Below are 57671 nucleotides of genomic sequence, written 5' to 3'. Positions count from 1 at the left end.
GGAAGATCGTCAGCAAGGTCTTCTACCTGCATCCGGAGGAATGAGTTACACTCATTCAATAATCCGAATACAGCTGCCGGGACAAAAATATGAAACGATGCCCTGAATGTAGACGGGATTATTACGACGATACGCTGCTGTATTGTCTCGATGATGGAAATGCTCTGCTCGAAGGCCCGGCGAGCGGCAGGTCAGAACCGCCTGCGTCAGCGGGCGGGCAGTTCGATGAGCCTCGGACCGCGATACTCCATTCGACGGCCGCCCCAAACGAGGCCGCGACACGAGCGCAGATACATACGACCGAGCAAACGGCAGTTTTGCCGTCGGGTATTACCGAGCTTCCGAAAACAAAAGGTCTTGATAAAAGGCTATTACTTGCGCCCCTCGCGCTTGCGGTAATTGTCGCAGGTGCCTTTTTTGGCTATCGATATTTGTCGTCTGAAACTACCCAGATCGATTCGATCGCCGTATTGCCATTTCAGAACGTAGGCAGCGATCCCAACTTCGAATATCTCTCGGACGGCATCGCGGAGTCGCTGATAAACAGCCTTACACAGATCCAGCAGTTGAAAGTGATCGCAAGGAACACTGCCTTTCGTTACAAGGGCAAGGATGTAGATGCGGAGCAGGTCGGCCGCGACCTCAGCGTACGGGCGGTTTTGACGGGCAGAGTGCGGCAGGTCGGCGACCGGCTTAATATACAGGTCGATCTCGTCGACGCCGTCACGGGCGCTCAGCTCTGGGGCGAGGAATACGACCGCCCGGCCGCGGATGCCCTTTCAATAAAGCAGGCGATAGCACGCGAGATCACGGACAAACTGCGGCTGCGACTTTCCGGGGAACAGCAGCAGCAAATAAACGCACGCGAAACAACAAACTCTCAAGCGTATCAGTTCTATCTGAGAGGTCGTTTCTACTGGAACCTAAGAAGTACAGAAGGCATCAAGAGAGCGATCGCTGAATTTCAGCAGGCCGTCGATCGCGATCCGAATTACGCACTTGGTTACGTCGGATTGGCTGACAGTTACCTGCTGCTTGAGGAGTACGCCGGAACGCCTATTAGCGAGACCTTGCCAAAGGCGAAGGCGGCTGTGGACAGGGCGTTACAGATCGATGACTCGCTGGCAGAAGCTCATACAAGCCTGGCCTCTATACTTCAGAAGGAGTGGCGATGGGCGGAATCGGAGCAAGAATTCAGGAAGGCCATCGCGCTCAATCCGAATTACCCGACAACGCATCACTGGTTTAGCATTTATTTTCGGATAAAACGGCAATTTGACGACTCGCTGAGACATATCAAACGGGCGCAGGAACTTGATCCTCTCTCGCCCGTCATCAGTTCGAATGTCGCCCAGATCTATTTTATAAAGGGTGACGTTGATACTGCCATTGGGGAGTGGGAAAAGATCATCGAACTTAACCCTAATTATACGGGGGCGTACTCAAACCTGGGAATAGCTCGCGTCATACAAGGGCGTCATGAAGAAGGGATCGCTTTGATCGAGAAGGCGGCCACGTTGTCGGATAGAGCGAGCGTCGTTCTGGGCGATCTGGGTTACTCCTACGCCGTTGCCGGACGACGCTCTGAAGCTTTTCAAATATTAAAGGAACTGGAAGATAGATACACCAGGCGCGAGGCGCTCGGACAGTACCTGGCCAGAGTATACATGGGTCTTGGCGACCATGATAAGGTCTTCGAGTGGCTGGAGAAGGACTTCGGGCAGCGTAGCGGTTTGCTGCTGATCATTACATCATTGTTGCAATTCGATAACCTGCGCTCAGACCCGCGATACAAGGATTTGCTGAAACGGATGAATCTGCCGGAATAGAACATTATGAAACGATGCCCTGAATGCAGGCGAGATTATTACGACGACACGCTGCTGTATTGTCTCGACGACGGCAATGCGCTGCTCGAAGGGCCGGCGTCGATGGATGAACCGGCAACCGCGATCTTGTCAGAACCACCTACGGCAGCGGGTGGTTTAACGCAGCCTACCGACGAGACCGACGTGAAGACGGCTGTTCTTCAACCACCCACTACCGTAGGTGGTTCTGACTCGGTGCGACGGAGTGCGAAGCCGCTGATTGCTGCGGTTATCGCCGTTGCCCTATTTGTCGGTGGGTTCTTTGGCTATAAGTATCTAATGCCGGCCAGCCAGATCGAATCGATCGCCGTGATGCCGTTTGTCAACGAAAGCGGCAATGCTGACGTCGAATATCTCTCCGATGGAATGACCGAGACCTTGATCGGAAGTTTGTCCAAACTGCCAAATTTGAACGTCAAGCCAAGCTCATCCGTCTTTCGTTATAAAGGAACGAAAACGGACGCGAAAACTATTGAGCAGGAATTGAATGTGCACGCGGTATTGAATGGCCGGATCGTTCAACGCGGGGAGGAATTGACGCTGAGTCTGGAACTCGTCGATGTTCGCAAAGACGCGGTGCTGTGGAGCGAACGGTATGTACGAAAACAGTCGGATCTCGTTTCACTTCAGAGCGAGATCGCCAAAGATGTTTCAAGCCGTCTAAAAACAAGGCTAACGGGTGCCGAAGAAGAGAAAATTGCGAAAAGCTACACCGCCAATGCTGAGGCTTACAGGGATTATCTTCAGGGACGGTATTACTGGAACAAAAGGGATGGGGTGAACCTCCGAAAAGCCATCGAGCAGTTCGAAGCAGCCATTGCCAAAGACCCGAAATATGCGCTCGCTTACGTCGGTCTCGCCGATTCGTATGCAGTATTCCAATGGTGGGATGACGACTTTCCGGTTGATTCATTGTCGAAAGCCAGGCAATTCGCAAAACGAGCAATTGAGATCGATGATTCGCTTGGGGAAGCTCACGCATCGCTCGCATATGTAAATTTGTACTCGTGGAATTGGGCTGAATCCGAAAAGGAATTCCTGCGGGCTATCGAATTGAGCCCGGACTATGCGAATGCGCACAGATGGTACCACGAATACCTGATAACGCAGGGAAGAGTCGATGACGCAACGAGGGCGCTAAAGAAATCGTACGAGCTTGAGCCGTTGTCAGTGATCGTCAATTACAACCTTGCGAATCATTACTGTCAGGACAAACTTGATCCTCAGTCTGCGACCGAGTTTGCCAAAAGAGTTGTAGATCTAGATCCCAAATTCCCCGGGGGACCTCAATTGATGGCGTGTGTGTATCTGGGACAAGGACGCAGTGCCGATGCCTTGGCTGAAGCGAAAAAGGCGGTTGAATTAACGAATGGAAAGATCCGTAGAATTGTTTCTAAACTTGGAGCTGTCTATGCAGAGACCGGGCAGACGGCGAATGCAATGGCGATAATCAAAGAACTGGAAGACGCCTATGCAAAACAGAAAACAGTTGGTGTCCAGATCGCCGAAGTATATGCGGCACTGGGTAATAAAGACAAGGCTTTTGAATGGATAGAAAAAGATGTAGAAAGCCGCGGCTTTGAATTGGTGTTGTCGATCAGGCGGGACGCGCAGTTTGGTTCACTCAAGAGCGACAAGCGTTACGCGGCAATACTGAAGCGAATGGGACTGCCGGAATAGAGAGTTATGAAACGATGCCCTGAATGTAGGCGAGATTATTACGACGACACTCTGCTGTATTGCCTCGATGACGGCAATGCGCTGCTCGAGGGCCCGGCGAGGTCAGAACCGGGAGCGATAGCGACTGGGTTCCCCGGCGACGAACCGCAAACCGCTATCTTGCACTCGACTGCCGCTCCCGGCGAAGCTCCGACTCGTGCCCAGATACATACGACCGAACAGACGGCGGTATTGCCGGCAGGCACAGGCGATGTTGCCGCGAAGCCTCGCGGATTTGACAAGCGGTTGATCGCGGCACCATTGTTGGCGATACTGATCGCAGTTGGCGGTTATTTCGGTTATCGATATCTGGGGCCATTTGGTTCGACACAGATCAATTCCATCGCTGTGATGCCGTTTGTCAATGAGAGCGGGAATGCGGACGTCGAGTATTTGTCGGATGGAATGACAGAAACGCTCATCAAGAGTCTGTCGCAGTTGTCTAATTTGTCGGTCAAGTCGAGGAGCACGGTTTTTTATTACAAGGGTAAGGAAACTTCGCCGAAGAAGATCGGTGAGGAACTCGGTGTTCAGGCGGTTTTGTTGGGAAGGGTTGGCGGGCGTGGTGACGATCTGAAGCTGAGTCTCGAACTCGTCGACACGAGGACACAGGACGTGATCTGGACGGAGCAATACGACCGCAAGCAATCCGACCTCGTTTCGCTTCAAAGCGAGATAGCGAAAGATGTTTCTACAAAACTCAAATCAAAACTGTCGGGTGCGGACGAAGCGAAAGTGGCCAGGAGTTCGACGACAGATCCCGAAGCGTACCAGGCATATCTGAAAGGACGTTATCATTGGAACCGGCGAACCGCTGAAGATCTCAGAAAGGCGATTGAACAGTTCAAGATCGCGACCGACCGCGACCCTAATTATGCGCTTGCATACGCCGGTCTTGCCGATTCCTATTTTGTCTTGAATTCCTATACCGGCACTCCGACAAGCGAGACATTGCCGCAATCGAAAGCATTTGCCGAGCGTGCGATAGCGATCGACGATCATTTGGCCGAAGCACATGCATCGCTGGGGGGCGTCAATAACCAGTCGTGGCGATGGACGGAGGCCGAACGGGAATATAAGCGGGCGATCGAACTCGATCCGCATTACGCCACAGCGTACCTATGGTACGGTCGCCTTCTCAACCATCTTGGCAGGTTTGACGAAGCCGAATTGATGATCAAGCGTGCACATGAACTTGATCCTTTGTCGAGCGTTATCAGTTTGAATCTGTCGTCCATGTATCAGGTACGAAATGATCACAACGCGAGCGTTGAAAACTCTCTCAAGCTGATCGCTCTCGATCCTTACTTTTCAGGCGGGTATCAGGTTTTGGGACTATCGTATCTAAAACAAGGGCGGGACGTCGACGCCATTGCAAACATCGAAAAAGCCGTGGAAATGAGTAACAGGGCCGGTATCAACCTCGCGGAACTTGGTTATAGCTATGGCGTCTTGGGAAAGCGCTCGGAAGCCGTCGCTATTGCCAATGAGTTGAAGGACAAATATGCGAGAAAGGAAGCAACCGGAAAACACGTCGCTGCTGTATATGCAGGGCTGGGCGACAAAGACAATGCTTTCGAATGGCTGGAGAAGGACTTTCAAGCACGCGGCTCTTTAGCATCCATCAGATGGGAAATTCCATTTGAATCTCTCCGCGACGACCCGCGATTCAAGGATCTGCTGAAGCGGATGAATCTGACGGAATAATAGCTTATGAAACGATGCCCTGAATGTAGGCGAGATTATTACGACGACACTCTGCTGTATTGCCTCGATGACGGCAATGCGCTGCTCGAGGGCCCGGCGAGGTCAGAACCGGGAGCGATAGCGACTGGGTTCCCCGGCGACGAACCGCAAACCGCTATCTTGCACTCGACTGCCGCTCCCGGCGAAGCTCCGACTCGTGCGCATATCCATACTACCGAGCAGACAGCCGTTCTAAGCACAGGAGCGGAGGCAGAGCCTCGGGAATCTCTGGGTGGGCCTTCGGAACAGCGGAACCTCTCGGCAAATAGGGCGGCAAAGCCGCTTTTGGCTGTGCTTGCTGTCATCGTTGTCGCCGGGATCGGTTTCGCGATCTACAAATTTGCGTTCAAAAAGGAAACGGCGGCGCTGTCATTCGAGTCGATGAAGATCACAAAGCTCACCGATACCGGCAAGGCGGGGGATGCAGCGATATCCCCCGACGGCAAGTATGTCGTGCATGTGAAGGAAGATGCCGGCCAGGAGAGCCTGTGGGTAAGGCATATAGGCACGGGGAGTAACGTGCAAATCATTCCCCCCGCGGAGGTGGAATACGGACGAATGACATTCTCGCCTGACGGCGGCTACATCTATTTCCCTAGGCAAGACGTTGGTGAGGAGAACCGCACGCTCTATCGAGTTCCCGTTCTGGGCGGCGAACCAAAAAAACTAAATTCCAATGTCAGCAGCGCAGTCACATTCTCACCTGACGGCAAACGGATCGCCTTCGTTCGCAATCAGCCGGGCGAGAGCACAATGTTCATTGCGAATGCCGATGGTACCGGAGATCAGCCGTTGGCGACGCTTAAGCGGCCAGAGTCGTTCAAGACCAGCGGCCCCGGGTGGTCGCCGGATGGAAAGGTGATAGCTAGTTCCGCCGTTGCCGTCGACGGCGCCGACCGTTACCAGAGAATACTTGAAATACGGGTCGAAGACGGATCGATAAAGCCGATCGGGTCTTCGAGATGGGCCGACTGCGGACAGGTCGCTTGGCTTGCGGACGGCAGCGGTGTGATCGCAAATAATTTCGAGATGGGCTCTAATATGGCCCAGGTATACCAGATCTCATATCCTTCCGGCAAAGTCCGTAAGATCACCAACGACCTGCTTTCTTATCACGGTATCAGTATGACGGCTGATTCCGGCTCGATCGTGGTAGTTCAGGAAGACCGTGTTTTCAACATCTGGTCGGCACCGGATGGCGACGCGGGCCGCGCCAAGCAGCTGACGCTCGGCTCCGCAAAATATGAGGGCCGGACAGGCCTAGATTGGACGCCCGACGGCAAGATCGTTTACACGACAACCAGCGGCCTCACTCCACATATCTGGATAATGAACGAAGAAGGCGGCAATCCCCGGCAGTTGACCCAGGGCTACGGATTGTTTCCTTCTGTCTCGCCTGATGGGCGGTACATCGTGTACGGATCACGTTCGAGATCCCAAACTTTTGAGATCTGGCGGATCGATATCGACGGCGCCAACCCAAAACAGTTGACTGATAGAGGATTCTTTCCCGACGTATCACCTGATGGGCTCTGGGTTATCTATAACGTGATAGATGAGCCCGGGGAGCGCCGACTCTGGAAAGTGTCGATCGATGGCGGTGCCCCTGTGCGGCTCACTGATCACTTGTTCAGCCAGGGTGTGGTCGCGCCCGACGGCAAGTCGATCGCCGGGATATACCGTGAGCGGGCGGACTCGGAATTTCGAATAGGCATAATTCCTTTTGAAGGCGGTCCGCCGACAAAGCTGCTCGACCTCCCCCCGGGCTTCAAGACTGTCGAGACGCCCGCAGGCGATCCTCAGCAACTTCATTGGCTGTCCGATGGCCGGTCGCTCGCGTACATCGTCACCCGCGACGGCGTCTCGAATATCTGGAGTATGCCGATCGACGGTGGAGCACCAAAACAATTGACCAATTTCACGACCGATCAGATCGCGTGGTTCGACCTCTCCCGCGACGGCAAGCCAACCCTCTTCTCCCGCGGATCCACGACCAAAGACGTCGTCCTGATCAGCGGGTTAAGAAAATAAACGAGGCAGCAGAATAGGATCTTATGAAACAATGCCCGCAATGCAGACGACAGTATGACAACACGATGATGTTCTGTCTTGATGACGGAACGGAGTTGCTCTACGGCCCGGCGAGGTCAGAACCGGGAGCGGTAGCGACTGGGTTCCCGACCGATGAACCGCAAACCGCGATCTTGCACTCAACCGCCGCTCCCGGCGAAGCTCCGACTCGTGCTCAGATTCACACCACCGAACAGACAGCCGTCTTTCCGCGTGGAGCGGAGGTGGAGCCTCGGGAGTCTATGGGCGACCTTTCGGAGAAGCAGAGCTTCTCCGCAAATAGGGCGGCGAAGCCGCTGGCGGCTTTAGTTGTTGCTGTTCTGGTGTTAGTAGGTGGGTTCTTTGGTTATCGATATTTCGGCATTGGCGGATCGGCGGCCATCAATTCCATTGCCGTGATGCCGTTTGAGAATCGGAATTCCGATGCCGACACGGATTATTTGTCTGACGGTTTGGCGGAATCGGTTATCTTTCGGCTGACGCAGATCCCTGATTTGCGGGTTTCGCCGACGAGTTCGGTGATGCGTTACAAGGGGAAGGAGACCGATGTTGCCAAGATCGCCGCCGAACTTGGCGTGGATGCGGTGATGACCGGACGCCTTACCAAGCGGGGCGACAATCTGAACATCACGGTCGAGCTCGTGGATGCCCGCACCAACAAGTCGCTGTGGGGCGAGCAGTATGAACGGAAACTCTCGGAATTATTGACCACCCAACGCGAGATCGTCACCGAGATCGTGGGCAAACTGCAACTGAAACTATCTGGTGAAAGCGAGCAGAAACTGGCGAAGAATTACACCGACAACAACGAAGCCTATCAGCTTTATCTGCAAGGTCGTTTTCATTGGAACAAGCTGCAAATACCTGAATTTGAAAAGGCGATCGTGTTTTTCAAACAAGCCATCGAAAAAGACCCGAACTATGCCCTTGCTTACAGCGGATTAGCCGATACCTATCATTTGTTTCCATTCTTTGGCGATTTTAGACCGAAAGAATATCGTCCCCAAGCCAAGCAAGCGGCACTCAAGGCTCTTGAACTTGACCCGAACCTGGCGGAAGCCCACACATCACTGGCAAAAGTCATTTATGAATATGAATACGATTTTGCAGGAGCGGAAAGATCATTCAAACGGGCGATCGAACTCGATCCGAACTGGGCGACGGCTCATCAATGGTATGCCGAGCTATTGTCCGCCAGTAATAGGAATGACGAAGCCCTCAGAGAGATAACGAAAGCCGTGGAACTCGACCCGTTTTCGAATCCTATCAATGTATGGATGGTGATTGTTCTGGCACGTGCCGAACGCTTTGACGAGGCACTTTTACACAACAAAAAGTTTAATGAGCTAGTTCCCAATGAAGCACGCTTTCATCGTTTTGCGGGTCGTCTTTATGCCGCTCAAGGCAAATATGACCCGGCTGTCGAAGAATTCTTACTTGCTGCGAAAGCGAATAAAGATTTCAAACCTGAAAATATTGCGAAATTGAAAGAAGCCTACGAAAAAGGCGGATGGGATGGATTCCAGCGGATGAGTCAGGAAATACGCCTCGAAGAGCTGAATGCCAAACAGGCAAAAGACCCCAATGGATATGTTAAAGCGATGGATTATGCCATCGCATACGCTTGGGGCAAAGACAAAGATAAGACTATCGAATATCTGAACAAAGCATATGACGAGCGTGACAAGTTGACCGACCTCAAGGTCGATAAAACTTTGGACTTCGTGCGAGACGACCCGCGATTTAAGGAATTGGTCAAACGAGTCGGGATCCCGGAATAGTCTGAGGCATTGCCACGACAGAATTGAAAGCGGATCTGCTACGGCCGGCATGGAATTAAGGAGACTAAAAGATAGTGAATGAAAAGGTTGCTTTGATCACAGGAGCGAGTAGCGGTATCGGTAGGGCGACGGCCCTTGCGTTTGCTGTAAAGGGGGCGAGCGTTGTCCTTGCTGCGAGACGGCAAGAGGAACTTGATTCGCTTGTGGGCGAGATCGAAGCCGCTGGCGGGAAAGCGACCGCTATTCAGACGGACGTGTCGAATGCGCAGGACGCCGAGCAGATGGTGGCTCACGCTATCGCGACGTTTGGGCGGCTCGACTACGCTGTAAATAACGCCGGCATCGAAGGACAGATCGCGAACATTGTCGATCTCGAGGAGGACGACTGGGACAAGGTTCTCGACATTAACCTTAAGGGGAATTACCTTTGCCTGCGATACGAGGCTCGGGCCATGCTCGATGGCGGACACGGCGGAGCGATCGTCAATGTCGGATCTGTGAACTCCTTTCTCGGTTTTGGCGGAGGAGCTGCGTATGTCGCGTCAAAGCACGGACAGGTCGGCTTGACGACAAGCGCGTCAGCCGAGCTTACGCCTCACGGCATCAGGGTCAACATCGTCTGCCCCGGCTTTGTCGATACGCCGATGCATCATCGTATCCGCGGCATCATCGGTGACGAGATCTTCGACAATGCGATGGTGCCGCAGGTTCACGTCCGACGCGTCGGCAAACCGGAAGAGATCGCGGCCGCGATCTTGTTCCTATGTTCAGACGAAGCAAGTTACATTACCGGCACCACACTCACACCTGACGGCGGGTTTACGATGACGGTCTGATGAAGCGGGTTGGCGAACCTGATAGAAACGAGACGATAAAAGGCCGATAACTGAAGCGGCGTGCCCTTAGGATTGCCTGACGTGAAATTTAGGACATTTCGGCTAGAATATTAGGCGATATGTCCGAATACATCAGAACAACACGCCGCTGCGCGTTTGCGGAATTTACGGGAGATGCCGCTGCCGCGATCAGGAAATACGCTGAAAAACACGGCCTTGACGATGTCGAAGCCGCGGCCGAACACTGTTTCGAGACCGTTTCGACCAAGGAAAAGAAAGGCTTTTTTCGCTCGAGCACTGAAACGGTTATCACGTCCATCGCCGTAACGCCGCATCACCTTGTTTGGGCGGCGGCGAGAAACGACGAAGCTCCGGCGGTGCTGGCGGCGAGGCTGCGAGATATTCACGTGCAGGATCACGAGACGTCCGAAATGTACGAGCTCGTTGCCGATACGGGCGTGAATATCTCAGGGCCGCTCGGCGATGCAATTAGGCCGTCGGCAGCGTTCATCGGCCTCGGGACTGAACCCGCAGCGGCAGAATTTCGCGAAATACTGCATTCCCGCACATCGCTTTCCTAAACCAAAGTATTAAGATTTAACCTCCGCGTAACATTTCGTTAATATCCAATTAAGTGCTGCGACATACTCTTTAGCCAACGAGGGCTAAGGTTTCAGTAATAGTTAAGAACATATGCAGCAGACCATTCTGATCGTTGAGGACGATGCGGACATCGCCGAAAGTTTGCATTACAACCTCAGACGCGAGGGCTTTCGGCCTGTGATCGCCGAATCGGGCGAAAAAGGCCTGCGTCTCGCCCTGGATGAAAAGCAGCCGCCGGCTCTCGTTTTGCTCGACCTGATGCTGCCGGGAATGACCGGGATGGAGCTATGCCGCCGCCTGCGTCGCGAGACGCAGACCGAAAAGACCCCGATCATCATGATCACGGCGAAAGCGGCAGAGGGCGACAAGATACTCGGGCTGGAATCGGGAGCCGACGATTACGTTGTAAAGCCCTTCTCGATCAAAGAGGTGATCGCACGCGTGCGTGCCGTCCTGCGGCGGTCGGAAAGCGAAACTTCACCGACCTACGACGACGGCATGATGCATATCGATTTCGCCGACATGCGGGTCATGTGCACGGGCGAAAGCGTGAAGCTGACGCGCAAGGAATTCGCTCTGCTCGAGCATCTGATCCAAAATTCGGGCCGCGTCGCATCGCGTCAGCAGCTGCTGGACAACGTCTGGGGCTACAGCTATTTCGGCGACACACGAACGCTAGACGTCCACATTCGCCGTTTGCGGCAAAAGCTGGGCGATTGCGGCAACTGTATCGAAACGGTCGTCGGTGTCGGCTACAGATTTATCGGTACGAAATGAACGAACTGATCTCAACATCATTCCCACCGCGTACCGCCACGCAGGCGGACACGCCGATCATCTTGCAGCGGCTGCTCGACGCCGCCCGCGAATGCGTGCTGGTGGTTGACCGCAACATGCGCATCTCACACTGCAACATTCCCGCGGCCGTCACGTTCGCACGTGCCGGCTTGGAACTGGAAAACCGCCGCCTGAGCGAGGTGATACGCGACCTCGACCTGCACGAGGCTTTTCGAAAGGCGATAACGACGCAGGTTTCGAGCGATGTTCGTCTTGAGCTTGCGGCGATGGAAAAACGGAATTTCGACATACACGTCGCTCCGATCGACATCAACGGCCAGGCATGCGCGATAGGTTTTTTCTACGAAACAACGCAGATCGACCGTCTGGAAAACATTAGGCAGGAATTCCTCTCGAACATCTCGCACGAACTTCGCACGCCGCTCACCTCGATACTCGCATTTGTCGAAACGCTGGAGAACGGCGGCATCGAAGACCGTGAGAACTGCACACGCTTCCTTAGCGTCATCCGCCGCAATGCCGAGCGTATGCGTAGCCTGATATCGGACATTTCGGAGCTGTCGATGATCGAATCGGGCAATGTGACGATGGACATTCGCGAGGTGAAGTTGGCGATCGAGGCTCAGGATGTGATGAATTCGCTTGCCAACAGGGCTGCGGAAAGAAAGGTCGAGATGAAGAACGAAGTTTCATCGGACGTGTCGGTTTTTGCGGATCCGATCAGGCTCGAGCAGATGCTCGTAAACCTGATCGACAACGCCATCAAATTCAACCGCGAAGGCGGCACCGTTACCCTATCGCACCGCATCGAGAACGGCCGCGACATTATTTCTGTCACCGACACCGGCGAAGGCGTGTTGCCCGAACACGCACAGCGTATCTTCGAGCGATTCTACCGCGCTGACCGTGCGCGTACGAGCGATGTCGGCGGCACAGGCCTTGGCCTTTCGATCGTAAAGCACCTGGCGAGGCTGCACGGCGGCGAAGTGACGCTCGCCTCAAAACTTGGCCACGGTTCGACGTTCTCGATCGAACTCCCGGCTTAGAGCATTTGTAACGCAGTGGCCGCTAAGACCGCATCGCAAATCACCTCCTCGTCTCCTCGTCTTCTTTTTTTCTTCCCCAATTGAAACTAATTGCGCTATACTTATTCTATTCCTACAGATCAGCTCGTTGAGATCTTGGTTTGAATTCGGCGCCGCCCTCAATGGGTTGGCAGCTTCCACGTCGGCGCCATATGGGCGGATGAAAAGGCGATGCAGCTAACCATCGGACAAAAGGTCGCATACCCGAATCAAGGCGTTTGCCTTGTCGAACGGAAAGAACTCCGCGAGGTCGGCGGCTGCGAATGCAGTGTTTTTACACTGCGTGTCCTAAAGGATGATTCGCTGATCTTCATTCCTGCCGAAAACGTGAACAGCGTCGGCCTGCGTCCGCTGATAAACCGCTCGCAATGTAAACGCCTGATGGGCGCTCTCGCTGACAGCATCGAACCGGCCAGCCGCGATTGGAAGGTACGCATCCGCGAATTCACCGGGAAACTGCAATCCGGCGATATTTTCGCGGCTGCGGACGTATTCAAAAAGCTCGCATTGCTGAGCCGTGAAAAATCGTTATCGTTCCGCGAGCAGAGTATGCTTGAAAGGGCAAAGGTCCTGGTCGTGACCGAGATAGCGAATATCAATGCCAAAAAGCCCGACGCTGTCGAAACCGAGGTCGTCGGCCTTGTTGACCGTGCCTGCAGCAGGTCGATCTCGAACGGCTCCCGGCATATCGCCGCAGGCAATCACTGATCCTTCCTTTCGTAATTTGCCGTAACTACCGTCTTGATATTTCCGCGCACATTGTAGTCGCCGATGACCTCGGCACGCACGGGATCGCACGCCGCGACGAAATCCTCAAGTATCAGATTTACGACGTGTTCGTGAAAGATCTTCACATCACGGAATGAGTTGATGTAGAGTTTCAGGCTCTTTAGTTCCACGCAGAGCTTGTCCGGCACATATCTGATGCGGATGGTGCCGAAATCGGGGAAATCAGAGAACGGGCAGATCGCCGTAAATTCCGGCATCTCAAAATCGATCAATATTTCGCGGCCGGGATATTCGTATTCGAACGTATCGAGCGGGAAAAGGTCCATTTCCTCCCGCGGTGTCGAACGAATATCGAGGCCCTGCTTATTCGAGGCTGTTGGAGCGTGCTCTTCGTGCATAGAAATTCTTGCGTGATGCGTAGTCGCATGCGGCGGCGACGTTGCTGATGCCTTGGTCGTGCAGACGCGAAACAAGGTCGATAAAAATGTGTGCCGTCGCGTAAGCGTCGGCCGCAGCCCTGTGATGATCGACCAGATCGAGGCAGTAATATTCGGCGACGGTTTTCAGCTTATGATTGGGAATGTCCGTGATCAGACGCCGCGAGAGCTGCACCGTGCAAAGCGACGGATTCCGTAGGCGATGCCCTGCGAAAACGCGGCCGATCTCGTAATTGAGGAACCGCATATCAAAACCGGAATTGTGTGCGACCAGCACGGCGTCGCCGATGAACAGAAGAAAATCGTCAACGACCTCTGCGAAAAGCGGGGCGTCGCGGACCATATCATCGCTGATGCGTGTCAGCCGCGTGATGAACTCAGGAATGTGCATTTCCGGATTCACCAGCGTGTGAAATTTGTCGATGACCTCGCCGCCCTGCACTTTATAAGCTCCGATCTCCGTGATGCGCGACGGCGGAGTTTTCGAGCCGGTCGTTTCCAGGTCGAAAACCACGAATTCCGTTTCGGCGAGTTCGCGTTCCTCGCTGCCGTCCGAGATCAGCTCGACGTATTCGCCGTTCAATTGCAATCGCGGATCGGCTGATATGAGTTCCTCGGCGAGCGAGATCGCAAGCTGCGGGTCAGGCCGCCGTATCTTCATCACGAAATCGACCACGCTGACCGCCGACGCACGCCCGCCGAACGAGCGCAGCAGCGTTACGGTTTCGCTGATTAGCAATGATTCTGAAATTAGGTTAGGATACGGTGGCACGTGAGAAAGTGTAGCAAAGTTCGCCCCGAAATTTAATTTACGAGGCGGCGCGGAAAGCAAAATGGACGAATTGATATTGCGGCATTTTATGGAAAAAGGGGCGTTGCTCGACGGGCATTTTGTTTTGTCGAGCGGGCTCCACAGCCCGAAATATCTGCAGTGCGCACTGGCACTGCAGGAACCCGAGGACGCGGCACATTTCGGCCGCGAGATAGCGAAACATTTTGACGCAAGCGATATCGACACGGTCGCCTCACCGGCGATCGGCGGGTTGGTGATAGGTTTTGCGACGGCGTTAGCGCTTGGAAAACGCTTTATCTGGACAGAACGCCAGAACGGCGAGATGACGCTGCGCCGCGGGTTTACGCTGGCTGAAGGCGAGCGCGTCTTGGTCGTCGAGGACGTTATCACGACGGGCGGCTCGACCCGCGAGTGCATCGCAGCTCTTGAAGCCGCAGGCGGACAAGCTGTCGCAGCGGCCGCGATAATAGACCGCTCGAACGGAACCGCGGACGTCGGCGTGCCTTTCGTTTCACTGGTCAGCCTGAAAGTTCCGGGCTATGACGCCGACGAATGCCCGATGTGCGCCGCCGGGATCGAGGCAACAAAGCCCGGCAGCCGCACCGCCGCAAAATGACCCGCCGCATTTGCTTTCTCTCGATGGACGACCTCGCGGGCTACGTCTCGGACGACGACCTCGCCGTGCCGCATCTAGCTGAACTCAGCATACGGACCGACATTCTTTCGTGGCGGCAAACGGCAGTGGCGTGGAGAGCATTTGACGCCGTCATCATCCGCACGCCGTGGGATTATCAAAAATATCCGCAGGAATTTCTCGCCGCACTCGAAGACATCGAAAGCCAAACCACGCTGCACAATTCGCTCAAGATCGTCCGCTGGAATCTGGACAAAACATATCTTCGCGACCTCTCGGATAAAGGTGTTCGTATCGTACCGACGCTGTGGCATCAAAGTTACGATTTCGCGTCCTTCGCACACTGGCTCGATGAGCTTGCAACGGACGAGGTGATCATAAAGCCGACCATAAGTGCAACTGCGGCATATACTTACAGGTTGCGTGAGTTTGATGCATCGCTTGCTTCCATATTTGGGGAACGCGAATTTCTCGTTCAGCCTTTTGTTTCGTCAATACTCGACGAGGGCGAATATTCGCTCTTTTATTTCAACGGTGAATACAGCCACGCGATCGTCAAACGGCCGAAGCCCGCCGATTTTCGAGTGCAGGAAGAACACGGCGGCATCATCACCGAGATCGACGCCGACGACACGATGCGTGCGGCCGCAGCTAACGTGCTGGAACATATCGACGAAGATCTGCTTTACGCTCGTGTCGATCTCGTGCTCGACGCTGAGGGCCAATTCGCATTGATGGAGCTCGAACTGATCGAACCGTCGCTCTATCTGCGAATGAACGCCGAAGCACCGGCACGTTTCGCCGCGGCTATTGCGGCACGTTGAGCTTGCCCGCGAAACACGCGAAACATACGAAAGACGATGTTCGGCCTTTCGCGTTTTTGGCGCATTTCGCAGGATCCCTTCTATCTTCACCAAGAATGCGCGTGAATTGGCGCAACCGCCTCTAGGCGTGCAAAAATGGTACGTTCATGCCGCCCGCTGATGCAGGCGGTTCTGACGGACCCAAGTGAATTTTAGACTGCTCTTACAATACGACGGCACGGATTTTCACGGCTGGCAGGTGCAGGAGAACGACCGCACGATACAGGGTGAGCTGGAGCGTGTGATCGGGATGCTGGCCGGCGGCGAGGTTTCCGTGACAGGCTCGGGACGCACGGATGCCGGTGTTCATGCCGAGGGCCAGGTCGCTAACGTGCATCTGCCGGACGGGAAATTCACGCCCGAAAAACTGCGTGCCGCGATCAACGGTAATCTGTGGCGTGACATACGCGTGATGAAATGCGAGGCTGCGGCGGACGATTTTCACGCTCGGTTTTCGGCGAAAGGAAAGACGTACCTCTACCGCGTGGTCAATGCACCGGTGATGTCGCCTTTTTGGCGACGATACGCAGCACACGAGCCAAAGCCGCTCGACGTCGCACGAATGACGGACGCAGCACGGCTTTTTCTGGGCGAACATGACTGGACGGCCTTCTCATCGGCGCGTTCAGACGCCGATACGCGTGTCCGAACTATAACGGAGTTCACCGTACATTCGCGTTGGGACGACCGTGCTCAGGCGACTATCATCGAATTTCGCATCTCGGCGACCGGCTTTTTGCGTTATATGGTGCGGTCGATAATGGGCACGCTGCTCGGCGTCGGGCGAGGCGAAACCGATGGTGATACAATTCAGAAGGCGATAATTACAGGAGACAGAAGCTTGGCCGGGAAAACTGCTCCCGCACAGGGGCTAACGCTGCTGCGGGTGGAATATTGAGGTTTACCGGATGCTGATATATCACATCGTTCTGCCGGACGTTTGGGAAAACCTGAACGCAGAGATATACAAGGCGGCAAGCCTCGAAACCGAGGGTTTCATCCACTGCAGCTTTCGCGAGCAGTTGGACGGAGTGATAGAACGGTATTACAGTAATGCGGAGAGCCTGGTCATTCTGGAGCTCGACAGCGACAGGCTGATGTCGCGCGTCGTCAACGAGCCTTCGACCGGTAACGAGATATATCCGCATATTTACGGGCCGATAAACGTGGACGCCGTCGTTTCGCAAGAGATCCGAGAGCGATGAGAGAGAATTTTGCGGGCGTTATAGAACCGAATTCTGCCGAGGCTGAAATGCTTGCGCAGTTGGATGAAACGCGCCTGCCGCGGCACATCGCCGTCATAATGGACGGTAACGGCCGCTGGGCGAAAATGCGCGGCCGGCCGCGTATCTTCGGCCATCGCGAGGGTGCCGAATCGGTCCGCTCGATACTCGACACTTGCGCTCGGCTCCGCATCGAGGCAGTTACGCTATACGCGTTCTCGACCGAGAACTGGAAACGGCCGAAAGCCGAGGTTTCGGGGCTGATGTCGATGCTGAAACACTACATCCGCAGCGAAATGAAGGAAGTGAACGACAACAACATCCGCTTTCAGGCCATCGGCGACATCCACGGCCTCGCCCCCGACGTGCAGAAAGAGATCGCGTGGGCGACGGATAAGACGTGTGAGAATACGGGCACCGTTCTGAGCGTGGCGCTGAACTACGGCGGCCGTGCCGAGATCGTGCGTGCGGCACGTCTTGCCTTTGCCGATATCGAACGCCGCAACGACGTCATCGATCATCTGACCGAAGAGGACATCGAACGAAATCTCTACACGCATTCGCTGCCGGATGTCGATCTGCTGATACGCACGAGCGGCGAAATGCGTATCTCCAATTTTCTGCTCTGGCAGATCGCCTACGCCGAGATAGTCGTCACGCCGACGCTGTTTCCCGATTTCCGAAGGCCGCAGATGTTTGAGGCACTGCTGGAATATCAAAAACGCGACCGCCGCTACGGCGGCCTGAAGGCAGACGCTAAGGGAGAGCCATAGGGGGAACCACTTGCGTGAGCAAGTGGCCGAAAGCAATGGGAGAACCACTTGCGTGAGCAAGTGGCCGAAAGCAATGGGAGAGGTGGCCTACAGAATACTTCGCCCAAGTGAGTAGCAACGAAACCGGCAACAACGAGCGCAATGCCAACATATCCGGATTGGGAAGAGAACAAGTTGCCTTATGGGTTTCTAATCACGTTTAGAACCTACGGAACCTGGCTTCACGGCGATGAGAGAGGCTCGGTGGACCGGAACAACAATATTTATGCGTCACCGAAATTGCCAAGGAATGATGGACTGAAGGCATATCGCAAAAGGCTATTGCGGATGCCGCCCGTGAAATTGGATGCAGCACAGAGATCGGCCGTCAATCTGGCCGTTCGTGAAGTCTGCGATCACAGGAACTGGACCTTGCGGGTGCTGAACGTACGGACCAATCACGTTCATGTGGTGGTCTCAACTTCTGATCGGGATCATTCAAAGGTTCTGAACGCTTTTAAGGCCTATGCCACGCGGAAACTTAGGGCTGAAGGACTTTGGCAGGAAAAGGCTAGCCCTTGGGCAGACCGCGGCAGTCAGCGCGTACTGTGGAATGCGAACTCACTGGAAAACGCATGTCATTACGTAAAGTACTGCCAAGGGCCGGATCTCAATGATTTTGACCTTTGGTTGAAGAGGAATGGAAAAGCCCGAAGAACACGATAATATACGGCCGTGAGCCACTTGCTGACGCAAGTGGTTCTCCCTTTGCCGTCCCAAAAACGCTTGTCACATTTCTTGTATGAAAACACGCCTGATCACTGCCGCCGTCGCCCTGCCCATATTGATCGGCTCGATAATTCTGCCGCTCTGGGTGCCGGAAACGGTTTGGATATTCGTCGTACTGGCGGTTCTGGCGATCAGTGCGGGGCTGTTTGAATTTTTCTCACTCACGAAAAAGCTTGAGCTGAAAGCGGACGCAGGAATGGCGTATCTCGGTGCGGCTGCCTTGATAACGGCGTTCATCTTTGACACCCCGGCGAAAGCCCCGGAACTGCTGCTGATGACTTTGGCGTTGTCTGTGATCGTCGTGATCGTCGCGGAGACGTTCCGATTTCAGAAGGATTTTTCGAAACTGCTCATCGGCTTGGGCGTTACGATAACCGGCGTTGTCTATATCGCATTTCTCGGCGGTTTTTTGATAGCTACGCGGGTCGGTTTTGAGAACTATCAAGGGCTTTCTACAAAGCTTTTAGTGTTCTTTTTCGCCGTTATATTCGGCTCCGACGCAGGCGCGTATTTCGCGGGCCGCGGCTTTGGCAAACACAAACTTGCACCTGCCATTTCGCCCGGCAAGACCATCGAAGGCCTGGTCGGCGGCATTGCCGCGGCGGCCGGCATCGCGGCACTCTGTACGCTGCTTTTCTTTCCCGAACTTCCCTACCAATACTCCATTCCGCTCGCCGTTGTTATGGCTGTCGTCGGCGTGCTCGGCGACCTCGCCGAGAGTGCGATGAAACGCGGCTCCGGTGCAAAGGACGCGGCGAATATCCTGCCCGGCCACGGCGGCATTTTGGACCGCCTCGACAGCTTGCTTTTGAACGCCCCGATACTCTATTATTTCGCTCACATTTACTTCCGTTAGAACATAGAAAACTAAAAAGGAAATCAGATGACTATGAGCGAAGATAATTCGACAGGTACGGATAAGTTTGAATTTTACGCCGCTTTGTTCTTGGGCATAGCGGCTATTTTTACGGCCCTTGCCAGCTTTCAGTCAGGCCTCTGGGGCGGCATACAGGCCGAGGCATACAGCAAAGCGAACACTGAGGCGACGACCGCCGCAAGCGAACACAGCCGGGCCATCATCGAGATGGCGAAGGACGCGCAGATCGATATCACCGCCTATAAATTGATACAGGACGGGCTGAATCTGGAAGGTTCGAATCCGTCCGCTGCAAAGAGCTCGTTCGAGATAGCGACCTATCTTTACACGCGGCAGCTCAGCGACGCGGGCTATAAGGCGATGGGGCTGCCGCCGGAAGCCAAGAAAGAACCTGTAGAAACCGACGACCCTGCGGCCGACGAGGAACAGACCGAGGCCCTGAAGGGCGAGATATTGGACAAGGCCAGCGAAGTGGACCTGGTAGGCGACGCAAACTATCAAAAAGAGATGTTTGCGAAATCTGCAGAATTGGTCGAGAAGTCGCAAAAGACATTTCAGGAAGGCCAAGCAGCGAACAAGACAGGCGACAGTTTTGAGCTGGCAACGGTGATATTCGCGGTTAGCATGTTCTTTCTCGGCATAGCTCTGGTTTTCAAAACAGACGTCCGCTGGAAAATGCTGATCGCTGGCGGCGTGCTGCTCGCCGGCGGCATTATCTATATGATCACGCTTCCGTGGACGTTCTGACGAAGCGTCTTTTTGCCCGCGAATAGAACAAATAGAGCTAATAGGTAATGTCGGAGCTGCTTTTCAGAGATGAAAGTTACCGGATAGTTGGCGCGTGTTTTGAGGTCTATAACCAAAAGGGTTTCGGCTTCACCGAACCTATTTATCAGGAATGCCTGCGACACGAATTTCGGCTTCAAAAGATCCCGTTCGTTGAACAGCCTCGAATTCCGATGGTGTACCAAGGCATCGAAATGGAACAATGTTTTGTTCCCGATTTCATTTGCTTTGACAAGATCGTGGTAGAGCTAAAGGCAGTTTCGCAATTGACTGACGCTCATCGGGCACAGACGCTGAATTATCTGCATGCGTGCGAACTCGACCTCGGGATTCTGATAAATTTCGGCCAATATCCTAAACTGAAATATGAAAGGCTCGTTCGGAAACGGCGCAACGACAATGAAGCAGTTGAAAACTGACTTCCTATTTGTTTGATCCGTTCCATTCGCGGGCAGGATCGTACTTTATGTTGGATGTTTTGGGAAATTTGGAGCGCACGCATACGTGCGGAGAATTGCGGGCAGAGTCCGTCGGGACGCACGTCGTCCTGATGGGCTGGGTCGCGAAAAAGCGTGATTTCGGCGTGTTCACGTTCATAGACCTTCGCGACCGCGACGGAGTGACGCAGGTCGTCGTGAGCGAAGAGACCGCCGCTGAGGCACACGCAAAGGCAAAGAATATCCGCGGCGAGTTCGTCATCGCTGTGAAAGGCGAGGTCGTCCGGCGTGACGAAGGTGCAAGGAACGCCAAGCTCTCGACGGGCGAGATCGAAGTAAAGGTCGCGGAATTGCTGGTTTTGAACGACGCGGCCGTGCCGCCGTTTCAGCTTGAGGTCGCGGGAAGTGAAAACCTCGCGGACGAATATACGCGGCTGAAATATCGATATCTGGACCTGCGTCGGCCCGCTCTGCAGCACAACATACGCACGCGTGCAAAGGCCGTCGCGGCCATACGCGAATACTTTGACGGCCGCGGCTTCATCGAAATTGAGACGCCTATTTTGTTGAAATCCACGCCCGAAGGCGCCCGCGATTTCATCGTGCCGTCGCGCATTCACACGGGCAAATTCTTCGCTCTGCCGCAGTCGCCGCAAATTTTGAAACAGATCACGATGATCGCGGGTTTTGACAAGTATTTTCAGATCGCCCGATGTTTTCGCGACGAGGACCTGCGAGCGGACCGCCAGCCGGAATTCACGCAGCTCGATATGGAGATGTCCTTTGTGAATCGCGAACAGGTCTATCGCGAGATCGAGGGCATGTTCAACCACGTCATGCGAAAGGTCGGCGGTATCGAGCTGCCCGCGGAATGGCCTCGGATAACCTATGCCGAGGCGATGCGGCGTTACGGCTCAGACAAGCCCGACCTGCGTTTCGGAATGGAGCTGATCGATCTGAGCGACGATCTGCGGGAAACGGATTTCGCACCGTTCGCCGAAATTTTAAGGCCGCAAAACGTGCAGGCTGGCAGCCTGCGGTCCCAGGGCGAGATCAAATGCATCGTCGTTAAGGGCCGTGCTGACTATTCGCGAAAGCAGACCGACGAGCTGCAGGACTTTGTAAAACGCTACGGCGCAGGGGCGATGGCGTGGATCAAGGTCGGCGACGAAGTAACTTCGTCGCTGCTGAAAGTACTCGGCGAAGAGAAGATCAAGCAGCTCATTGCGGCGGCGGGAGCTGAGAAAGGTGATGCCGTTTTGATCGTCGCAGGAAAGAAGAGCGTAGTCGCGGCGGCTTTGGGAGCACTGCGGAACGAGGTCGCCCGCCGCGAAGATCTGATCGACCGCAGCCGGTATGAGTGCCTGATCGTAACGGAGTTTCCGATGTTCGAACACGACGAAGAATCGGACGCCTACATCGCGGCGCATCACCCATTTACCTCGCCGATGGACGAGGACCTTGAGATGTTCAAAACCGCGGTGAATGATCCATCGCAGCATCATCTGCTGGGCAATGTCCGGGCCAAAGCCTACGACGCCGTCATCAACGGCTACGAATGTGCCGGCGGCTCGATCCGTATCCACCAGAAGGAAATTCAGGCGCTGAACTTTAAGGCGTTGGGACTGACGCCCGAAAAAGCACGCGAGCGTTTCGGGTTTTTCCTGGACGCTTTGGAATACGGCACTCCGCCGCACGGCGGTTTTGCCGCGGGCATCGAACGCACGTGCATGATATTGTGCGGAACCGAAAATATCCGCGACGTGATGGCGTTCCCTAAAACCGCATCGGCACAGGACCTGATGATGGACGCGCCCGGCGACGTTGACGAGGCACAGCTCGACGAGCTCGGGATCGACATCATCCGCGAATGACCTTGATCGCCCGACCGATCACGCGGTATTGCGTTAAAGGTTTTTCGAACATTGGCGACATATCTGACGTAAAATAGCTGAAGTGTAAAATGCCGTCCGCTGACGCAGGCGTTTCTGACAATGGCTACAAAGTACGACACAAATCCGCTCGATCCGGAATTTCCGGAGAAAGTAAAGACCGCTGCTGCTGAAGGCGGCCCGACGAAGGTATTTCGCGACGGCTACGCGGGCACGAGCCAGGTTGATATGGCGGCAGCTGTAGAGGCTCAGCCGACGCTGATACTCGAACCGCAACCGCAAATGCAGGCTCCGCAACAGTTTCGGCACTATCAGCAGCCCCAGTATCAGCAGCCGCCGCAGTTTCAGCAGAACGTCGCGGCTTCGCCGCTGGCTGCCGCTCAATCGGATCTGGCTGCAATAAATCAGGCCATTTCGCGCAAGGTTGAAAAGCTCGGCCTGCCGGAGAATCTGTTGGTCGCGGCTCCATATATTCCGTGGTATATCGGCTTGATCGCAGGCGTAGTGATACTTTTCATCACGCCGAAGACCGAAACCAAGGTACGTTTTCACGCTGCCCAAGGCTTGGCCGCACACGTCGGCGTGCTGATCGTAACGACCATACTCGGCATTCTGGGAAATGTTACGGACATTGCCGACCTGGGCAATTTCATCTTCGTGCTGGTTACGTCGATAATGCTGACGGTCTTTGCCGTGAAAGCCTATCGCGGAAGGCCCGTTCACATCGAGTCGGTCGAGAACATGACGAATTGGCTGGAGGACAAGATCAGCCCGTCGAGCCTGAATAATCCATGATCTTTTGTTCGAACTGCGGAAATCGTCTTGCCGAAGGGCTAAAATACTGCAACAGCTGCGGTTTCAGGCTCGGCGTCGAGGACGACAATGACAAGGAAGGAAAGCCCGGCAAAATGCTGGACGGCATTCTGACGACGGTCTTTTTGATCGTGCTTTTCGGGCTCGGCATTTTGGTCGGACTGGTCGCGGTGATGCTGGACAAGAATGTCATGCCGCAGTTGGTCGCGATCGTTGTCATCGCCTACCTTGGGGCAATATTCGGGATCAGCTTCACGCTGTTGTCACAGGTGCCAAAGCTGGTTGACGCCAAACTGAGCGAAAGAAAACAAGGACGGCTTCCCGCCGCGACGCACCAGCAGCTGGAGCCCGCAAATACCGCCGAATTCATCGATCACCCGATCGCGAGCGTGACCGACCACACGACACGTACGCTCGAAGAAGTTCCCGTAAGACGAAAATAAGCCGGTCAAAACGCCTCTGCTTCGGCAGCATCACCGCGTTCGCCGCGTAGTTTCAGCAAGCCCGTTATCACCAAGAACACCGCCAACGCTATCAATGCGAGTGACGCGATGCCGTTGACCAGCTTGATATCAAAGCCCTGCGACGCCTGAAAATTGCCGATGACGAGGCTTCCGAGCGCCCAAAGCGTTATCGTCAGAACGAACAGCATCGGCAGCAGAGTGAACGCGATGCGGCGGCGTGCCCTGTAGAGCCAAACCGTTATAGAAAGAAGGGTTAACGCGGCAAGAAGCTGATTTGACGCACCGAAAAGCGTCCAAAATTCGACCCAAGAGCCCGGTTTTGCGTAAAAGATGAGAAAGAACGGCAGAGCGACCGTCGCGATCGTACCGATGACCGCGCCCACGCGGCCGGGAATGCCGATGAGTTCCTGCACGAGATATCGGCCGAGCCTCATCGCGACGTCCAGCGTGTCAAAGACGAACGTCGAGAACGCCATCGCACCGAACGTGATCGCGAACTGCAGATTTTCCTTGCCGATGATCAGCGTCAGAAATTCGCCGATGCCGTTTCCGTAGATCTTGCCCGCGGCGAATGCCTTACCGTCCGGCCCGTAGAGCATGTCGTTGCCAGCGATCATCACGACGACGATGGCCATGAACGCGACGAAGCCTTCCGCCAGCATCGCTCCGTAGCCGATGGGACGGGCGTGCGATTCCTTGTCGAGCTGTTTCGACGTCGTGCCCGAGCAGACCAGCCCGTGAAAGCCCGAACACGCTCCGCACGCGATGGTGACGAAAAGGAACGGGAACAGCATACCGGTCAGCCCGCCGGCGTCCCACGTTTTGAAGGCAGGCTGCTGTATCGTATAGCCGCCAAAGAAGATCCCGATGACGCCGACCGCGATCGCCGTATACAGCACGAAACCGCCGAGATAACCGCGGGGCTGCAGCAAAGCCCAAACGGGCACAAGCGATGCCGCGATGCAATAGACCAATATGACGAAAGCCCACGTCTGATGTCCGAACGCAAAAACGTGCGAATACATCGTCCCGACGTAGGCGAGAGCGAACGTCGCAGGAACGAAGATGACGGTCGCGAGCCAGAGAGGCGGTTTGAGAAAGCGTTCGACCAAGCCGAGAATGACCGAAAGCCCGAGATACAAAATGCTCGCCATCGCCACGGCACCGCCGGGATCGAAACGCGTCTCGCCCGAGAGTGCGTCGTCGCCTGCGACGAAGGTTCCCGCAGTGATGTCCGTGAACGCCACGATCACATACACCAGCGCCAGCCAGATAAAGCCCATCATCGCACGTCCGGCAGCTCCGCCGAGCTTTTGCCGTGTTACTTCAGCGATGGAACACGCGCCGTGACGGACGGACGACGTCAACGCCGAAAAATCATGCACAGCACCGATCAGCACGACGCCCAGTGCGATCCAGAGCAGCGACGGCAGCCAGCCCCACGCCAGACACGCGATGATCGGCCCCGCGATCGGGCCGGCGGCGGCTATGGCGGAAAAATGCTGGCCGAAAAGATAGAACGGCGAGATCGGCACGAAATCCTCGCCGTCGTTCACCTTGTTGGCAGGCGTTTCGCGTGTGTCGTCAAGTTGAAATTGTTTCGCGACCCATCGGCCGTAGCCGAAATAGCCGAAAACGAGCCAGCACAGAAAAACGACCGCAAGAAGTGTAAGCATACGTTCAGGTGCAAACGAAGATGTCGGTAAAATCTACGACAGCTTGCCCGCCGGTTTCAAGCTGCAAATGTATCTTGACAACAATTTCACGATTGCCTAAACTCCGTCTTTGACAATTTGGCAAGGGGAGTAGATAGCCCTCGAGCGGTCCTTCAGGTCGTCAATACGTGCAGCAATGCTCCGGCCTTTAGGCGAAGTATCAAGACCTTGCGCGACATAACACATGTCCGCGTGAGGTCTTTTTGCGTGCGGACGTGATCTTGATGAGTTGAGTTCACGTATGAGTCTTTTTCCTTTAGCCGAATATTGGTGGTTCTATCTTGCGTTCACCGGTTTTGTACTGCTGATGCTGGCGCTCGATCTGGGTGTTTTTCACCGGAAAGAACACGAGGTCTCGATCAAAGAAGCCAGCATCTGGAGCGCCGTCTGGGTGACGCTGGCGCTCATTTTCAACTACCTTCTCTATCAATACGCACTCTGGAAATTTCCGCAGGACGAGCGGCTGCTCGCGATGCCGGGCTTTGTGCCGGACGTTGCCGCATGGAATGTCTCGCTGGAATTTCTGACCGGCTACATCGTCGAAAAATCGCTCTCGGTCGATAATATCTTCGTCTTTGTCATCGTCTTTGCGTATTTCGCGATACCGGCGAAATATCAGCACCGCGTGCTGTTTTACGGCATCATCGGCGCGCTCGTTTTCCGTGCGATATTTATCGGTGCAGGTTCGTGGCTGATGCAGTTTCACTGGGTCATTTATCTTTTCGGCGGCTTTCTGATCCTGACAGGGCTGAAGATGATGTTCGGCGCGGAAAAGGAGATCGACCCCGAAAAGAACTTTGCGATACGGCTTTTCAAACGCTTTATGCCCGTCACGGCAAAGCTACACGGCAAGAGCTTTTTCGTACGCGAACACGGCCGTTGGGCCGCAACGCCGCTCTTTATCGCACTGCTTTTTCTGGAGATGACGGACATCATCTTTGCGGTGGATTCTGTGCCTGCTATCTTTGCCATCACAGCGGAGCCGATGATCGTCTTTACGTCCAACATTTTTGCTATCTTGGGTTTGCGGTCGATGTATTTCATGCTCGCTGGTGCGGTAAGTAAGTTTCATCTGCTGAAATACGGGCTCGCGGTGGTTCTGATATTCGTCGGGCTAAAGATGGTGTGGCTGAACGACGCATTCGGCGGCAAATTCCCCGTTACATGGTCGCTGGGCTTTATCTTAACCACCATCGCCGCGTCGATCGTCGCGTCGCTGCTCTTCCCGATAAAGACGGACGAGCATGGGAAGCACAATACGGCGTCGTAGCCGTGTTGTGCTAGACTGCCGAATTATGGACGAAAAAAGGTCGATACAGGAGACGTATTCGCCTGCGGGCATCTGCTTCGGCTGCGGGCCGGCGAATGAGAAAGGACTGAGGATACGCAGCTTTGCAGAGGGCGACGAACTCGTCGCGACGTGGCACGCCGAGCCGCACCATCAGGCATTTCCGGGCATTTTGAACGGCGGCATCATCGGTGCTCTTCTGGATTGCCACTCGAATTGGGCGGCGGCGTATCACATCATGAAGCAACGCGGCGAGACCAGTGCACCGTGTACCGTAACGGCGGATTTTCACGTTAAGCTGCTGCGGCCGACGCCCGTTGACGGGCCGATAACGCTGAAAGCACGTGTCGTGGAATCATCGGAGGACCGTGCGACCGTCGAGGCTGAGCTGATCGCGGGCGGCAAGGTCTGCGATACGTGCCGCGGGACGTTCGTCGCGGTCAAGGAAGGCCATCCTGCGTATCACAGGTGGTGATATTGTGTCAGCAGCCCGAACGTGAGTTAGGGCGATATCCGGAGCGTCGGCTGATCCTAAGACCGGCAGCCGGATAATGCTTTCAGTCTTTCGATGGTTCCGGACTTTCGCGATCGCCCTTGCTGACGCGCGGGTCTTTGCAACTTGGTATTGCGTTCGCGATCGAACTTTAGTGAGGAAAAGTGGTGTATTGAGCCCTTACTTACGTGCGGGCTACTGACACGCCGAGCTTTTCTTGTTGTTTCGTGAATTCTTCGGTGAGGCCGAGTTTTTCCAGCCAGTCTTTCTGCTCTTTCATCAGCCGCGGCAGGTGGAACACATCCGACAGAGCGTAATCGACAAGTGCATCGGTCCAGACGCCGTTCCAATTGCGCGTGAATTTAGCACGCTGCGTCTTGTCCAGATCGACGGCAAAATAGCGATAGAGCGTATCGGCGAGCGACGCTGATTGGTTCGCACCGCGGGTGAGAACCTTTTCGGCGATCATCGTATCGAAGACGCCGTGAACGGCGTGCCCTGATGCGGAAAGAAAATCCAGATCGAATCGAGCGTTGTGAAATATCTTAATGACGCTCTCATCCGTGAGCACATCGATGAATGGCCCCATCTCGACGCCCTCGCTCAGCGGTATCAGTACGCCGAGGTCGCCGTCGGAAAATTGGATCGAATACAGCTTGCCGTGACTTGGGTTCAGGCCCGACGTTTCGGTGTCGCAGCCGAGTGCGGGCGACGCGGCCAGGCGTTCGTGCGCGGCGGCTATAACGTCCGGCGTCCTTGCGACCAGAATTTCCATCGCCTAAATTGTAGAATACAAATAGTCTGATCTAACAGATGCCTGAACCATTAACAGAAATAGAAGCCCGCATCGTCGGAGCACTCGTCGAAAAACAATTGACCACGCCGGAGTATTATCCGCTGACGATGAACGCTCTGGTCAACGCCTGCAATCAGAAGAACAACCGCGAGCCGGTAATGTCGCTCGATGAGCCGACGGTCGCTCGAGCGATACAGAATCTGCGAGACCGCAATCTGGTTTACGTTTTTCACGGCAGCACGAGCCGCGTGCCGAAATACAAGCACATGCTGCCGAGCTATTATGAACTGGACGAGGGCGGGACGGCGATAATGACCGTGATGATGCTCCGCGGGCCGCAGACCGTCGGGGAACTGCGTGAACGCACCGGCAGAATGTATGAATTCGCCGACCTCGGCGAGGTTCACACGGCTCTCGAAGGCCTGATCAACCGCGACGAGCCGCTCGTCGTCAAGCTCGATCATTTGCCCGGCCGCAAAGAGCCGCGTTACGCACATCTGCTTTCGGGTGAATTGGACGTTGAGGAAATTCAGGCCATCGCGGCCGCAACACCGGCTTCGGTCAGCCTGGCCGGCGACCGAATATCAAAACTCGAGGGCGAGATCGCCGCTCTCCGCGACGAACTCGCTGCACTGAAAGAGGATTTCGCCGAATTCCGAAAGCAGTTCGATTAAAAGCTAGATCACGATCACGTACTTGCCGATGACTATGATCGCGGGCAAAGCGATGGTCGAGGCGATATGACGCAATTTTTTTCTCATCCGAAATTCCTCCTTTGGAACGCGTAATAATTAAGAACACCGCCGCGATGGCGTTTGTGACAACGAAAAAGCCGCGAAGCAATTAACGCAGCTTCGCGGCTAAAGTTATCGTAACGGCCTTCGCTCTAGTTCCTGCGGCGTGCGGGCGTCGTCTGACGTGTCGGGACGACATTCTGGGCCTTCAGGATCTCAAGGTATTCTTTCGCACCTTGTTTCATTTTGTGGCTGTCAGGTGCGATGCCGGCAAATTTCTGCAGCAAGTTGGCACCTTCCTGCGCCATTTCCTTGTCGTTGTTATTCAGCCACGACATGTCCACCAGCACGAGCCCCAAGTACGCCATGCCGTCAATGTTGTCAGGATATTTTTCAAGCAACGCACGGTAGGCCGTAACGGCATCTTCGCGCTTTTGAGCCTCGCGATACAGGTCGCCGAGAATGAGCATCGCGGTCGCCTTTTTAACGTTGTCGGACTCGGCGTTCAGATATTCCGGGATCATCGCCTTAGCTGCCTCAATGACGGCAGGATCGACCTGTCCGGTCGCCGCCGCTACGCGAAATGTTTCGATGGCTCCGGAAAGTGCACCCGTCTTTGTGGAATCAAGCAGGCTCTTGTCGCTGAAATCTTCCGGCGATGCGGTTTTCAGAATATTCCACGAACCAAGAAAGCCCTCAGCCGATGCGGCAAAATCGCCCTTTGCGGTCCGCTGAAGTTCCATCTTTTCAGCGGCATCTGCGGTCTTTACCGCCGAATTGTACGTGTTGACGCCGCGCATGCGATAGGCGGTGCTGCGGTTATTCATCAGGATCGGGGCGGTACCGGCAAATGTCGGGTCAGCGGCGATGCCCTCAGAATATTTCGATATCGCGAGCTCGAAATTCTTTGCTTCATAGGCAGCATTGCCCGACTTTAGAGCTTCACCGACAATCTCATTTACCTTTTTGGCCTTTTCGTTCTTTTCCGAGACCTCTTTCAGTTTGGCCTGATATTCTGCTTCGGCCTTTTTCTGATCTTCCGATGCCTTTGCATTTTGCTGGGCGGCCGCTTCGCTGTCAGGCCCCGTCACGCCGACAGCACCTGCACGGACCTCGGCTTCGGTCAATTTACTGCCGTCGCCGGGATACATCGTGATCAGGATCTTGTCCATGCCGGCACGGACGTTCGAGAAAACGGTCGGGGCGCAATCGGGTGCGCTGACAGCAAAAACGAACTGAGCCATATACGGCAGGCCGGCAAAGCTGAATTCGCCTCGCCGATTCGTCTTAGCAGACGGAAAGCCCGCCTTTATATCGACGCGATAAACCTCGATCAGGGCGTTCGTTACCGGCTCACGCGTGCCGTCGGCGTTCTGTTTCTCAACTTTGCCGCTAACGGGTGCCGACTGTGCCGATACGCTGACCGCGGCAAGCGAGAACGCCGCTGCCATAACCAAAAAAGTGCCAATTTTGCGTAACATCTCGATCCTCCAACGTACTATCAAATCTACGCCGCTCTGTTTGATGTCTAAAATGCGGCGATGAGTTTGCGCTTGAATTTAGTTTACTTCATTTTCCAAGGTGCCGAAAAGCTCGACAGATACGGTTTTCGGCCTGCCGGTCGGCGAAACCGAGGGCTCCGCGGTGCGTGCCGCCGCGGCGGTGTGATATCTTACAATTTCGGCGGCCAAATATATGACGGAAAGGATATTCAATTTTAGTGCGGGCCCTGCTGTTCTGCCCGTTGAGGTGTTAGAAAAGGCACGCGACGAGATGCTTTCGTTGGGCGGCATCGGCATGAGCGTGATGGAGATCAGCCATAGATCGAAGCATTTTGAAAAGGTGCTGCATGCGGCTGAGAACGGCATCCGGGAACTGTTGGGCGTGCCCGAAAATTACAAGATCCTGTTCCTGCAGGGCGGTGCGACGCTGCAGTTTTCAATGGTGCCGCTGAATTTCCTCGGCGCGGGCGAGACGGCTGATTACGTGATCACCGGTGCGTGGGGAAAAAAGGCCCTCAAAGAAGCAAAACGCTGCGGGAATACCAACGTGATATTCACGACCGCGGACGAGGGCTTTAAGTCAGTTCCGCAGCAGTCGGATCTGAATTTCACTGAAGGTGCGAAATACGTCCACTACACGTCGAACGAGACCATTGAGGGCGTTGAGTTTCACTACGAGCCCGACGGCTTGGGCGTTCCGGTGGTTTGCGACGCATCGTCGAACATACTTTCGAAACCGCTCGACATCAGCAAATACGCCCTCATTTATGCCGGTGCTCAGAAGAATATCGGCCCCAGCGGCGTGACGCTGGTCATAATCCGCGACGACCTGCTCGCCGCTGTTCCCGAAAACCAGCACTCGATGCTGGATTACCGCGTGCTCGCCGAGAATGACTCGATGCTGAACACGCCGAATACTTGGGGCATTTACATCATCAGCCTCGTGTGCGAATGGCTGCGATCGAAAGGCGGCATGGACGGCGTCGCCGAAATGAACCGCGCAAAAGCGGCGATATTGTACGACGCGATCGATTCGAGCGACGGCTATTACAGCGGCCATGCCGCACGCGGCGCGCGTTCGCTGATGAACATCACATTTCGCCTGCCGTCCGAGGAACTCGAGAAGCAGTTCTGCGCAGAGGCGACCGCCGCAGGGCTCGACGGACTGAAAGGCCACCGCTCCGTCGGCGGCATCCGAGCGTCCGTTTACAATGCGTTCCCGAAAGAGGGCGTTACGGCGCTGACCGATTTCATGGCGGATTTTGCTCAAAAGAACGGCTGATATTTGCTGGAAGCCGCGGCGGTTTTGCCGTTTCTTTTAATAGGGGCTCTGTATGGCCCTTCCACCCCAAAGAGGCGCGCAATGGCACTGATAGGAAATAAGCTTTATCGAAACGTCCAGTCGAAACAGGACGAAGCGGCAGAAATTGATATGCAGCTTTCGCGGATGGAAGAGGACATCCGAAAGCTGAAGATCGATTTCGACATCTATTTCAACGGTGCCACGAAACGGCCGCCGCTGGAGGCAAAAGCGAGGTTGGAAAGCGTGGTGAAGCGCATCGCCGATAACCGCAGCCTGACCTACGCGCAGCGGTATTATCTCAACACGCTGGTCGCGCGGTTCACGTCATACCGCGAACTATGGCGACGCACCCTGAAATCGAAGGGTGAGGAACTTGTCTGAATCAAGAAACCGAGGAGAGTTTCCGGAAAACATTTGAAGGCTCGGCAAAAATGCCGGGCCTTTTTGTTTTCCTATTGATAAACCATTCTGGTAACTAACTCCGCCTGCGGGCCTTTCGGCCCGTCAGAGAACTCGAATTCGACCTCTTCGCCGGGCACAAGGGTCTTGTAGCCGTCGCCGCCGATCTTTGTGTAATGCACAAAAATATCCGGTTCGCCGGGCTTTTCGATAAAGCCGTAACCCTTTTGATTATTGAACCATTTCACCTTGCCCAAGGACTTTGCCATCTTAGGTGGATCCTCCAAAAACTTCGTACTTCAGGAATATGCCCGCACTACTGGCAGGGACAGTTCTATTTCGCACAAAACTTCACGAGAAGAATCGAATTCTTAAACTGCAAGGCCTCAGATCTTTCCGATATGTGTTGATAGACGAAAGGAAATTTAGCGGAAAGTTAAGGCTGTGTCAAGAGAATTTTCAAAATTGGACCGTGTTGTAGGCGCGTAGCCCCGTTCCAGACCTTGTTGACCTTCGGGACAATTGACTTGCCCGCGGCAATGCAGGAAGATAATCGCATAATTCCCCGGCGCTTTTTACCCCTCTATGGCTAATGAATACGGCAAGGACGCACCGCTTTCGTACAACAAATATTTGAAGGTCCGCGAGCTGATCGAACTGCAGGAACCGCTTTCCGAGCCCGGAAGCCACGACGAACTGCTGTTCATCATCATCCATCAGACCTACGAGCTGTGGTTCAAGCAGCTATTGCACGAATTGGACGCCTGTATCGGCTGGATAGACAAAGGGCGGCTGTTTCGGGCGAATCACTCGCTCCGTGCGGCGGTTTCTATAGAGAAGATACTCGTTACGCAGATCCACATTCTGGAGACGATGGCTCCGATCGGCTTTTTGGAATTTCGCGACAGGCTCAACCCCGCGAGCGGCTTTCAGTCGATGCAGTTTCGCGAACTGGAATTCTCGTCGGGAGCAAAGGACGAGCGGATACTTGATTCTTTCAAAGACGACGAATTCGCGTATGAGCGGCTCAAACGGCGGTTTGAAGCGCCGTCGCTCGCGGACGCGTTTTGGTCATTACTTGAAAGGAACGGCCTTGCCTCCGCAACGAACGACGAACGCGTCGCCGCGATCGTCGAAATACTCACGCATCCCGAAAAATACGCCGACATTTACAATATGCAGGACCTGCTGATCGAGCATGACGAGCTGATAATATCGTGGCGGTACAACCATATTCAGATGGTCGAACGCATGCTCGGAATGAAACGCGGCACGGGCGGATCGGACGGCGTCGGATACCTGATGACGACGCTGAAGAAGAAGTTTTTCGCCGAACTCTGGGAAGCACGAACGCATCTCACGATATAGTTAGGAGTTCCGAGTTTCGAGTTCCGAGTTGCGGGTTTCGAGTCAATAGATCACTTATATCTTGAGAACAAAATAATGCTCAATCGATTTGCTCTTGTTATCGTTTTTGTTGGCCTTTTGTCTGCTGCGGCGTTCGGTCAGAATGCCGAAACGGTACGCGTTACGTTCCTGCATCTGAACGACACGTATCAGTTCACGCCTGTTGACGGAGGCAAACGCGGCGGGCTTGCCCGCGTGATGACCATCCGCAGACAGACGCTGAAAGACAATCCGAACACGCTGATGACGCTGGGCGGCGACACGCTGTCGCCTTCGGTCGAAACGCGAACATACCGCGGCAAACAGATGATAGACGCATGGAACAAGGTCGGGCTGGATTACAGCGTGCTGGGCAATCACGAATTCGACATCAAAACGAACGAGATACTAGACCGGATCAAGGAATCGAATTTCACATGGCTTGGATCGAACGTCATCGACACGAAAACGGGCAAGATATTCGCCGATCTGCCGCCGTTCGTGATCCGCGAATTCGGCGGAGTGAAGGTCGGGCTTTTCGGCCTGCTGCTGCCCGAGACGAAAGAGACATCGTCAATGGAAGCCCACCTGAAGGTCGCCGATTACTGCGAAACGGCACGCGACATGATCGCGAAAATGCGTGCCGCCGGTGCGAATACCATCGTCGGTGTTACGCATTTGTTCATGGCGCAGGACAAGCGCGTCGCACAATGTGCCCCCGGCATTGACCTAATACTCGGCGGCCACGAACACACGCTGCTGCAGTCGTCAGCCGCGGGCGTTCCGATATTCAAAATGTGGGCCGACGCCCGCGAGGTCGGCCGTTTTGATCTGTATATCGACAAAAAGACGGGCAAGGTGACGAGCATGGACTGGCAAATAATCCCAGTGACCGATGCCATTCCTGACGACCCGGATTTTGCTCCTGTTTACGCGAAGTACAAGGAACTGCTCGATCAGCTCGAGGTACGCGTCGGAGCGACCGCGGTGCCGCTGGACGCGCTTTCGCACTCGGTGCGTTCGAAAGAAACGGACATCGGCAATTTTATCGCCGACGCTTACCGCAATGCCGTCGGCGCAGACATCGGTTTCGTCAATGGCGGTTCGATCCGCGCCGACCTATCGTACAATCCCGGGCCGCTGACCAAACGCGACGTGCTCTCGATGCTGCCTTTCAATAATCCGATCGTAAAGGTCGAAGTAACGGGCAAACTGCTGATGGAGATACTCGAACACGGCGTCGCGCGCAGCGGCGTCGGCGAGGACAATGAGCCCGGGCGTTTCCCGCAGGTGTCGGGCGTGTGTTTCAAATTTGACCGCCTCAAATCCGCCGGCAGCCGCGTTTCTGATGTATGCGTCGGCGGCGACCCGATCGACCTTAACAAGACCTACACCATCGCGACGTCGGATTTCCTCGTCTCGCGCGGCGGGGACGGCTACACGATGTTCTCAAAGGCAAAGGTTCTGATCGACGCTGAAAAAGCACCGAAAGATTCTGACGTTTTCGAACAGGCGATAAAGAACTCGCCAAACTCCACCATATCGCCAAAGGTCGAAGGCCGCATCGTGAGGGTGAATTAGCCAGTTTTATTTGCTCATCTTTCCTGCACGGCTGACCGTCTTTACGACGATGTCGCGAATGCCGCGGCCCGCGGAAAGCAAGATCGTTGTTTCGCCGGCGGGCAGGACGGAATAGCTCCAGCCGCTGTCATCGCGAACATAAACAACGTACTGCAGAGCGTTCGGGATACTGTTCCAGTTGGCTCGGACGTATAGATCGCCGCGTTCGATGCGGACACGCGGACGTTTCGGCGTCGAGCTTTTGATCCACGGAAAATCGGGCAGAACGGCGTCGCGGCGAAAGACTTCATTCCTTAAGACATTCTGAATTCCGCCCAGGTCGTTTCGCAGCGATTTGTGGCTAAAGAAGATGCCGCCGCGGACGCGCGTTGCGGAGCGCATACGCGCGATCTGCGATGCGATCTCGGCGGCGGTCATGTTTTCATTCGCCCCGATGCGATAGGCGGCGATGCCGGGCCAGATGTGGCGGCCGGCTGTGTTCTGTTCGAGCCACCAATCGAGCAGCACGGGAAAACTAAGGCCTTTGCGTGCCGTTTCCCAATAAAGCTGCGGTGCGAGGTAATCGACCGTGCCGTCCTGCAGCCATTTGCGTGCATCGGCGTAAAGTTCGGCGTAGGCGTTGAAACCGGCGATGTCGCGTTCCGGCATCGGCTGCCAAATACCAAAAGGCGATATGCCGTAGATAACGTCGCGGCGGATCTTCTTTATCTCGCGGCCGACCTGTTCGATAAAGGTGTTCACATGCCAACGCCGCCAATCGGGACGCGTCATCTTGCCGCCAGAACGCAAATACGCCTGCCAGTTTTTCTCGTCGGGGAAATCGATGGGCTTGTTGTCGGCGTCGCGCTCGGCGTACGGATAGAAGTAATCATCGAAATGCACGGCATCGATGCGATAGCTTCGGACGACGTCCTTTATCACACGCAGCGAATGCTCACGCGAGCCGCGTTCGGTCGGGTCGAGCCACATATAGCGGCCGTATTGACGCGTGATGTCGGGCCGCGTTTTGCTGACGTGCGAATCGGCGACGGTTTTCGCGGCGGGATGGAACGCACGAAAAGGATTGAACCACGCATGCACCTGAATGCCGCGGCGATGTGCTTCGGCGGTGAGAAATTCGAGCGGGTCGAACGCCTGCGGGCGGCCCATCTCGCCGGTCAGGAATTCGGACCACGGCTCGATCTTTGACGCATAAACGGCGTCAGTCATGGGCCGCACCTGAAAGATGACGGCGTTCATTCGCAGGCTGCGGACGAGGTCGAGAGCCTCTATGATCTCGCATTTCTGGTCCTCGACAGGCAGGCCTTTCTTTGTAGGAAAATCGATATTATCGACCGTCGCGATCCAGACGCCGCGGAATTCACGTTCGACGTCGGGAAGCTGCTGGGCTGCGGCGGCGATAGCCATGATCAAAATTGCGGCAAGTGTTTTCATACGAATTCGGCGAACACCTCATTTGAGAACAGCATTCCACGCCGCGTCAAACGTACGCGGCCTGCCGACGTTTCGATGAGGCCTTTTTCCGCGAGGCTCGCCGTCATTTTGACGAGATCGATCCCGAATTTTTCTTGGTAAACGGCAATTTCAATTCCCTCCGTCAGACGCAGGCCAAGGAACGCGGTCTCTGATGCAAGGTCTATCTGTTCGCGATATGTCTCGGCCGAGCCTGACGCTTCGATCATTTCCACATATTTCGCGGTGTCGCGTTCGTTCGCATAACGCTCGCTCCCGTTAAAGGAATGTGCCGACACACCGAAGCCGAACACGGGCTTCAACGCCCAGTATTTTGTGTTATGACGCGACTCAAAGCCCGGCTTTGCGAAGTTCGATATCTCGTATTGCGCGTAGCCCGCGGCGGCAAGCCGGTCGAGCATCACCTCGTACATTTCTGCGGCAAGTTCATCGTCGATCGGCGTGCGGCGGCCCGAACGCACCTGTTCGGCGAGCGGCGTCGATTCGTGTATCTCCAATAGATACAGCGAGATATGCTCGGGCGACATCGCGACGGCCTCGTCGAGATTGCGCTGCCAATCATGCATCGTCTGCCCCGGAAGTCCTGCGATCAGATCAAAGCTGATATTCGTAAAGCCGGCGTCGCGGAGCATCCGGTAGGTTTGACGAGCGTCGTTGGCATCGTGTCCGCGGGCGAGGAGTTTCAGATCGCGGTCGTTGAATGTCTGCACGCCAAAGCTCGCACGGTTGACGCCGAGTTCGCGATACGCGGCGAGCTTTTCGGGCGTTACGGTCGCGGGGTTCATTTCCATTGTGATCTCGTGACATTCGGCCACAGAGAACACGGAGGACACTGAGTTTATTATCTTTTCAACTTGCTCGGGCTCCAGCAGCGATGGCGTGCCGCCGCCGAAGTAGATGGTGTCGATGTCAGCGTTTAACCACCCGCTACCGCAGGTGGTTCCGACCTCCGCGCACAACGCCGCGACGTAGCGCTCGACCGCATCGCTGCTGCGGTAAACGTCGGTCGCGAAGTCGCAGTACGAACACCGCGACTTGCAGAAAGGAATATGAAGATAAACACCGGCGGGCACGGAAAAATGATATCACCGCCAAACAAGTTTACGGCGCCGGAGTGCCGCCGACCTCATAGTAAATTCCCGCTCCGGGACCAAGCGGCAGCCCGAACAGGAACCAGATGACCAGGAAGATCGTCCAGCCGATGAAGAAGACGAACGAATACGGCATCATCATCGACATGATGGTGCCGATGCCGGCCTTGGGGTCGTATTTTTGGGCAAAAGCGACGATGAGCGGGAAATACGACATCAGCGGCGTGATGATATTGCAGACGCTGTCGCCGATGCGGTAGCAGGCCTGCGTCAGCTCGGGCGAATAGCCGAGCAGCATCAGCATAGGGACGAAAACCGGCGCCATTACGGCCCATTTTGCCGATGCAGAACCGATGAAAAGATCGAGCAGGATCGAAAGAATGACGAACGAGATGATCAGCGTGACGCCGCCGAGTTCCAGCGAACGCAGCAGTTCGGCTCCTTCGACGGCGAGGATGATGCCCAGATTCGACCAATTGAAAAATGCTACGAACTGAGCCGCAAAAAACGCCAGCACAAGATAGACGGACATCGTGCGCATTGAGTTTTCCATCGCGCGTATGACGTCGTCGATGCCCTTAAAGGACCGCGAAACAAAGCCGTAAACGCAGCCGAGCACGACGCCGCCGAAAAAGATGAACGATATGATGCCCGTCAGGAACGGCGAGCGGAGCACGCTGCCCGTTTTCAGATCGCGCAGAAATCCGTTCTCGGGCACGAGGCCGAGCAGGACGACGCCGACGATCACCGCCGTTACGGCGAGCGTTGCGAATAGTCCGCGTTTTTCTTCTTTTGAAAGACGGTCGAGGCTTTCGGGTTTGACGTCGCCTTTGTATTCGCCGAGTTTCGGAACGACGACCTTTTCGGTGATCCATGTGCCGAGAATGGTCACCAGAAATGTCGATGCCGCAAGGAAATAGTAGTTCGCGGCGGGCGTGACGATATACGACGGATCGATGATACGTGCGCCTTCCTGCGTCAGTCCCGCGAGAAGAGCATCGGTCGGTGCTAGCAGCAGATTCGCCGAAAAACCGCCCGAAACGCCCGCAAAAGCGGCCGCGAGGCCCGCCAACGGATGGCGGCCGACAGCGAGGAACAGCATAGCCGCAAGCGGTGTCAGCACGACGTATCCGATGTCGGACGCCATATTGGAAATGACGCCCGCGAAAACGACGACCGCCGTCAGCAGACGACGCGGCGACGAAAGGACCAGAATTCTAAGGCCTGCGGAGATAAGGCCGCTTGCTTCGGCGACCGCAATTCCCATGATGCCGACCAGTACGACGCCGAGCGGTGCGAAACCGGTGAAATTAGTGACGAGGCCTGTGAGGATCTTGTGCAGTCCCTCGACCGTGAGCAGGTTGACCGCACGGACCTCTTCGCCCGTTCCCGGATGCGTGACCGAAAGTCCCGCCCACGAGACCACGGCCGAGAGCAGCAATGCCAGCATCGCGAGGATGAAGAACAGGAACGCCGGATTCGGTATGGCGTTCCCGATGCGCTCGATGCGGTCGAGGATGCGGAAATAAAAAGTGTCGGGACGTTCGAGTTCCGGCTGCTCAGTGGTCGTTTCCTGCATAAACGGCATACGGCACACCAAGGCGCCGTGTTATGTAAGTTGTAGTTCGAGTGAATTACGCCAGATCGCTTCCAGCTCTGCTGTGTCGGCTTCGATAACGGCGTTTCCGCCGATTGAGATGCGGAAAGTGCCCGATTCGACTGCCCCGATAATCGCAAAAGGAAGGTCCGCTGCGATCTCGCGGACGCGGGCGGCGAATTCGGGTGCAAAACTGATGACGATGCGTGACGGCGATTCGGCGAAAAGGGCCGCCGCATCAGAAAGTACCGACGCCGGCAGGTCTATCGCCGCACCTAAAGTATCACGATCAAGCGACGAAAAACAGCTTTCGGCGATGGCTACCGCAAGCCCGCCTTCCGAGCAGTCGTGTGCCGAACTTATCAGCGACGCATCGGCAAGGTGCAGAATGACGTCGTGAATGCGTTTCTCAAGTGCCAGGTCGATCGCGGGAAGACTGCCGCCCGAGATCATCGCTTCGGTGGAAATGCCGAGCACGGCGGATGCAAATTCGCTGACCGTAAGGTCATCGCCGGTCGTTCCGATGAGCGCGATCAGGTCGCCCTTGCGTTTGAAGCCCTGCGTGATGATCTTGCGCGTGTCGTGAATGAGCCCGACCATGCCGATGGTCGGCGTCGGCAAAATGCCTTTGCCGTCGGTTTCGTTATAGAACGACACATTGCCGGATACGACGGGCGTTTCAAATGCGGTGCAAGCCTCTGCCATGCCGTCGATAACGTCCGAAAATGAACGCATCACTTCGGGGCGTTCGGGCGATGCGAAATTCAGGCAATTGGTAACGGCGATGGGCTCGGCACCGACGCAGACGACGTTTCGTGCGGCCTCGGCGACGGCGTGTTTCGCACCTTCTTTGGCGTTCACTGCGACGTAGCGGCCCGGCCCGTCGAGGCACATCGCGATCGCACGGCGCGTTTCCTTGACGCGAATTACAGCGGCGTCCGCTCCAGGCAGAACCGCAGTATTCGTGCGCACCATCGAATCGTATTGTTCGTAAACCCAATGTTTAGAAGCAATGTTCGGCGATGCGAGCAGGCGACGAAGAGCGTCAGCGGAGTTGATATTTGGAAGTTGAGAATTAATAGTTGCGGAAAGCGGACTCTCCGCTCTTTCCTCTCCACTATCGACTGCCGCCATCGGCCTTTCGTATTTCGGCGCCTCGTCGGTGAGCGCCATAACGGGCAGGTCGGCCTCGAGGACGCCGTTGTGGAATATCTTCAGGCGGTCGCCTTCGACGACCTTGCCGATAACGACGGCGTCGAGCTCCCATTTGCTGAAGATCTCGACGACCTCTTTTTCGCGGCCTTTGCGGGCGACGATCAGCATACGCTCCTGCGATTCTGAGAGCATCATCTCGTACGCCGTCATGCCGGTTTCACGCTGCGGGACGAGCGTAAGGTCAATTTCCAGGCCGTTGCCGGCACGCGCCGCCATTTCGACCGACGATGACGTCAGGCCCGCGGCGCCCATGTCCTGTATGCCTTCGATGGCACCGGAACGCATCGCTTCGAGACAGGCCTCGAGCAGGAGCTTTTCCAGAAAAGGGTCGCCGACCTGAACGGTCGGTCGTTTTTCGAGAGCGGCGTCGTCGAATTCCGCCGAAGCCATCGTCGCACCGTGAATGCCGTCGCGGCCGGTTTTCGCACCGACGTAAAGCACCGGATTGCCGATGCCTTCGGCCTTGCCGAAAAATATCTGATCCTTGCGGACGATGCCGAGCGCGAAGGCGTTGACGAGCGGATTCAGGCTGTAGCTCTCGTCAAAAACGACCTCGCCTCCGATGGTCGGCACGCCGAAGCAGTTGCCGTAATGCCCGATGCCTTCCACGCAGCCTTTGAGTATGGAGCGGTTGCGGTTGCCGTGCTGCGGATGATCAAGCGGCCCGAAGCGGAGCGAATTCATCGCTGCAACGGGGCGTGCACCCATCGTGAAGACGTCGCGAAGAATGCCGCCGACGCCGGTCGCTGCTCCCTGAAAAGGCTCAATGAACGAAGGGTGATTGTGCGATTCGACCTTGAACGCCACGCACCAGTCGTCGCCGATGTCCACGACGCCCGCATTCTCGCCCGGCGGCACGATAACGCGAGTGCCGCGTGTGGGCAGGCGTTTCAGATGCACGCGGGAAGATCTATACGAACAATGCTCCGACCACATCACGCTGAAAACGCCGAGTTCGGTCAGATTCGGCTCGCGGCCGAGTATCGAGATGATGCGTTCGTATTCGTCGGCGGTGAGATTGTGCTGTGCAACGATGTCAGGCGTGATGGTCGTTTCGTTCATCTTCTGTTAACTTCCCGTCAGTAAAACGAAACTGTCATCTTATCGTTTTGGGCAAAGGATGTCGATTTGTGGGGAACGGGAAATTGGAGAGAGCGGTCCAAAGAAAATGCGGGCAAGGATGCCCGCGTTCCAACGCGTTGCAATTCAGCTAATCCAACGCAGGTAAGCCCATTTCGGCCCATTCCTCGCGTGCAGGGCCGTAAACTCCGGGCACGGTGAGGCCAGCCTGACGCATCAGAACGGTCATTTGGCCGCGGTGATGGCCCTGGTGTGCGATGAGGTAAAAGAGCGTCATGCCGCGTGACCACGTTTCGCCGTACATGTCGTCCTCGATCAACAGCGTCTCATCGGTCCAGTTCGCGTTGACGGCATCGGTCACGGATGCGGCTGCCTTCTCAAATGCGGCAGTTATTTCAGCGGCGGTCGCGGGACACTGCGAATCTTCGGATGGACAATCGATGACAAGGCCCACCTTGCCAAGCATTTCGCCGAGCGTGAGCGTGATGTGCCATGCGATGAAACCGAGGCTGCGGCCGTCGGGAGCTACCTTTTGCCCGAGCGACGCGTCGGTCAGCCGTGCAAACATCTTGCCCGTGATCTCGGCCTCATAGTGCCAGGCGTTTTGAAAATCTTCGATATGGCGGAACATGCCTTTTCTATTTTGCGCCGGCCGCGAGGGCTTTTTTCACTTCCTCGGCGAGCGGAATGTAGCGGACCTTGCCCATGCGCAGATACGATACGGAGCCGTCAGCATTATAAAGAATGGTCAGCGGCAGAACGCCTGTCCATTTTTCCGAGACCAGCTTGATCGCCGCGTCCGGATCTGCCGTGTGCAGCAAATAGGCAGGCATAGTGGCCTTCATTTCGCCGAGAAAACGCGGTACGACGGTCGTCATATCATCGACGTCATCCAGCGAAATGGTGATGAAATCGATCTTTCCGCGGAATTCGTCGTCGATCTTTATCAGATCGGGGAATTCTTCGCGGCAGGGTTCGCACCACGTCGCCCAAAAGTTTATGAGAAGCGGCTTGCCGTTCGGTTTCAAGAGCCCGCGAAGGCCGTCGATGTCAACCTGTGTGATCTTTGGCCCGTCGACAGCGACGGGAACAGCTTTAGGCGGTGCGGCGGAACGCTGTGCCGCCGCATCTACGGCAAAAAATAAAACGGCGAAGGCGGCAATGGCCGCCGACGCCGCAAAACGTGCAATTCGCATAAAACGCATCTTACTTTTCAGCTTCGAGACGCTTGATAGTGCAGCCGAAGGCATTCGCCTTGGTGCGTTCGATGGCCTTGCCGCCGAGCTTTGATTCAAATGCGGCACGCAGGTACTGCTCTTGAATATTCTTGCCGCTGCGGTCGTTGTCGATGGCTCCGTGATAGAGCAGTTTATTGTCTGCACCCACGAAATAGGCTTCGGGCGTAACGGTCGCACCGAGTTTGTCCGCAAGCTTGTTGCCCTTGTCGATCAGCATCGGAAAACTCGGGAAATTCTCTTTCGCATCGCTCGTGACCCATTCGAGCGATTCGGTGTGGTTGGAATTGATGCCGATGAATTTGATGCCTTTTGCTTCGTATTCGGCGGCGACCTTGTTGATACGCTCAATGTAAAGCTTTACGACGGGGCACTGTGCCGACAGGAACATCACCACGGCTCCGTTCTTGCCTTTCAGGTCGTTCAGGCTGTGCGTCTTACCGTCCGTTCCCTGCAGCGTGAAATTTTCCATCGTATCGCCGATGTTGATGCCCTGCGCATTGACCGCAAAGGCAAGTGCGACAACCGCAAAAAACGTAAAAAATGCTCGTTTCATTTATGAGGGTCCTCCAAAAATTGATTTCGACTAATTCTAACAATTACCTCAGTCAGCGGACAAACTGCCTTTTCCGATAGCAGATTCCTAAACACTGCCGGAGTGCCGATGAAAACGGTGTTTTCACCTCTTTGATGCTATAATTCGTGAGTTTTCAATAAAAAGTTTCGGCACCCCTCAATGTTCGGTGAAATATGAAACGATGTCCTGAATGCAGGCGGGATTATTACGACGACACGCTGCTGTATTGTCTTGAGGACGGAAATGCGCTTGTACAGGGATCGGTGCCATCGCCTGACGAGCCGGCGACGGCGATCTTGTCGGTACCACCTGCGGCGGTTGCCGGTTCCGGCAGCACTGGCACGTCGTTTGTGCCAGAACCGGGCGGTTTATCACAGCCCACAGACGAGACGGACGTGAAAACCGCCATTCTTCAACCACCCGCTACCGCAGGTGGTTCTGACAGGCGGGCGAAGCCGCTGATCACCGCGGCGCTTGCGGTTGCCCTTCTGGTTGTCGGATTTGTTGGTTACCGATATCTCAGTTCAGCTGGCGGCGGGCAGATCAATTCCATCGCAGTGATGCCGTTCGTCAATGAGAGCGGGAATGCGGATGTTGAATATCTGTCAGACGGAATGACGGAAACATTGATCAGCAGTTTGTCGAATATTCCTAATTTGTCGGTAAAGGCAAGAAGTACGGTTTTTTATTACAAAGGCAAAGACGCTTCGCCGAAGAAGATCGGGGAAGAATTGAAGGTGCAAGCGGTTTTGTTGGGAAGGGTTTCCCAACGCGGTGATGATCTGAAATTGAGTCTCGAACTCGTCAACACCGAGACTCAGGATGTGATCTGGAGCGAGCAATACAATCGCAAACAATCCGATCTGGTTTCATTGCAGAGCGAGATCGCTAAAACTGTTTCGGATAAACTTCGTTCGAAATTGACGGCAATTGAACAGGAGCGGGTCAGCAAAACTAACACGACCAGTTCCGAAGCACAGCAGCTTTACCTAAAGGGGCGTTTTCACTGGAACAAACGAAAGACCGAAGACTTTCAAAAAGCCAGAGAGTATTTCCAGCAAGCGATCGCCGTTGACCCGAACTATGCCCTGGCCCACACCGGACTCGCCGACACATTGGCCTTGATGCCGTATTACGGCGCGTTCAGGCCAAATGAATATATGCCGCTGGCAAAACAGGCGGTACAGAAAGCCCTCGAAATTGACCCAAATCTGGCGGAAGCCCATGCTTCGCTCGGTCAGATCTTGACCAACTATGATTATGATCTTAAAGGTGCTGAGAGAGAACTAAAGAGATCGATCGAACTCGACCCAAAGTATCCGTCAGCTTATCAATGGCTTGCGGAGGTCTATCATTTTTCGGGAAATGGCGACCAAGCGCTATCGGAGATAAATAAAGCTATTGAACTTGACCCGTTGTCGATGGTCATAAATAACCAAAAAGGTAGAGTGATTGAACTTGGAGGCAAGCGGGACGAAGCAATTGCTCAGTTTAAGAAAACCATTGAGTTGTTTCCGGACGCCCCGAGTCCTCGCCATAACCTCGCCGACGTTTATGAAGCCAAGGGCATGTATTCCGAGGCCGTTGAGCAACGCCTTATCCAGATCAAACTACTCTTTGGCGTTAGCCCGGAAAACATTAAGGACCTCCAACTAGCTTTTGAAAAAGACGGTTATAAGGGCTTTGTGCAAAAGCAAATAGACATTCAACTGGACAGTCAGAGATCAAGTCTGGAGAAGGATAAAAATGCTTATCTACCGGCCTTTCGAATTGCTGTCGACTATGCCCGACTCGGGGACAAGGATAAAGCGTTTGAATACCTGAACAAAGCGTATGATCAACGCGAACCACAGATCGCAGAACTCAAAATTCGATTACCACTTAGTTCTCTGCGGGACGACCCGCGATTTAAGGAATTGGTCAGACGAGTCGGGATCCCGGAATAGCATGGTTGATTTAACTGGTCATCTGACTGGTCATGTGCTAAAATGTTGTGGGTATGAAAACTAAGACACAAACAATAAGTGCAACAGAATTCAAAGCAAAATGCCTGCAGATATTTGATCATTTAGGGGCTGATGGGATCATCGTGGAGAAGCGGGGTAAGCCTGTCGCCAAGGTCATTCCGATCAAGGACGATGATTTCGAGATATTCGGCTCAATGAAGGGATCGATAAAGATACACGGCGATATCATGTCCACCGGGATCAAATGGGATGCTGAATCTTGATACTCATATACTGCTGGGCGCGTTATACGGAGAATTGCCTCCCGACGAACGAGACCTGATCCGCGGACAATCTCTGGCGATCTCCGATATTGTTCTCTGGGAGCTGGCCAAGCTTTCCCAACTTGGCAGGATCGAGTTTGACTTTGACGACCCGGTTTTCCGGAAAGTGATGCGGCGGCTTACTGTTTTCCCGATCACTCCACAGATAGCCCGGCAGAGCGTTGCGTTGGATTTCCGGTCCGATCCTGCGGACGAGATCATCGCGGCGACCAGTATAGTCGAGGGAATGCCGCTGTTGACCCGGGATCGAAAGATACTCAAGTCCCGAATTGTGCCGTTCGCCAAATAAATTTGTTAAACGATGTCCTGAATGCAGGCGGGATTACTACGACGACACGCTGCTGTATTGTCTCGACGACGGCAAGGCGCTGCTCGATGACCCGGCGGCGGCGAGATCGTCCAGGGCTAAAATTCGAAATATTTGAACGTATGCCAACGATAAGAGATGAGAAAACGCGGCAGGAACTGGCCGCAAGGTTGTTGAAACTGACCGGCGGCGAAAAGCCGGCGTGGGGCAAGATGACGGCCGGGCAGATGATGTCGCATCTGGTGCAGGCGGGCGAGTTGCCGTTCACAGAGACGCTGCCGGACAGGAGCACATTCGCTTACCGCACGTTCGTAAAGCCGCTCATCCTGTACGTTCTGCCGATGCCGAAAGAGGTAAAGACCTCGCCGGAGATGAATCAGCAGGAACGCGGACGCCCGCCCGGCGAGTTCAATGATGATCGAGAACTCGTGCTCGGCCTGCTCGACAAACTCGGCACGCTGCCCGCAGACACGAAGTGCCTGCATCATCCGATGTTCGGGCCGATGTCCGCGAAAGAATGGGCAGTGATCGCCCATAAACATATCGACCACCACCTGAAGCAGTTCGGCGTATAAACAGGGCCGCCGAGTTTCGATCTCGGCGGCCGCGTTAATTCGCTTTCAACGATCCTATTTTTGGCAGATGTTTGCCTTACCGTCGGGGCCGGGCGTCCACACCTTGGTCACGGTGCCCCATTTTCGCGTGCCGAAATTCCACTCTTCCAGATAGCCTGAATCGCGGTCGTACTTCATCGATTGACCCGGCGACAGGCGATATTCGGTCTTGTCAGAACCGAGGGCCTTGCGGAGCCAAACGCTGCGGCCGCAGTTGTTTACCAGCGTGATCACGCTTGTGCCGCCGACGACGCCCATTGCAACATCGCGAGCACTTGCCGTTACGGTTGAAACGCCGCGTTTGACCATCGCGTCATAGGAATCGGCGGCGTTCTTTTTGTACCATGCAGCGGCGCCCGCCTCGACGATCAACGTGAATTTGCCGGTCGCCATGTTTTCGCTGCCGTCCTTGTAATTGTAGGACTTGAGCCGAAATTCGATCTCGTGGCGGCCGGGCGTAAGTTTGGCAAATTCACCGCCGATCCGCGTCGCAAAGAGGTTCTTGCCGAACGCGGGAACGTCCACCGCCGGATCGGAAACGACCGGAAAAACGATCGCGTCTTGCTTCGAGCCTTTCACCTTTGTCTCGTCAAAGCCGAACATCTCTTCTTCGAGCATCTTGCCGCCCGAGTAGAACTCAGCGGAGAAAGTGACGGGACGCCCGTTGTAGGTGAAGACCGTAGCAGGCGGCGTGCTGAATTTCACGTGGGCATAGATGTATTCGCCCGAGCGAAATTCCGTCGCCGAGGCAGTGCCGGTAGAGGACGTCGAAAACTTCACTTCGTTGGCGTTAATGACGCCGGCGAACATACCCAAAACCAAAAAGAAAAGGCAAAAAGAAAGTTTTTTCATAGTTTCGTTCTGAACAAAAAGAATTCACGAGAAAAGCCGCGGAACCCGCCGCTGAATGTTTCGAGGGAGCAGAATTTCCATCGCGTCGTCAACCGTGACGATGCCAGCGATGTCGCCGTCATCGTCTATCACGGGAAGTGCGAGCAGGTTGTATTCGGAGATCGTCAGGGCCGTATCCTCAGCAGAATCAGACGGATGCGCGTAGCGGAAGTCCGTGCGCATCACATCGCCGAGCTTTGCCTCGGGGTCGGCGAGTATCAGCGAACGCAGGCTGATCAGCCCGCACAGCCGCCAGGAATTTTCTTCCTCGACGACGTAGATGTAGTAGATCATGTTGGGCGTTTCCGCCATCTCGCGAAGCCGAAGTATGACTTCGCCGACCGAAAGGTCGCGTTGAAATGCGACGAATTCCGTCGTCATCAGGCCGCCCGCCGTATCCTTTTCAAACGCCATCAGCTCGGCGACGTCGGCTTTTTCGTCGTCTTCCATCAGCGCGAAAAGCTGCTCGCTCTTTTCGTCGTCCATCTCGTCCAGCACGTCGGCCGCATCATCAGGCGACATCTCTTCGAGCAGGTCCGCCGCACGCTCTTCGTCCAGCACCTCAAGGATGCGCGCCTGCGATTCCGTCGACATTTCCTCGAGCGTATCGGCGGCTATCTCGTCATCGAGGCTCTCGACGACCTCGGTTCTGTGAATGGGCGACAACGTCTCGGCAAGCTGTGCTATCTCTACGGGATGAAGCCGCGAGAGCTTGTCTTTAGAAGATTTGAGCTGGACCGTAACCGTCGTCGTGTCCGTCGCCAGATAACCGACGTCCGCCCAGTCGATCACCTCGACGGGTTTGTCGCTGCCGACAAAACCTTTCGGCAGCAGCCGCCTCAAAAATCCCTGAAAGCTCACGTCCGCGCCCGAAACGTGCCACGATCCGCCCGTTTCGATGAGCTGGACGTCGTTCACGCGGACCACGCGTTTGCCGTCAACGTCGATAAGCTGATTGTCCAGAACGTCCTTGCCGAGCAGCACTTCGCCTTCGCGGCGTGTAAAAGGCGTCAGGTCAAGCCGCGGACGGACCATGCGCACACCGTTCGCTCCAAGGTCCGTAAAATCGCGGCTCGGAACGAAGAAATTGCGACGCCGATAACGAGCGACCAAGCCGACCACGGGCGGATATTCCTCTTCGCCGTACCGTACTATCACGTCGCTGATAGCCGCGATCGGTTCGTTGCGGCTGTCCAGCACGGGACGGTTCAGTATCTGCGAAAGGTAGAGCATAAGAGGTAAAGATAACCCAGTTTTGCCGCGAAACGAAGCCTAAGTAGATCTGCGAAGCGGCGTGATGCCAATGCCTTGCTGATCCACGTGCACAATATTTTTAAACTTTGTTGTTTTTTGTGGAATCCGACGCGAGTTGCTGATTTTTATTAACTAGGAGACAGGGCGAGCCGGAAACGGCTTTGCTCCCGCCGGTTGCCGGTATGTCCTCCGACCTGCCCCAAACAAAACCTAGCCCACCATGAAAAAAACACACCTACTCTGCTTGTTCGTGTTCTGTGCGGTGATGCCCACTTTTTCACAGGACAGACCCCGATTTTTTGATAATTTTGACACCGTGAAAGGAGTGAACGTGGTCCGCCCCGACTTCGTGCCTGTCGCGGCGAAAGCAAAGCCCGCGGCTGCTGCAAAGAATACCCGCGGAAAGAACGGCAAGAATCTTGTTCAGACGACGGCTCAAACCGCTCCAACCGCGCAGCAGAAACCTGCGGCCGCCCCGAGGATGAACGTCAACGAAGGCCTCGCGACGCGAGAGCTTTACAGGAACGCGAGCTACACACCCGTAAAGATGGCTGCCGGTTCCGGCCTGAAGGGCTTTTCGACCGGAAATTCCGTGATCGATTCGTACATTGTCGAGTCCGGTGCCCGATACGGCGTCGATCCGATGCTTGTTTACGCCGTGATGCATCAGGAATCGTCATTCAAGGTCGGAGCCACGTCGCATAAAGGTGCAAGCGGCCTGATGCAGCTGATGCCCGCGACGGCACGCCGTCTCGGTGTGACGAATATATACGACCCGAAACAAAACATCGACGGCGGCGTGAAATATCTCCGTATGCTGCTGAATATGTTCAACGGCGATGTCGTACTCGCCCTGGCGGGCTACAACGCGGGCGAAGGTGCCGTTATGCGATACGGGAACAACGTGCCGCCTTTCCGCGAAACGCAGGAATACGTGCGGCGCATTTCTGCACGATATAACCAAATGACGGACGGCAGTTTTGCACGCAATGCGAAGCGGCTGCCCGTGACCGAGGTCGCAAAGCTCGAAAAGAAAGAATCGCGGCCGCTGACAGTTTATGAACCGGCGCCGGTGGCGATCAGGCTTGCCGATGGACGCATGAGGCTGGTAAGTCAATAGTTTTTAAGGATCCCACAAAAGCAGAGTAACACTCTTCTCCAATTCGTCGAAAGACTTGCGGCCGCTGCGATCAGCGGCCGCGTTTTTATTCGAATTGGGTGTTCATGTCTAGTAACGCTCGTCGTCCATGTAGGGCGTCGAAGTGTCCTCGGAGCTGCGTGAATAGTAGTGATAATAGCCGGAGCCGTAGTAATCGTATTCGACGGAGCCGGATTTGATGCCGTTGAGAACGACGCCGTATATGCGGGCTCCCATGTTGTGGACGCGCTGTTTGAACTGACGCATCAGATGCATCGAACTCTTGTTCGCCATAGCGACGAGCACTACGCCGTCAACCAAGGTCGAGATGATGGCAGCGTCGGTAAAGGAGATGGCCGGCGGCGAATCGACAATTACGTGTTTGTATTTGGCCGAAAGCTCCTCAAGCAGATGGCGCATCTCGTTCGAGCTGAGAAGTTCCGCGGGATTCGGCGGTATCGGGCCGCTGGTGATCACCTTCAGCCGCGGCAGATCGTCATAGGTGCGGACGATGCTGTCCAGATCACGATCGCCGGAAAGGTAGTTCGTGATGCCGCGTGCATTCTCGAGCCCGAAGTGGCTGTGCAGACGCGGACGGCGAAGATCGCAGTCGATGATGATCACGTCAGCATCGGCCTGAGCGAGCGTGATGGCAGTATTTATCGCGGTCGTCGTTTTTCCTTCGGACGGCTGTGCCGATGTGACGAGTATCGTCTGCGGCGGCTTGCCTGCACTTGAGAAAAGCAGCGACGTACGCAGGTGGCGATACGCCTCCGCCATAGGCGAATTACGGTCGTCGAGCGTGATCAAGGCGCTGCCCTGCACGGCTCCCGGCCCGTTTCTGGATGCGGACGGCAGCATTTTACGCTTCTCATTAGCGAACTGATGCGGAATAAGAGCAAGCGTCGGCAGGCCGAGGTGCCGACTGATGTCGTCAGAACTTTTGACCGAATCGTCGAGATAATCCAACAGGAACGCAAGGCCGACGCCCGCGGCGAACGCGATCAGCATCGCAACCAGAATGTTCTGTGTCCTCTGCGGGCCTATCGGCGCCGTCGGCGTGACGGCGTTGCTTTGGATCTTGATGTTGTTCGGGCGGCCGCTCGCGATGGCGAGTTCCTGTTCCTTTTGCCGCTGCACGTAGGTGTCGAGCAGGCTGCGGTTCGATTCGATCTCGCGTTTCGAGCCGATGAGTTTGGTTTCGACCTGGCCCTCGAAATTGGCCTTAGCGGCCGCTGCCTCAAAGGCAGCACGGGCTCGGCCTTCACGCTGTTGAGCGGCGGCAAGCTGAGCACGAAGGCTTGCCATCACCTCACGCTCGGCGTCGGCTTCCAGCTTTTTGCCTTCCTCGGTGATCTTTGAGGAAACTTCCCTGCTGACTTCGGCCTTTTGAGCTTCGAGTTCGCGGATCTGAGCATCAACTGCCTGGACCTCACGATATTCTTCGGTGTATTTCGCAAGCAGTGTCTGCCGTTTTTCGCGTGCCGCATTTATCTGCTTGTCCATGTCCTCGATACGTTTTTCGAGGTCGGCACGGCGCTTTAGATTCTGGCTGCGGGCGTCCTGGATAGCTTTGTTGTCGCCTACAACGGAAAGTATGTCGCCTTTACCGCTGGCATTCAGAGCTGCGGTGTACAGCGTCTGTATCTTGTTCGCATCGTCATACGCAGTGCGCCACTGGCCGAGCAGGGCTTCGAGGTTGTTTGCACGCAGGTCGCCGCCGCGTTCCTGCAGCGGCAGATTCGCTGACCGCATCTCTTCGATGTAGTCGTTCTCCTGCTTGATGATGGTCGCTTTCAGGTCTTCGATCGAGTTGGCGAGGTCTTCGTAGGCCTTTAGCGCTCCTGACGTTTCGCGCTCGATATCTTCCTTGATGAAAAGCTCTGCGACCTTGTCCGCGACCTTGGCGGCGATCTCGGGTTTCGTGCTCGTGACCGAGATATTTACGATATTTGTTCTTTCGACCTGTTCTACACGGAGGCCGCCGACCAAGGTCGCAGCATACAGATCCGCACGGCGGCTTTCCTCAGGCGAGAGCTGAACCTCGCCTGCTTTCGCACCATCGGCGCCGTCCTCTGAAACCACGGGCAGCATGCCCGCATTCTCTTCAGGCTGGTTTGAGCCGCCGAATAGCCCTTTGATCGTGGACCAAATGCCCATCCCCGATGAGCCGAACAGGTTTGCTTCGCGATGCAGGCCAAGCGAAACGACCACTCGCTTCATCAGGTCGTGATTTTGGAGGAGTTTGAGCTGTGTATTGTAGTACGTCTGATCGTTTCCGAAATTGATGTTGATGACGTCTTTTTTGGTGACCTCAGGCTTTCGCGGTTCGATGATGATCGCTGTCTGTGCCTGGAATATCGACGGCTGGCGGTACGAATAGATCGCGGCGGCGGCCGTGACCAACACGGTTAGGGCCAAAATGACAGGCAGCCGTTTGATGACGACGTTCACATACTGACGTATCGAACGCTTACTCTCGAAAGAATCGTCGTAAGACGGCGAATAATTGAACGGATAATCTACTTGCGCCGGCTGCAGGTCCGTGGTTACCGGTAGTGGCGTCAGCCGCTGGTCGTTTTCCATACTACAAATGATCCAAGCTAATTCAGGAAACTCCTGAGAAATAAAGGCAAAATTTGTTTATAACACATCCGCAGGCTTATTTCACGCAATTTTACCGCTTGGATACATACGATGATACCACGCCGCGTGATGCCAGCGGGTTCCGAATCTTTAATTCGATGCCGCCCGAATGGTATATTGTTGGTTTGCTCTGCGGCACCTTTTAGGAACAGTATATGATTATGAGCGCGGAATTTTCGAAAATTGGCAATACCGATCACGATATGGAGCTCGGGATCGAGGGCTTCCGCTATTCGGACCTCTTTGACGCCGGGAAACTGGCAGAACTTGCCGAGGCCTTTTACTCGGAGGTGGATCTAAAGCAGCCGGACCTCGGGCGGGCTTTGCGGCAGTATATCGAAAACCGCGGCGAGGGCATCGAGCGCCGTGCTGAATCGAACATTTTGACCGATGCAGCACCGTTTCTGTCGGCATTTGTTGCGAGGCTTTTTCACATAGAAGAAGAGCGAAACGCCGTCGCGGCCGCTATTAATGAGCAAGACCCGATCTGGAAATACAAGTTCTTCGTTCAACGGCAGGCAGCGAAGAAATACAAGTCGCTGGAGGACATTTCGGCACTCGACGAAACGAAGCTGGACGACGCTATCCGCGAATTTCGCAGCACGGCCTTCTCCGACACTCTGCGTTTTGACGAAGAACTAGGCGTCGCGACGATGGCAGCCGAACTGCTGGCCGCCGATGAAGCCTTGGGCAAAGACGGCGAGGATGCCGAGGCCAAAGCGGTTGCAAAGCGCGTCGCGGACGCATATGAAAAGCTGAAGGATCGGCCTTTCGGTGCGTTTTTCGAGGCTGCCGTGATCGACATAGCCGGAACAGGCGATCTGCTTACCGTAAAGGCCGCGGTTCAGGTGCTCGAACGATGGTCTGCACTGCATTTCATCAAACGCGACAAGAAATGGGCCGCTTATAAGACGCCGCACGCACTCGATTATCAAAATCTGGTTCACCTGATACATCCCGAACCGAAGCTGCACAATATAATGCGCGGCCGCGACGAGGATATTCGCCACCGCGTCGGTTTCAAACTGACGGACGACCGCGGCACAATGCGCGACGCTCTGTACGAGATCGATTACTGCATGATCTGTCACGAGCGCGAAAAGGATGCGTGTTCGACGGGCCTACGTGAGCCGGACGGCACCGCGAAACGCAATCCGCTCGGCATCAAGACGGAAGGCTGCCCGCTGGACGAGCGCATTTCGGAAATGCACGTGCTCAAAAAGCAGGGCGACCCGATCGGCTCACTTGCCATCATCACAGTCGATAATCCTATGTGCGCGGGCACCGGCCACCGTATCTGCAACGACTGTATGAAGGGCTGCATTTTCCAAAAGCAGGAGCCCGTGAACATACCTCTTGCAGAGACGGCGTCGCTCACAGACGTGCTGAACCTGCCGTACGGTTTCGAGATATACAGCCTGCTGACGCGTTGGAACCCGCTGAACGCAAAGCGGCCGTACGCACTTCCCTACAACGGCAAGAATGTGATGGTCGTCGGCCTCGGGCCTGCCGGATACACGCTCGCTCATTATCTGGTGAATGAAGGTTTCGGCGTCGTCGGCATCGACGGGCTAAAGATCGAGCCGTTGCCCGCGGAATGGACAGGAAACCTCGGCCAAACGTGTCCGAAACCGGTCAAGCTCCTTTCCGACATCACCGAAGAACTCGACGAACGGATATTGTCCGGCTTTGGCGGCGTTTCGGAATACGGCATTACGGTCCGCTGGGACAAAAATTTTCTGACGATGGTGCAGCTCATGCTGCAGCGGCGGAAAAATTTCCGTGCCTACGGCGGCGTGCGTTTCGGCGGCACGGTGACGATAGAGGACGCGTGGGAATTCGGATTTGACCACATCGCCATCGCAACGGGTGCCGGACGCCCGACCATCGTTCCGATGAAGAACAACCTTATCCGCGGCATTCGGCAGGCTTCGGATTTTCTGATGGCACTGCAGCTTACGGGTGCATTCAAACGAGATACCCTGTCGAATCTGCAGGTTCGGCTTCCGGCCGTTGTGATCGGCGGCGGATTGACCGGCATCGACACTGCAACAGAACTTTTCGCGTATTATCCGGTGCAGGTCGAAAAGATACTCGATAAGTATGAGGACGTCGTTGCAGAATTCGGCGAAGAGGCCGCGATGGCGGCGTTCGACGAAGAAGAACGCGGCGTGCTGAAAGAATTCCTCGAACACGGCCATGCCGTCCGTGCTGAAAAAACGCGTGCTGCGGCCGCGGGCGAATCGCCCGATCTCGTGTCGCTGGTGCGTTCATGGGGCGGCGTTTCGCTGGTTTACCGCAAGCGGCTGCAGGACAGCCCTGCATACAGGCTCAACCACGAAGAGGTGCAGAAGGCTCTGGAAGAAGGCATAAACATCGTCGAACTGATGTCGCCGACCGAAGCCGTGCCGGACGAATACGGCGCGGTAAAAGCGATAAAATTCGAGGCAGTGAATTTTGACGCCGAAACGGGTAAATTCAACAATTCAGGCGAGATACACGAATTCCCGGCGCGCACGGTCTGTGTCGCGGCCGGCACTTCGCCGAACGTGGTCTACGAAAAGGAAAAGCCGGGAACTTTCCAGCTCGACGAATGGCGGCAGTTCTTTAAACCCTTCAAAGCCGTGAAGAACGGCGACGGCAAATTCCATCTGGAAGAGGCCGTGAAAGGCGAGGCGGGCTTTTTCACATCGTATGAACACGACGGCAAATTCATCTCGTACTACGGCGACAACCATCCGCAATATGCCGGCAACGTCGTCAAGGCGATGGCATCGGCAAAGCATGGCTATACGAGGGTCGTCGAGCTGTTTGACGGGGCGCAGACTGCCAGCTTGCCTGTTTCGGAAATGCAGGCCGGCGGCCTGCGGCCCGACACTTTCAGCGACCTCACTGCGAAGCTCGACGAACAGCTCCGTGCGTATGTCGTCAAGGTCGAACGCCTAACGCCGACGATTGTTGACGTCATCGTAAAGGCTCCGCTGCAGGCGCGTAAATTCGAGCCGGGGCAATTCTATCGCCTCCAGAATTTTGAAACGCAGGCACCGATAGTTGACGGCACTCGACTGATGATGGAGGGCCTCGCGCTGACAGGCGCGTGGGTCGATGAAGAAGCCGGCCTGCTTTCGATGATCGTGCTTGAGATGGGCACGTCGTCTCGGCTGTGTTCGCTTCTGAAAGAGGGCGAGGAAGTTCTCGTGATGGGTCCGACCGGCACGCCGACCGAGATACCGGAGAACGAGACCGTTCTGCTGGCAGGCGGCGGACTGGGCAATGCCGTGCTGTTCTCGATCGCGAGAGCGTTGCGCGCCAAGAACAACAAGGTCGTCTATTTTGCGGGCTATAAAAACAGCGCGGACCTTTTCAAACGCGAAGAGATAGAGAACGCGACCGATCAGGTGATATGGGCGACCGACGCGGGCGATTTCATCGAACCGCATCGCCCTCAGGACGCGCATCACCGCGGCAATATCGTCGAAGCGATGGTCGCCTACGCTCAGGGAAACATGGGCGAACAGCACGTCAGGCTGCACGAGATCGACCGTATCATCGCTATCGGCTCCGACCGTATGATGAACGGCGTCCGCGAGGCTCGCCACACTGTTCTAAAACCGTTCCTGAAAGAAGGCCACGTTGCCATCGGATCGATCAACTCGCCGATGCAGTGCATGATGAAAGAGGTCTGCGCACAGTGTCTCCAACGCCACGTCAACCCGCACACCGGCGAAGAATTCTTCGTTTTCTCGTGCTTTAACCAGGATCAGCACCTCGATTTCGTCGATTTCAAGAACCTGAACGACCGCCTAAAAGCGAACAGCGTTCAGGAGAAATTAACGAACCTATGGCTTGATCGCGTGTTTGGGAAAGATGAATTTAAAAACCTGAAGCATGGACAATGAGTCATTTTGACATCACGGCATCAATAATCTGATGGTTTGATGTTGTCTCTTGGATGATTATATCGTATAATGCTCATATTATGAGAACGACGCTGACCATTGATGAGGACGTTGAGTTTGGTCTTCGAAGAATCCAGAATGCTGAGCCGGAACGTTCGTTTAAGGAGATCGTAAACGATGTCCTGAGGCAAGGCCTTAAGGCTCCTGTAACTAAGACTCGTAAACATAAGCGCTTTGTAGTTAAGCCCTTTAATCTCGGACTTCGCGAAGGACTTAGCTACGACAATATTGAAGAACTGCTTGATATAGTCGAAGGACCGAACCGCCGATGATCTTTCCCGACGTCAACATGTTGCTGTACGCCTACGATCGGAACAGCCCGTTGCATACCGAAGCTAAGCTATGGCTAGAGGAAACGCTTTCCGAGAAAGAAGTTTTCTTTTCGTGGCAAACAATTACCGGATTCGTTCGCATCTTGACTCATCCGAGCATTTTACGGAACCCGGCACCGCTGTCTGAAGCCGTTCAAGTTGTAAGCGATTGGCTCGATCGTGAAAACACTCATTTGGTTTCTTTTGGTACAAGAAACTGGCCGCTTTTTGCAAGGATGCTTACCGAAACCCAAGCAACCGGGAATCTTGTCATGGACGCGCATATTGCCTCTATGGCCGTCTCTTGTGGAGCAACAGTCGCAACGACCGACCTTGATTTTTCGAGGTTTCAGAACTTGCGAACCATTAATCCACTCCAAACTTAACCACCTTAAGTGGAGAATAGTTTGCTGAAACCGAGATCTATACCTTTCGATCTCATAGGCCTGCACGAAAACATACATTCCGAAAGCATTCGGGAAAAACTGGGGAACCTGTGGCTGGATAGAACGCTTATGAGAGGTCTCTAAGATGTTGTGCCGCCCAGCTAACTCTCTTCGCCGAAACGTCACCACTCTTTAAGTGGGCCCTTGTCTTCCTGTGGCCAGCCACAGCGCAGACGGTTTTCAACTCGAATTGTGGTTCCCGTGATATCCCTCAAGCCAGTACCATCAGGCTTCACCGAATGCATTCGACGCTTTCCAGGCTCGACCTCGATGGGAAACACTAACTTGCCATCCACTGTCCAGTCCATTCCCCAACCGTTACCCACGTTTGGAGAAACTCTCCTGAAACCGGATC

55 protein-coding genes (2 of these 55 cut by a window edge) are annotated in these 57671 nt (G+C 55.1%); 38 read left to right on the top strand and 17 right to left on the bottom strand.

All coding sequences use genetic code 11. The features are described from left to right. From IPM50_11940 to IPM50_11890, 11 genes are all read left to right on the top strand, one after another. A protein-coding gene (locus IPM50_11940; protein ID QQS32365.1) for a nuclear transport factor 2 family protein crosses the window boundary here: on the top strand, nucleotides 1-44 show its 3' portion. 337 nt of this gene lie to the left of the window's left edge; only the last 44 of its 381 coding nucleotides appear in the window; the start codon falls outside the window, past its left edge; its stop codon occupies nucleotides 42-44. A gap of 45 nt (nucleotides 45-89) precedes the next feature. Next, the gene (locus IPM50_11935; protein QQS32364.1) at nucleotides 90-1829 is read left to right on the top strand and encodes a tetratricopeptide repeat protein; all 1740 of its coding nucleotides are present in this window, start codon (nucleotides 90-92) and stop codon (nucleotides 1827-1829) included. 6 nt (nucleotides 1830-1835) lie between these two features. Then, nucleotides 1836-3548: a tetratricopeptide repeat protein gene (locus IPM50_11930; protein ID QQS32363.1), complete on the top strand. Its 1713-nt coding sequence runs from the start codon at nucleotides 1836-1838 to the stop codon at nucleotides 3546-3548. Between the two features lie 6 nt (nucleotides 3549-3554). Then, nucleotides 3555-5294: a tetratricopeptide repeat protein gene (locus IPM50_11925; protein QQS32362.1), complete on the top strand. Its 1740-nt coding sequence runs from the start codon at nucleotides 3555-3557 to the stop codon at nucleotides 5292-5294. Nucleotides 5295-5300: 6 nt separating this feature from the next. Then, complete coding sequence (locus tag IPM50_11920; protein QQS32361.1) at nucleotides 5301-7364, top strand: PD40 domain-containing protein; 2064 nt, start codon at nucleotides 5301-5303, stop codon at nucleotides 7362-7364. 23 nt (nucleotides 7365-7387) lie between these two features. Beyond that, a complete protein-coding gene (locus tag IPM50_11915) occupies nucleotides 7388-9184 on the top strand; it encodes a tetratricopeptide repeat protein (protein QQS32360.1) in 1797 nt (598 codons plus the stop codon). A 74-nt stretch (nucleotides 9185-9258) separates the two neighbouring features. Beyond that, nucleotides 9259-10020, top strand: coding sequence for an SDR family oxidoreductase (locus IPM50_11910; protein ID QQS32359.1), 762 nt, complete (start codon nucleotides 9259-9261; stop codon nucleotides 10018-10020). A gap of 119 nt (nucleotides 10021-10139) precedes the next feature. After that, a complete protein-coding gene (locus IPM50_11905) occupies nucleotides 10140-10601 on the top strand; it encodes a hypothetical protein (GenBank protein QQS32358.1) in 462 nt (153 codons plus the stop codon). Between the two features lie 112 nt (nucleotides 10602-10713). Next, complete coding sequence (locus IPM50_11900) at nucleotides 10714-11400, top strand: response regulator transcription factor (protein QQS32357.1); 687 nt, start codon at nucleotides 10714-10716, stop codon at nucleotides 11398-11400. Beyond that, nucleotides 11397-12467: a PAS domain-containing protein gene (locus IPM50_11895; GenBank protein ID QQS32356.1), complete on the top strand. Its 1071-nt coding sequence runs from the start codon at nucleotides 11397-11399 to the stop codon at nucleotides 12465-12467. Before IPM50_11900 ends, IPM50_11895 begins: the two co-directional genes overlap by 4 nt. Nucleotides 12468-12677: 210 nt before the next feature. Continuing rightward, nucleotides 12678-13214 carry a hypothetical protein gene (locus IPM50_11890; GenBank protein ID QQS32355.1) on the top strand — a complete coding sequence of 179 codons (537 nt, stop codon included), beginning with the start codon at nucleotides 12678-12680 and terminating at the stop codon, nucleotides 13212-13214. On the opposite strand, the gene queF is transcribed toward IPM50_11890, so the two are convergent. Together queF and IPM50_11880 are read right to left on the bottom strand one after the other, a co-directional pair. Beyond that, nucleotides 13208-13561, bottom strand: coding sequence for an NADPH-dependent 7-cyano-7-deazaguanine reductase QueF (gene queF / locus IPM50_11885; protein ID QQS34516.1), 354 nt, complete (start codon nucleotides 13559-13561; stop codon nucleotides 13208-13210). The genes IPM50_11890 and queF overlap by 7 nt on opposite strands. A gap of 37 nt (nucleotides 13562-13598) precedes the next feature. Continuing rightward, nucleotides 13599-14411 (bottom strand): ribonuclease H-like domain-containing protein, encoded by an 813-nt coding sequence (locus IPM50_11880; GenBank protein QQS32354.1) that lies wholly within the window; start codon nucleotides 14409-14411, stop codon nucleotides 13599-13601. A 94-nt stretch (nucleotides 14412-14505) separates the two neighbouring features. Here IPM50_11880 and IPM50_11875 point away from each other — a divergent pair, with 94 nt between their 5' ends. The 12 genes from IPM50_11875 to IPM50_11820 all read left to right on the top strand — a co-directional run bounded on the left by IPM50_11875 (nucleotide 14506) and on the right by IPM50_11820 (nucleotide 23974). Next, the gene (locus IPM50_11875) at nucleotides 14506-15081 is read left to right on the top strand and encodes an orotate phosphoribosyltransferase (GenBank protein ID QQS32353.1); all 576 of its coding nucleotides are present in this window, start codon (nucleotides 14506-14508) and stop codon (nucleotides 15079-15081) included. After that, nucleotides 15078-15923, top strand: coding sequence for a hypothetical protein (locus IPM50_11870; protein QQS32352.1), 846 nt, complete (start codon nucleotides 15078-15080; stop codon nucleotides 15921-15923). The genes IPM50_11875 and IPM50_11870 overlap by 4 nt, the downstream gene beginning before the upstream one ends. 184 nt (nucleotides 15924-16107) lie before the next feature. After that, nucleotides 16108-16860 (top strand): tRNA pseudouridine(38-40) synthase TruA, encoded by a 753-nt coding sequence (gene truA, locus IPM50_11865; protein ID QQS32351.1) that lies wholly within the window; start codon nucleotides 16108-16110, stop codon nucleotides 16858-16860. Nucleotides 16861-16870: 10 nt separating this feature from the next. Next, entirely contained in the window at nucleotides 16871-17167 is a 297-nt protein-coding gene (locus IPM50_11860) for a DUF952 domain-containing protein (GenBank protein ID QQS32350.1), read from the top strand. Beyond that, nucleotides 17164-17958, top strand: coding sequence for an isoprenyl transferase (locus IPM50_11855; protein QQS32349.1), 795 nt, complete (start codon nucleotides 17164-17166; stop codon nucleotides 17956-17958). The genes IPM50_11860 and IPM50_11855 overlap by 4 nt, the downstream gene beginning before the upstream one ends. 141 nt (nucleotides 17959-18099) lie before the next feature. Further along, nucleotides 18100-18663: a transposase gene (locus IPM50_11850; GenBank protein ID QQS32348.1), complete on the top strand. Its 564-nt coding sequence runs from the start codon at nucleotides 18100-18102 to the stop codon at nucleotides 18661-18663. A 76-nt stretch (nucleotides 18664-18739) separates the two neighbouring features. Then, nucleotides 18740-19582 carry a phosphatidate cytidylyltransferase gene (locus tag IPM50_11845; GenBank protein QQS32347.1) on the top strand — a complete coding sequence of 281 codons (843 nt, stop codon included), beginning with the start codon at nucleotides 18740-18742 and terminating at the stop codon, nucleotides 19580-19582. A gap of 33 nt (nucleotides 19583-19615) precedes the next feature. Next, complete coding sequence (locus tag IPM50_11840; GenBank protein ID QQS32346.1) at nucleotides 19616-20350, top strand: DUF4337 family protein; 735 nt, start codon at nucleotides 19616-19618, stop codon at nucleotides 20348-20350. Nucleotides 20351-20397: 47 nt separating this feature from the next. Beyond that, nucleotides 20398-20808, top strand: coding sequence for a GxxExxY protein (locus IPM50_11835; protein QQS32345.1), 411 nt, complete (start codon nucleotides 20398-20400; stop codon nucleotides 20806-20808). Between the two features lie 47 nt (nucleotides 20809-20855). Then, nucleotides 20856-22700: an aspartate--tRNA ligase gene (aspS, locus tag IPM50_11830; GenBank protein QQS32344.1), complete on the top strand. Its 1845-nt coding sequence runs from the start codon at nucleotides 20856-20858 to the stop codon at nucleotides 22698-22700. A gap of 120 nt (nucleotides 22701-22820) precedes the next feature. Then, nucleotides 22821-23513: a hypothetical protein gene (locus IPM50_11825; GenBank protein QQS32343.1), complete on the top strand. Its 693-nt coding sequence runs from the start codon at nucleotides 22821-22823 to the stop codon at nucleotides 23511-23513. Further along, nucleotides 23510-23974 carry a zinc ribbon domain-containing protein gene (locus IPM50_11820; protein QQS32342.1) on the top strand — a complete coding sequence of 155 codons (465 nt, stop codon included), beginning with the start codon at nucleotides 23510-23512 and terminating at the stop codon, nucleotides 23972-23974. Before IPM50_11825 ends, IPM50_11820 begins: the two co-directional genes overlap by 4 nt. A 5-nt stretch (nucleotides 23975-23979) precedes the next feature. Here the strand turns inward: IPM50_11820 and IPM50_11815 are convergent, their stop codons facing one another. Beyond that, complete coding sequence (locus IPM50_11815) at nucleotides 23980-25671, bottom strand: carbon starvation protein A (GenBank protein ID QQS32341.1); 1692 nt, start codon at nucleotides 25669-25671, stop codon at nucleotides 23980-23982. A 280-nt stretch (nucleotides 25672-25951) separates the two neighbouring features. Between IPM50_11815 and IPM50_11810 the strand changes: the two genes are divergently transcribed. Both IPM50_11810 and IPM50_11805 read left to right on the top strand, forming a co-directional pair. Then, nucleotides 25952-26980, top strand: a complete 1029-nt coding sequence (locus tag IPM50_11810; GenBank protein ID QQS32340.1) for a TerC family protein — start codon at nucleotides 25952-25954, stop codon at nucleotides 26978-26980. Nucleotides 26981-27005: 25 nt separating this feature from the next. Further along, nucleotides 27006-27473 (top strand): PaaI family thioesterase, encoded by a 468-nt coding sequence (locus IPM50_11805; protein ID QQS32339.1) that lies wholly within the window; start codon nucleotides 27006-27008, stop codon nucleotides 27471-27473. A gap of 202 nt (nucleotides 27474-27675) precedes the next feature. On the opposite strand, the gene IPM50_11800 is transcribed toward IPM50_11805, so the two are convergent. Continuing rightward, nucleotides 27676-28266 (bottom strand): hypothetical protein, encoded by a 591-nt coding sequence (locus IPM50_11800; GenBank protein QQS32338.1) that lies wholly within the window; start codon nucleotides 28264-28266, stop codon nucleotides 27676-27678. A gap of 38 nt (nucleotides 28267-28304) precedes the next feature. Between IPM50_11800 and IPM50_11795 the strand changes: the two genes are divergently transcribed. Continuing rightward, nucleotides 28305-28961: a YceH family protein gene (locus tag IPM50_11795; protein QQS32337.1), complete on the top strand. Its 657-nt coding sequence runs from the start codon at nucleotides 28305-28307 to the stop codon at nucleotides 28959-28961. 212 nt (nucleotides 28962-29173) lie between these two features. Here IPM50_11795 and IPM50_11790 read toward each other — a convergent pair whose 3' ends face one another. Further along, entirely contained in the window at nucleotides 29174-30502 is a 1329-nt protein-coding gene (locus tag IPM50_11790) for a tetratricopeptide repeat protein (GenBank protein QQS32336.1), read from the bottom strand. A 214-nt stretch (nucleotides 30503-30716) separates the two neighbouring features. Between IPM50_11790 and serC the strand changes: the two genes are divergently transcribed. Beyond that, nucleotides 30717-31805 carry a 3-phosphoserine/phosphohydroxythreonine transaminase gene (serC, locus tag IPM50_11785; protein ID QQS32335.1) on the top strand — a complete coding sequence of 363 codons (1089 nt, stop codon included), beginning with the start codon at nucleotides 30717-30719 and terminating at the stop codon, nucleotides 31803-31805. 81 nt (nucleotides 31806-31886) lie between these two features. Next, nucleotides 31887-32207 (top strand): hypothetical protein, encoded by a 321-nt coding sequence (locus tag IPM50_11780; protein QQS32334.1) that lies wholly within the window; start codon nucleotides 31887-31889, stop codon nucleotides 32205-32207. 71 nt (nucleotides 32208-32278) lie between these two features. Here IPM50_11780 and IPM50_11775 read toward each other — a convergent pair whose 3' ends face one another. Continuing rightward, a complete protein-coding gene (locus IPM50_11775) occupies nucleotides 32279-32494 on the bottom strand; it encodes a cold shock domain-containing protein (GenBank protein ID QQS32333.1) in 216 nt (71 codons plus the stop codon). A gap of 316 nt (nucleotides 32495-32810) precedes the next feature. Here IPM50_11775 and IPM50_11770 point away from each other — a divergent pair, with 316 nt between their 5' ends. Together IPM50_11770 and IPM50_11765 are read left to right on the top strand one after the other, a co-directional pair. Next, nucleotides 32811-33593: a tryptophan 2,3-dioxygenase gene (locus IPM50_11770; GenBank protein QQS32332.1), complete on the top strand. Its 783-nt coding sequence runs from the start codon at nucleotides 32811-32813 to the stop codon at nucleotides 33591-33593. Between the two features lie 75 nt (nucleotides 33594-33668). Beyond that, nucleotides 33669-35192, top strand: a complete 1524-nt coding sequence (locus IPM50_11765) for a bifunctional metallophosphatase/5'-nucleotidase (protein QQS32331.1) — start codon at nucleotides 33669-33671, stop codon at nucleotides 35190-35192. Between the two features lie 6 nt (nucleotides 35193-35198). Here the strand turns inward: IPM50_11765 and IPM50_11760 are convergent, their stop codons facing one another. From IPM50_11760 to IPM50_11730, 7 genes are all read right to left on the bottom strand, one after another. Next, nucleotides 35199-36626, bottom strand: a complete 1428-nt coding sequence (locus tag IPM50_11760; protein QQS32330.1) for a family 10 glycosylhydrolase — start codon at nucleotides 36624-36626, stop codon at nucleotides 35199-35201. Then, nucleotides 36623-37738: a radical SAM family heme chaperone HemW gene (gene hemW, locus IPM50_11755; protein QQS32329.1), complete on the bottom strand. Its 1116-nt coding sequence runs from the start codon at nucleotides 37736-37738 to the stop codon at nucleotides 36623-36625. The genes IPM50_11760 and hemW overlap by 4 nt, the downstream gene beginning before the upstream one ends. Nucleotides 37739-37766: 28 nt before the next feature. Continuing rightward, the gene (locus IPM50_11750; GenBank protein ID QQS32328.1) at nucleotides 37767-39344 is read right to left on the bottom strand and encodes an AbgT family transporter; all 1578 of its coding nucleotides are present in this window, start codon (nucleotides 39342-39344) and stop codon (nucleotides 37767-37769) included. Between the two features lie 21 nt (nucleotides 39345-39365). Continuing rightward, the gene (gene purL / locus IPM50_11745; GenBank protein ID QQS32327.1) at nucleotides 39366-41630 is read right to left on the bottom strand and encodes a phosphoribosylformylglycinamidine synthase subunit PurL; all 2265 of its coding nucleotides are present in this window, start codon (nucleotides 41628-41630) and stop codon (nucleotides 39366-39368) included. Nucleotides 41631-41778: 148 nt separating this feature from the next. Next, nucleotides 41779-42279 (bottom strand): DinB family protein, encoded by a 501-nt coding sequence (locus tag IPM50_11740; protein QQS32326.1) that lies wholly within the window; start codon nucleotides 42277-42279, stop codon nucleotides 41779-41781. 7 nt (nucleotides 42280-42286) lie between these two features. Beyond that, entirely contained in the window at nucleotides 42287-42844 is a 558-nt protein-coding gene (locus IPM50_11735; protein QQS32325.1) for a TlpA family protein disulfide reductase, read from the bottom strand. Nucleotides 42845-42854: 10 nt separating this feature from the next. Continuing rightward, nucleotides 42855-43439 carry a redoxin domain-containing protein gene (locus IPM50_11730; protein ID QQS32324.1) on the bottom strand — a complete coding sequence of 195 codons (585 nt, stop codon included), beginning with the start codon at nucleotides 43437-43439 and terminating at the stop codon, nucleotides 42855-42857. 194 nt (nucleotides 43440-43633) lie between these two features. Between IPM50_11730 and IPM50_11725 the strand changes: the two genes are divergently transcribed. From IPM50_11725 to IPM50_11710, 4 genes are all read left to right on the top strand, one after another. After that, nucleotides 43634-45406, top strand: a complete 1773-nt coding sequence (locus IPM50_11725; GenBank protein QQS32323.1) for a tetratricopeptide repeat protein — start codon at nucleotides 43634-43636, stop codon at nucleotides 45404-45406. 53 nt (nucleotides 45407-45459) lie between these two features. Further along, nucleotides 45460-45690, top strand: coding sequence for a type II toxin-antitoxin system Phd/YefM family antitoxin (locus tag IPM50_11720; GenBank protein QQS32322.1), 231 nt, complete (start codon nucleotides 45460-45462; stop codon nucleotides 45688-45690). Then, nucleotides 45677-46039, top strand: coding sequence for a type II toxin-antitoxin system VapC family toxin (locus IPM50_11715; GenBank protein ID QQS32321.1), 363 nt, complete (start codon nucleotides 45677-45679; stop codon nucleotides 46037-46039). Before IPM50_11720 ends, IPM50_11715 begins: the two co-directional genes overlap by 14 nt. Nucleotides 46040-46179: 140 nt before the next feature. Next, the gene (locus IPM50_11710; protein ID QQS32320.1) at nucleotides 46180-46632 is read left to right on the top strand and encodes a DinB family protein; all 453 of its coding nucleotides are present in this window, start codon (nucleotides 46180-46182) and stop codon (nucleotides 46630-46632) included. 54 nt (nucleotides 46633-46686) lie between these two features. On the opposite strand, the gene IPM50_11705 is transcribed toward IPM50_11710, so the two are convergent. Together IPM50_11705 and IPM50_11700 are read right to left on the bottom strand one after the other, a co-directional pair. Next, nucleotides 46687-47523, bottom strand: coding sequence for a hypothetical protein (locus IPM50_11705; GenBank protein QQS32319.1), 837 nt, complete (start codon nucleotides 47521-47523; stop codon nucleotides 46687-46689). A gap of 24 nt (nucleotides 47524-47547) precedes the next feature. Further along, entirely contained in the window at nucleotides 47548-48795 is a 1248-nt protein-coding gene (locus IPM50_11700; GenBank protein QQS32318.1) for a magnesium transporter, read from the bottom strand. 502 nt (nucleotides 48796-49297) lie between these two features. Between IPM50_11700 and IPM50_11695 the strand changes: the two genes are divergently transcribed. Then, entirely contained in the window at nucleotides 49298-49936 is a 639-nt protein-coding gene (locus IPM50_11695) for a lytic transglycosylase domain-containing protein (GenBank protein QQS34515.1), read from the top strand. A gap of 108 nt (nucleotides 49937-50044) precedes the next feature. Here the strand turns inward: IPM50_11695 and IPM50_11690 are convergent, their stop codons facing one another. Continuing rightward, the gene (locus IPM50_11690) at nucleotides 50045-52540 is read right to left on the bottom strand and encodes a polysaccharide biosynthesis tyrosine autokinase (protein ID QQS32317.1); all 2496 of its coding nucleotides are present in this window, start codon (nucleotides 52538-52540) and stop codon (nucleotides 50045-50047) included. A 221-nt stretch (nucleotides 52541-52761) separates the two neighbouring features. Here IPM50_11690 and IPM50_11685 point away from each other — a divergent pair, with 221 nt between their 5' ends. From IPM50_11685 to IPM50_11675, 3 genes are all read left to right on the top strand, one after another. After that, a complete protein-coding gene (locus IPM50_11685; GenBank protein QQS32316.1) occupies nucleotides 52762-56499 on the top strand; it encodes an FAD-dependent oxidoreductase in 3738 nt (1245 codons plus the stop codon). 80 nt (nucleotides 56500-56579) lie between these two features. After that, a complete protein-coding gene (locus IPM50_11680; protein QQS32315.1) occupies nucleotides 56580-56831 on the top strand; it encodes a DUF2191 domain-containing protein in 252 nt (83 codons plus the stop codon). Continuing rightward, nucleotides 56828-57256, top strand: coding sequence for a PIN domain-containing protein (locus tag IPM50_11675; protein QQS32314.1), 429 nt, complete (start codon nucleotides 56828-56830; stop codon nucleotides 57254-57256). Before IPM50_11680 ends, IPM50_11675 begins: the two co-directional genes overlap by 4 nt. A gap of 182 nt (nucleotides 57257-57438) precedes the next feature. On the opposite strand, the gene IPM50_11670 is transcribed toward IPM50_11675, so the two are convergent. Beyond that, on the bottom strand, nucleotides 57439-57671 hold the end of the coding sequence (locus tag IPM50_11670) for a PD40 domain-containing protein (GenBank protein QQS32313.1). It continues 721 nt past the right edge of the window; the window shows 233 of its 954 coding nt (coding positions 722-954); its start codon lies off the right edge, out of view; the stop codon is at nucleotides 57439-57441.

Source organism: Acidobacteriota bacterium (genome assembly GCA_016700075.1).
In the GTDB taxonomy this organism is placed as follows: domain Bacteria; phylum Acidobacteriota; class Blastocatellia; order Pyrinomonadales; family Pyrinomonadaceae; genus OLB17.
Note: the sequence above shows the minus strand (reverse complement) of the source record. Positions and strands in the feature narration are given on the sequence as shown.

Coding starts and splice junctions, on each gene's coding strand:
- IPM50_11935 (QQS32364.1), top strand. CDS start 90: ATGAAACGATGCCCTGAATGTAGACGGGATTATTACGACGATACGCTG.
- IPM50_11930 (QQS32363.1), top strand. CDS start 1,836: ATGAAACGATGCCCTGAATGCAGGCGAGATTATTACGACGACACGCTG.
- IPM50_11925 (QQS32362.1), top strand. CDS start 3,555: ATGAAACGATGCCCTGAATGTAGGCGAGATTATTACGACGACACTCTG.
- IPM50_11920 (QQS32361.1), top strand. CDS start 5,301: ATGAAACGATGCCCTGAATGTAGGCGAGATTATTACGACGACACTCTG.
- IPM50_11915 (QQS32360.1), top strand. CDS start 7,388: ATGAAACAATGCCCGCAATGCAGACGACAGTATGACAACACGATGATG.
- IPM50_11905 (QQS32358.1), top strand. CDS start 10,140: ATGTCCGAATACATCAGAACAACACGCCGCTGCGCGTTTGCGGAATTT.
- IPM50_11900 (QQS32357.1), top strand. CDS start 10,714: ATGCAGCAGACCATTCTGATCGTTGAGGACGATGCGGACATCGCCGAA.
- IPM50_11895 (QQS32356.1), top strand. CDS start 11,397: ATGAACGAACTGATCTCAACATCATTCCCACCGCGTACCGCCACGCAG.
- IPM50_11890 (QQS32355.1), top strand. CDS start 12,678: ATGCAGCTAACCATCGGACAAAAGGTCGCATACCCGAATCAAGGCGTT.
- queF (QQS34516.1), bottom strand. CDS start 13,561: ATGGACCTTTTCCCGCTCGATACGTTCGAATACGAATATCCCGGCCGC.
- IPM50_11875 (QQS32353.1), top strand. CDS start 14,506: ATGGACGAATTGATATTGCGGCATTTTATGGAAAAAGGGGCGTTGCTC.
- IPM50_11870 (QQS32352.1), top strand. CDS start 15,078: ATGACCCGCCGCATTTGCTTTCTCTCGATGGACGACCTCGCGGGCTAC.
- IPM50_11860 (QQS32350.1), top strand. CDS start 16,871: ATGCTGATATATCACATCGTTCTGCCGGACGTTTGGGAAAACCTGAAC.
- IPM50_11855 (QQS32349.1), top strand. CDS start 17,164: ATGAGAGAGAATTTTGCGGGCGTTATAGAACCGAATTCTGCCGAGGCT.
- IPM50_11850 (QQS32348.1), top strand. CDS start 18,100: ATGCCAACATATCCGGATTGGGAAGAGAACAAGTTGCCTTATGGGTTT.
- IPM50_11845 (QQS32347.1), top strand. CDS start 18,740: ATGAAAACACGCCTGATCACTGCCGCCGTCGCCCTGCCCATATTGATC.
- IPM50_11840 (QQS32346.1), top strand. CDS start 19,616: ATGAGCGAAGATAATTCGACAGGTACGGATAAGTTTGAATTTTACGCC.
- IPM50_11835 (QQS32345.1), top strand. CDS start 20,398: ATGTCGGAGCTGCTTTTCAGAGATGAAAGTTACCGGATAGTTGGCGCG.
- aspS (QQS32344.1), top strand. CDS start 20,856: ATGTTGGATGTTTTGGGAAATTTGGAGCGCACGCATACGTGCGGAGAA.
- IPM50_11825 (QQS32343.1), top strand. CDS start 22,821: ATGGCTACAAAGTACGACACAAATCCGCTCGATCCGGAATTTCCGGAG.
- IPM50_11820 (QQS32342.1), top strand. CDS start 23,510: ATGATCTTTTGTTCGAACTGCGGAAATCGTCTTGCCGAAGGGCTAAAA.
- IPM50_11815 (QQS32341.1), bottom strand. CDS start 25,671: ATGCTTACACTTCTTGCGGTCGTTTTTCTGTGCTGGCTCGTTTTCGGC.
- IPM50_11810 (QQS32340.1), top strand. CDS start 25,952: ATGAGTCTTTTTCCTTTAGCCGAATATTGGTGGTTCTATCTTGCGTTC.
- IPM50_11805 (QQS32339.1), top strand. CDS start 27,006: ATGGACGAAAAAAGGTCGATACAGGAGACGTATTCGCCTGCGGGCATC.
- IPM50_11800 (QQS32338.1), bottom strand. CDS start 28,266: ATGGAAATTCTGGTCGCAAGGACGCCGGACGTTATAGCCGCCGCGCAC.
- IPM50_11795 (QQS32337.1), top strand. CDS start 28,305: ATGCCTGAACCATTAACAGAAATAGAAGCCCGCATCGTCGGAGCACTC.
- IPM50_11790 (QQS32336.1), bottom strand. CDS start 30,502: ATGTTACGCAAAATTGGCACTTTTTTGGTTATGGCAGCGGCGTTCTCG.
- serC (QQS32335.1), top strand. CDS start 30,717: ATGACGGAAAGGATATTCAATTTTAGTGCGGGCCCTGCTGTTCTGCCC.
- IPM50_11780 (QQS32334.1), top strand. CDS start 31,887: ATGGCACTGATAGGAAATAAGCTTTATCGAAACGTCCAGTCGAAACAG.
- IPM50_11775 (QQS32333.1), bottom strand. CDS start 32,494: ATGGCAAAGTCCTTGGGCAAGGTGAAATGGTTCAATAATCAAAAGGGT.
- IPM50_11770 (QQS32332.1), top strand. CDS start 32,811: ATGGCTAATGAATACGGCAAGGACGCACCGCTTTCGTACAACAAATAT.
- IPM50_11765 (QQS32331.1), top strand. CDS start 33,669: ATGCTCAATCGATTTGCTCTTGTTATCGTTTTTGTTGGCCTTTTGTCT.
- IPM50_11760 (QQS32330.1), bottom strand. CDS start 36,626: ATGAAAACACTTGCCGCAATTTTGATCATGGCTATCGCCGCCGCAGCC.
- IPM50_11750 (QQS32328.1), bottom strand. CDS start 39,344: ATGCCGTTTATGCAGGAAACGACCACTGAGCAGCCGGAACTCGAACGT.
- purL (QQS32327.1), bottom strand. CDS start 41,630: ATGAACGAAACGACCATCACGCCTGACATCGTTGCACAGCACAATCTC.
- IPM50_11740 (QQS32326.1), bottom strand. CDS start 42,279: ATGTTCCGCCATATCGAAGATTTTCAAAACGCCTGGCACTATGAGGCC.
- IPM50_11735 (QQS32325.1), bottom strand. CDS start 42,844: ATGCGAATTGCACGTTTTGCGGCGTCGGCGGCCATTGCCGCCTTCGCC.
- IPM50_11730 (QQS32324.1), bottom strand. CDS start 43,439: ATGAAACGAGCATTTTTTACGTTTTTTGCGGTTGTCGCACTTGCCTTT.
- IPM50_11725 (QQS32323.1), top strand. CDS start 43,634: ATGAAACGATGTCCTGAATGCAGGCGGGATTATTACGACGACACGCTG.
- IPM50_11720 (QQS32322.1), top strand. CDS start 45,460: ATGAAAACTAAGACACAAACAATAAGTGCAACAGAATTCAAAGCAAAA.
- IPM50_11715 (QQS32321.1), top strand. CDS start 45,677: ATGCTGAATCTTGATACTCATATACTGCTGGGCGCGTTATACGGAGAA.
- IPM50_11710 (QQS32320.1), top strand. CDS start 46,180: ATGCCAACGATAAGAGATGAGAAAACGCGGCAGGAACTGGCCGCAAGG.
- IPM50_11705 (QQS32319.1), bottom strand. CDS start 47,523: ATGAAAAAACTTTCTTTTTGCCTTTTCTTTTTGGTTTTGGGTATGTTC.
- IPM50_11700 (QQS32318.1), bottom strand. CDS start 48,795: ATGCTCTACCTTTCGCAGATACTGAACCGTCCCGTGCTGGACAGCCGC.
- IPM50_11695 (QQS34515.1), top strand. CDS start 49,298: ATGAACGTCAACGAAGGCCTCGCGACGCGAGAGCTTTACAGGAACGCG.
- IPM50_11690 (QQS32317.1), bottom strand. CDS start 52,540: ATGGAAAACGACCAGCGGCTGACGCCACTACCGGTAACCACGGACCTG.
- IPM50_11685 (QQS32316.1), top strand. CDS start 52,762: ATGAGCGCGGAATTTTCGAAAATTGGCAATACCGATCACGATATGGAG.
- IPM50_11680 (QQS32315.1), top strand. CDS start 56,580: ATGAGAACGACGCTGACCATTGATGAGGACGTTGAGTTTGGTCTTCGA.
- IPM50_11675 (QQS32314.1), top strand. CDS start 56,828: ATGATCTTTCCCGACGTCAACATGTTGCTGTACGCCTACGATCGGAAC.